This is a genomic window from Kitasatospora sp. NPDC059795 (genome assembly GCF_042732175.1).
Taxonomy (GTDB): domain Bacteria; phylum Actinomycetota; class Actinomycetes; order Streptomycetales; family Streptomycetaceae; genus Kitasatospora.
The window spans coordinates 377,992-433,613 of the sequence record NZ_JBHWID010000006.1; the positions used below are offsets into that span (position 1 = coordinate 377,992).

54 protein-coding genes (2 of these 54 only partly in view) are annotated in these 55,622 nt (G+C 73.8%); 29 read left to right on the forward strand and 25 right to left on the reverse strand.

Annotated features, from left to right (window positions below):
• Window positions 1-1,297: the 3' portion of an FtsX-like permease family protein gene (locus ACFV4P_RS15625; RefSeq protein ID WP_380471316.1), read on the forward strand. 1,094 nt of this gene lie to the left of the window's left edge; 1,297 of the gene's 2,391 nt are visible here — the last part of the coding sequence; its start codon lies beyond the left edge, outside the window; the stop codon is at window positions 1,295-1,297.
• A 79-nt stretch (window positions 1,298-1,376) separates the two neighbouring features.
• Here the strand turns inward: ACFV4P_RS15625 and ACFV4P_RS15630 are convergent, their stop codons facing one another.
• On the reverse strand, window positions 1,377-2,072 hold the full coding sequence (locus ACFV4P_RS15630) for a DUF2625 family protein (RefSeq protein ID WP_380471318.1): 696 nt from the start codon (window positions 2,070-2,072) through the stop codon (window positions 1,377-1,379).
• Between the two features lie 132 nt (window positions 2,073-2,204).
• Window positions 2,205-3,011 carry a response regulator transcription factor gene (locus ACFV4P_RS15635; RefSeq protein WP_083646933.1) on the reverse strand — a complete coding sequence of 269 codons (807 nt, stop codon included), beginning with the start codon at window positions 3,009-3,011 and terminating at the stop codon, window positions 2,205-2,207.
• A 257-nt stretch (window positions 3,012-3,268) separates the two neighbouring features.
• Here ACFV4P_RS15635 and ACFV4P_RS15640 point away from each other — a divergent pair, with 257 nt between their 5' ends.
• The 8 genes from ACFV4P_RS15640 to ACFV4P_RS15675 all read left to right on the forward strand — a co-directional run bounded on the left by ACFV4P_RS15640 (window position 3,269) and on the right by ACFV4P_RS15675 (window position 10,854).
• Window positions 3,269-3,442: a hypothetical protein gene (locus ACFV4P_RS15640; protein WP_380471320.1), complete on the forward strand. Its 174-nt coding sequence runs from the start codon at window positions 3,269-3,271 to the stop codon at window positions 3,440-3,442.
• A 260-nt stretch (window positions 3,443-3,702) separates the two neighbouring features.
• Window positions 3,703-4,647 carry an ABC transporter permease gene (locus ACFV4P_RS15645; protein WP_073812605.1) on the forward strand — a complete coding sequence of 315 codons (945 nt, stop codon included), beginning with the start codon at window positions 3,703-3,705 and terminating at the stop codon, window positions 4,645-4,647.
• Window position 4,648: 1 nt separating this feature from the next.
• Complete coding sequence (locus tag ACFV4P_RS15650) at window positions 4,649-5,470, forward strand: ABC transporter permease (protein ID WP_380471322.1); 822 nt, start codon at window positions 4,649-4,651, stop codon at window positions 5,468-5,470.
• Window positions 5,467-6,216, forward strand: a complete 750-nt coding sequence (locus tag ACFV4P_RS15655) for an ABC transporter ATP-binding protein (protein ID WP_380471324.1) — start codon at window positions 5,467-5,469, stop codon at window positions 6,214-6,216. Before ACFV4P_RS15650 ends, ACFV4P_RS15655 begins: the two co-directional genes overlap by 4 nt.
• Entirely contained in the window at window positions 6,213-7,061 is an 849-nt protein-coding gene (locus ACFV4P_RS15660; protein WP_380471326.1) for an ABC transporter ATP-binding protein, read from the forward strand. The genes ACFV4P_RS15655 and ACFV4P_RS15660 overlap by 4 nt, the downstream gene beginning before the upstream one ends.
• The gene (locus tag ACFV4P_RS15665) at window positions 7,058-8,659 is read left to right on the forward strand and encodes an ABC transporter substrate-binding protein (protein WP_380471328.1); all 1,602 of its coding nucleotides are present in this window, start codon (window positions 7,058-7,060) and stop codon (window positions 8,657-8,659) included. The genes ACFV4P_RS15660 and ACFV4P_RS15665 overlap by 4 nt, the downstream gene beginning before the upstream one ends.
• Window positions 8,660-8,714: 55 nt before the next feature.
• Entirely contained in the window at window positions 8,715-9,716 is a 1,002-nt protein-coding gene (locus tag ACFV4P_RS15670) for an LLM class F420-dependent oxidoreductase (RefSeq protein ID WP_380471330.1), read from the forward strand.
• 64 nt (window positions 9,717-9,780) lie between these two features.
• A complete protein-coding gene (locus ACFV4P_RS15675; protein ID WP_380471332.1) occupies window positions 9,781-10,854 on the forward strand; it encodes an LLM class flavin-dependent oxidoreductase in 1,074 nt (357 codons plus the stop codon).
• A gap of 208 nt (window positions 10,855-11,062) precedes the next feature.
• Here the strand turns inward: ACFV4P_RS15675 and ACFV4P_RS15680 are convergent, their stop codons facing one another.
• Window positions 11,063-11,521, reverse strand: a complete 459-nt coding sequence (locus ACFV4P_RS15680; protein ID WP_380471334.1) for an ATP-binding protein — start codon at window positions 11,519-11,521, stop codon at window positions 11,063-11,065.
• Window positions 11,522-11,733: 212 nt separating this feature from the next.
• On the opposite strand from ACFV4P_RS15680, the gene ACFV4P_RS15685 reads away from it, so the two are divergent.
• Window positions 11,734-12,606 (forward strand): helix-turn-helix transcriptional regulator, encoded by an 873-nt coding sequence (locus tag ACFV4P_RS15685; protein WP_073812591.1) that lies wholly within the window; start codon window positions 11,734-11,736, stop codon window positions 12,604-12,606.
• A 2-nt stretch (window positions 12,607-12,608) separates the two neighbouring features.
• Window positions 12,609-12,839: a DUF397 domain-containing protein gene (locus ACFV4P_RS15690; RefSeq protein WP_338015793.1), complete on the forward strand. Its 231-nt coding sequence runs from the start codon at window positions 12,609-12,611 to the stop codon at window positions 12,837-12,839.
• A gap of 83 nt (window positions 12,840-12,922) precedes the next feature.
• On the opposite strand, the gene ACFV4P_RS15695 is transcribed toward ACFV4P_RS15690, so the two are convergent.
• The 3 genes from ACFV4P_RS15695 to ACFV4P_RS15705 form a co-directional block, all read right to left on the reverse strand.
• Complete coding sequence (locus tag ACFV4P_RS15695) at window positions 12,923-15,058, reverse strand: MMPL family transporter (protein WP_380471336.1); 2,136 nt, start codon at window positions 15,056-15,058, stop codon at window positions 12,923-12,925.
• Complete coding sequence (sigJ, locus tag ACFV4P_RS15700) at window positions 15,055-15,990, reverse strand: RNA polymerase sigma factor SigJ (RefSeq protein WP_380471338.1); 936 nt, start codon at window positions 15,988-15,990, stop codon at window positions 15,055-15,057. Before sigJ ends, ACFV4P_RS15695 begins: the two co-directional genes overlap by 4 nt.
• 87 nt (window positions 15,991-16,077) lie before the next feature.
• Window positions 16,078-16,611 (reverse strand): AAA family ATPase, encoded by a 534-nt coding sequence (locus ACFV4P_RS15705; protein ID WP_380471340.1) that lies wholly within the window; start codon window positions 16,609-16,611, stop codon window positions 16,078-16,080.
• A gap of 220 nt (window positions 16,612-16,831) precedes the next feature.
• Here ACFV4P_RS15705 and ACFV4P_RS15710 point away from each other — a divergent pair, with 220 nt between their 5' ends.
• The 5 genes from ACFV4P_RS15710 (at window position 16,832) to ACFV4P_RS15730 (ending at window position 21,119) form a co-directional block, all read left to right on the forward strand.
• A complete protein-coding gene (locus tag ACFV4P_RS15710; protein WP_380471342.1) occupies window positions 16,832-19,081 on the forward strand; it encodes a hypothetical protein in 2,250 nt (749 codons plus the stop codon).
• Window positions 19,082-19,092: 11 nt separating this feature from the next.
• Window positions 19,093-19,524, forward strand: a complete 432-nt coding sequence (locus tag ACFV4P_RS15715) for a hypothetical protein (protein WP_380471344.1) — start codon at window positions 19,093-19,095, stop codon at window positions 19,522-19,524.
• Window positions 19,481-20,017 carry a GNAT family N-acetyltransferase gene (locus tag ACFV4P_RS15720; RefSeq protein WP_380471346.1) on the forward strand — a complete coding sequence of 179 codons (537 nt, stop codon included), beginning with the start codon at window positions 19,481-19,483 and terminating at the stop codon, window positions 20,015-20,017. The genes ACFV4P_RS15715 and ACFV4P_RS15720 overlap by 44 nt, the downstream gene beginning before the upstream one ends.
• A 349-nt stretch (window positions 20,018-20,366) precedes the next feature.
• Window positions 20,367-20,624, forward strand: coding sequence for a hypothetical protein (locus ACFV4P_RS15725; protein WP_073812579.1), 258 nt, complete (start codon window positions 20,367-20,369; stop codon window positions 20,622-20,624).
• 3 nt (window positions 20,625-20,627) lie between these two features.
• Window positions 20,628-21,119, forward strand: a complete 492-nt coding sequence (locus ACFV4P_RS15730) for an acyl-CoA thioesterase (protein ID WP_380471348.1) — start codon at window positions 20,628-20,630, stop codon at window positions 21,117-21,119.
• A 457-nt stretch (window positions 21,120-21,576) separates the two neighbouring features.
• Here ACFV4P_RS15730 and ACFV4P_RS15735 read toward each other — a convergent pair whose 3' ends face one another.
• The 3 genes from ACFV4P_RS15735 to ACFV4P_RS15745 all read right to left on the reverse strand — a co-directional run bounded on the left by ACFV4P_RS15735 (window position 21,577) and on the right by ACFV4P_RS15745 (window position 25,107).
• On the reverse strand, window positions 21,577-22,938 hold the full coding sequence (locus ACFV4P_RS15735) for a hypothetical protein (protein WP_380471350.1): 1,362 nt from the start codon (window positions 22,936-22,938) through the stop codon (window positions 21,577-21,579).
• Window positions 22,939-23,076: 138 nt separating this feature from the next.
• Window positions 23,077-23,559 (reverse strand): SsgA family sporulation/cell division regulator, encoded by a 483-nt coding sequence (locus ACFV4P_RS15740; RefSeq protein ID WP_380471352.1) that lies wholly within the window; start codon window positions 23,557-23,559, stop codon window positions 23,077-23,079.
• A gap of 453 nt (window positions 23,560-24,012) precedes the next feature.
• Complete coding sequence (locus ACFV4P_RS15745) at window positions 24,013-25,107, reverse strand: hypothetical protein (protein WP_380471354.1); 1,095 nt, start codon at window positions 25,105-25,107, stop codon at window positions 24,013-24,015.
• A 245-nt stretch (window positions 25,108-25,352) separates the two neighbouring features.
• Between ACFV4P_RS15745 and ACFV4P_RS15750 the strand changes: the two genes are divergently transcribed.
• Window positions 25,353-26,021: a DUF4241 domain-containing protein gene (locus ACFV4P_RS15750; protein ID WP_380471356.1), complete on the forward strand. Its 669-nt coding sequence runs from the start codon at window positions 25,353-25,355 to the stop codon at window positions 26,019-26,021.
• A gap of 8 nt (window positions 26,022-26,029) precedes the next feature.
• Here ACFV4P_RS15750 and ACFV4P_RS15755 read toward each other — a convergent pair whose 3' ends face one another.
• From ACFV4P_RS15755 to ACFV4P_RS15770, 4 genes are all read right to left on the reverse strand, one after another.
• The gene (locus ACFV4P_RS15755; RefSeq protein ID WP_380471358.1) at window positions 26,030-26,662 is read right to left on the reverse strand and encodes a DJ-1/PfpI family protein; all 633 of its coding nucleotides are present in this window, start codon (window positions 26,660-26,662) and stop codon (window positions 26,030-26,032) included.
• 113 nt (window positions 26,663-26,775) lie between these two features.
• Window positions 26,776-27,714, reverse strand: a complete 939-nt coding sequence (locus ACFV4P_RS15760) for a GlxA family transcriptional regulator (RefSeq protein ID WP_380471360.1) — start codon at window positions 27,712-27,714, stop codon at window positions 26,776-26,778.
• A 91-nt stretch (window positions 27,715-27,805) separates the two neighbouring features.
• A complete protein-coding gene (locus ACFV4P_RS15765) occupies window positions 27,806-27,958 on the reverse strand; it encodes a VOC family protein (protein WP_380471362.1) in 153 nt (50 codons plus the stop codon).
• 179 nt (window positions 27,959-28,137) lie between these two features.
• On the reverse strand, window positions 28,138-29,214 hold the full coding sequence (locus ACFV4P_RS15770; protein ID WP_380471364.1) for a hypothetical protein: 1,077 nt from the start codon (window positions 29,212-29,214) through the stop codon (window positions 28,138-28,140).
• 159 nt (window positions 29,215-29,373) lie between these two features.
• Here ACFV4P_RS15770 and ACFV4P_RS15775 point away from each other — a divergent pair, with 159 nt between their 5' ends.
• Window positions 29,374-29,958 (forward strand): TetR/AcrR family transcriptional regulator, encoded by a 585-nt coding sequence (locus tag ACFV4P_RS15775; RefSeq protein ID WP_380471366.1) that lies wholly within the window; start codon window positions 29,374-29,376, stop codon window positions 29,956-29,958.
• Window positions 29,959-30,058: 100 nt separating this feature from the next.
• Here the strand turns inward: ACFV4P_RS15775 and ACFV4P_RS15780 are convergent, their stop codons facing one another.
• The 4 genes from ACFV4P_RS15780 to ACFV4P_RS15795 form a co-directional block, all read right to left on the reverse strand.
• Entirely contained in the window at window positions 30,059-32,656 is a 2,598-nt protein-coding gene (locus ACFV4P_RS15780) for a collagenase (RefSeq protein ID WP_380471368.1), read from the reverse strand.
• A 164-nt stretch (window positions 32,657-32,820) separates the two neighbouring features.
• Entirely contained in the window at window positions 32,821-33,738 is a 918-nt protein-coding gene (locus ACFV4P_RS15785) for a LysR family transcriptional regulator (RefSeq protein ID WP_380471370.1), read from the reverse strand.
• A 202-nt stretch (window positions 33,739-33,940) separates the two neighbouring features.
• The gene (locus ACFV4P_RS15790) at window positions 33,941-34,447 is read right to left on the reverse strand and encodes a GNAT family N-acetyltransferase (RefSeq protein ID WP_380471372.1); all 507 of its coding nucleotides are present in this window, start codon (window positions 34,445-34,447) and stop codon (window positions 33,941-33,943) included.
• Window positions 34,448-34,456: 9 nt separating this feature from the next.
• Window positions 34,457-35,212, reverse strand: coding sequence for a PIG-L deacetylase family protein (locus ACFV4P_RS15795; RefSeq protein WP_380471374.1), 756 nt, complete (start codon window positions 35,210-35,212; stop codon window positions 34,457-34,459).
• A gap of 138 nt (window positions 35,213-35,350) precedes the next feature.
• On the opposite strand from ACFV4P_RS15795, the gene ACFV4P_RS15800 reads away from it, so the two are divergent.
• Window positions 35,351-36,151, forward strand: a complete 801-nt coding sequence (locus tag ACFV4P_RS15800; protein ID WP_380471376.1) for an ABC transporter ATP-binding protein — start codon at window positions 35,351-35,353, stop codon at window positions 36,149-36,151.
• Window positions 36,152-36,155: 4 nt separating this feature from the next.
• On the forward strand, window positions 36,156-38,684 hold the full coding sequence (locus ACFV4P_RS15805) for an ABC transporter permease (protein WP_380471378.1): 2,529 nt from the start codon (window positions 36,156-36,158) through the stop codon (window positions 38,682-38,684).
• 249 nt (window positions 38,685-38,933) lie between these two features.
• On the opposite strand, the gene ACFV4P_RS15810 is transcribed toward ACFV4P_RS15805, so the two are convergent.
• Complete coding sequence (locus tag ACFV4P_RS15810; RefSeq protein WP_380471380.1) at window positions 38,934-39,533, reverse strand: TetR/AcrR family transcriptional regulator; 600 nt, start codon at window positions 39,531-39,533, stop codon at window positions 38,934-38,936.
• 101 nt (window positions 39,534-39,634) lie between these two features.
• Between ACFV4P_RS15810 and ACFV4P_RS15815 the strand changes: the two genes are divergently transcribed.
• From ACFV4P_RS15815 to ACFV4P_RS15840, 6 genes are all read left to right on the forward strand, one after another.
• Complete coding sequence (locus tag ACFV4P_RS15815) at window positions 39,635-40,630, forward strand: hypothetical protein (protein ID WP_380471382.1); 996 nt, start codon at window positions 39,635-39,637, stop codon at window positions 40,628-40,630.
• 544 nt (window positions 40,631-41,174) lie between these two features.
• Entirely contained in the window at window positions 41,175-43,940 is a 2,766-nt protein-coding gene (locus ACFV4P_RS15820; RefSeq protein ID WP_380471384.1) for a nitrate- and nitrite sensing domain-containing protein, read from the forward strand.
• A complete protein-coding gene (locus ACFV4P_RS15825; protein ID WP_073812548.1) occupies window positions 43,937-44,374 on the forward strand; it encodes a roadblock/LC7 domain-containing protein in 438 nt (145 codons plus the stop codon). The genes ACFV4P_RS15820 and ACFV4P_RS15825 overlap by 4 nt, the downstream gene beginning before the upstream one ends.
• A gap of 47 nt (window positions 44,375-44,421) precedes the next feature.
• Complete coding sequence (locus ACFV4P_RS15830; RefSeq protein ID WP_143200268.1) at window positions 44,422-44,778, forward strand: DUF742 domain-containing protein; 357 nt, start codon at window positions 44,422-44,424, stop codon at window positions 44,776-44,778.
• A 1-nt stretch (window position 44,779) separates the two neighbouring features.
• A complete protein-coding gene (locus ACFV4P_RS15835; RefSeq protein WP_380471386.1) occupies window positions 44,780-45,343 on the forward strand; it encodes an ATP/GTP-binding protein in 564 nt (187 codons plus the stop codon).
• A gap of 39 nt (window positions 45,344-45,382) precedes the next feature.
• Window positions 45,383-46,516 carry an FAD-dependent monooxygenase gene (locus ACFV4P_RS15840; RefSeq protein ID WP_380471388.1) on the forward strand — a complete coding sequence of 378 codons (1,134 nt, stop codon included), beginning with the start codon at window positions 45,383-45,385 and terminating at the stop codon, window positions 46,514-46,516.
• Window positions 46,517-46,578: 62 nt separating this feature from the next.
• Here the strand turns inward: ACFV4P_RS15840 and ACFV4P_RS15845 are convergent, their stop codons facing one another.
• From ACFV4P_RS15845 to ACFV4P_RS15860, 4 genes are read right to left on the reverse strand one after another with little or no spacing between them, the layout of a single operon-like run.
• Entirely contained in the window at window positions 46,579-47,466 is an 888-nt protein-coding gene (locus tag ACFV4P_RS15845) for an SAM-dependent methyltransferase (protein WP_380471390.1), read from the reverse strand.
• Between the two features lie 2 nt (window positions 47,467-47,468).
• Window positions 47,469-48,164, reverse strand: a complete 696-nt coding sequence (locus tag ACFV4P_RS15850; RefSeq protein WP_380471392.1) for a cysteine hydrolase family protein — start codon at window positions 48,162-48,164, stop codon at window positions 47,469-47,471.
• A 50-nt stretch (window positions 48,165-48,214) separates the two neighbouring features.
• Entirely contained in the window at window positions 48,215-49,342 is a 1,128-nt protein-coding gene (locus ACFV4P_RS15855) for an isocitrate/isopropylmalate family dehydrogenase (protein ID WP_380471394.1), read from the reverse strand.
• 29 nt (window positions 49,343-49,371) lie between these two features.
• Complete coding sequence (locus ACFV4P_RS15860; RefSeq protein ID WP_380471396.1) at window positions 49,372-49,902, reverse strand: EF-hand domain-containing protein; 531 nt, start codon at window positions 49,900-49,902, stop codon at window positions 49,372-49,374.
• 395 nt (window positions 49,903-50,297) lie between these two features.
• Here ACFV4P_RS15860 and ACFV4P_RS15865 point away from each other — a divergent pair, with 395 nt between their 5' ends.
• Window positions 50,298-51,734: a glyceraldehyde-3-phosphate dehydrogenase gene (locus tag ACFV4P_RS15865; RefSeq protein ID WP_380471398.1), complete on the forward strand. Its 1,437-nt coding sequence runs from the start codon at window positions 50,298-50,300 to the stop codon at window positions 51,732-51,734.
• Window positions 51,735-51,819: 85 nt separating this feature from the next.
• Here ACFV4P_RS15865 and ACFV4P_RS15870 read toward each other — a convergent pair whose 3' ends face one another.
• A complete protein-coding gene (locus ACFV4P_RS15870) occupies window positions 51,820-52,422 on the reverse strand; it encodes a CGNR zinc finger domain-containing protein (protein WP_380471400.1) in 603 nt (200 codons plus the stop codon).
• 184 nt (window positions 52,423-52,606) lie between these two features.
• Between ACFV4P_RS15870 and ACFV4P_RS15875 the strand changes: the two genes are divergently transcribed.
• Complete coding sequence (locus ACFV4P_RS15875) at window positions 52,607-53,380, forward strand: MBL fold metallo-hydrolase (protein ID WP_380471402.1); 774 nt, start codon at window positions 52,607-52,609, stop codon at window positions 53,378-53,380.
• A 39-nt stretch (window positions 53,381-53,419) separates the two neighbouring features.
• On the opposite strand, the gene ACFV4P_RS15880 is transcribed toward ACFV4P_RS15875, so the two are convergent.
• Window positions 53,420-53,599, reverse strand: a complete 180-nt coding sequence (locus tag ACFV4P_RS15880) for a hypothetical protein (RefSeq protein WP_380471403.1) — start codon at window positions 53,597-53,599, stop codon at window positions 53,420-53,422.
• Window positions 53,600-53,650: 51 nt separating this feature from the next.
• A complete protein-coding gene (locus ACFV4P_RS15885) occupies window positions 53,651-54,976 on the reverse strand; it encodes a helix-turn-helix domain-containing protein (protein ID WP_380471405.1) in 1,326 nt (441 codons plus the stop codon).
• Between the two features lie 248 nt (window positions 54,977-55,224).
• Between ACFV4P_RS15885 and ACFV4P_RS15890 the strand changes: the two genes are divergently transcribed.
• Window positions 55,225-55,622, forward strand: the start of a protein-coding gene (locus ACFV4P_RS15890) for an aspartyl/asparaginyl beta-hydroxylase domain-containing protein (RefSeq protein WP_380471406.1). Its footprint extends 436 nt past the window's final position; 398 of the gene's 834 nt are visible here — the first part of the coding sequence; its start codon is at window positions 55,225-55,227; its stop codon lies beyond the right edge, outside the window.

Below are 55,622 nucleotides of genomic sequence, written 5' to 3' on the forward strand. Positions count from 1 at the left end.
GCTGCTGCTGGGCGGCCTGCTGCTGGTCGGCGCGGTCGTCGCGGGGGCGGTGATCGCGAGCGGGGAGCCGTACTTGGCGGCGAACGTCCGCAAGTACCAGGCCGTGCCGGTGCTGTACGTCGGCGCGTTCGCGCTGCTCGCCCCGGTGCTGCTGCCGCCGCTGGTACGGGCGTTGACGTGGCCGCTGCGGCGCTCCGCGAAGGCCGGTCCGATGCTGGTCCGCGAGAACGTGCTCACCGAACGGCGGCGCACCGCCGCGACCGTGGCCCCGATCGTCGTCGCGGTCGGCCTGGTCGGCACCCTGCTGACCGTGCAGCATTCCGCGGACGCCGCGCTGCTGGCCCGCCAGCGGCAGGAGGTGCATGCGACGGACCTGGTGCGGGCGCCGGGCGGCGGGGTGGCCGAGAGGCTGGCCGGCCTGCCGAACGTCCGTGTCACGCCGGTGACTTCGATGAACGTGAAGATCGGGACGGCGGAGGGGGAGCAGCTCGACTCGCTGCGGGTGCAGGCGGTGCCGGCGGCGGCGTTCGGGCGGACGTTCACGCCGGTGGTGCGGGCGGGGTCGGTGGACGCGCTGCCGGCGGACTTCCTGGTCATCGACGAACACGCCGCCGAATCGGACGGGTTGGCGGTGGGGGATCGGCTGGTCGCCCTGCTGCCGACGGGAGTCCGGGCGCCGGTGGTGGTCGCGGCGGTGGTGGCGCGGGGCCTCGGCGGTGACGACGCGTATCTGTCGGCGTCGGTCGCCGGGGCGGCGCAGCCCACCACGCTGTACCTGGACGGGGCGTCGGGGCGGCTGAGCGACGGGCAACTCGATGCGGTGCGGGACGCGTTGGCGGAGACGGGTGCGCAACTGACCACTCAGGAGGCGGTGTTGGCGCAGGAGCGGGCGAAGGCCGCTCAACAGGCCGACAACGCGGCCGTGGTGGTGCTCGGCATCGCCCTCGCCTACGCGCTGATCTCGGTCGCCGGGACGCTGGCGATGGCGGTCGCGGGGCGCCGGCGGGAGTTCGCGCTGCTGGGGCTCGCGGGCGCGGTGCGGCGGCAGATCGTGACGGTCGTGGCGGCGGAGGCGGCGATCGCCGCACTGGCTGGCACGTTGCTCGCCGGGGCGGCCGCCGTACTGACGGCGCTCACCCAACACGCCGCCCTGGCGCACCTGTTGACCGGCCCGCCGCTCGCCGTCGCCTGGCCCCAGCTGACGGCCACCGCCGCCCTGTGTGCGGCCGTCACCCTCGCCACCGCCGCGCTGTGCACGGCCCGGGCGGTCCGACCGGCGGCCACCCGGGCGCAGTAGCAGGGGAGTCGGGAGACCCGGAACGGCGCGGACCCGGACGGAGCAGGAGCAGCGGGCGGCGACGGGCCGAGGTGGGTCGCTATGCGGCGCCCAGGAAGCCGGGGTTGGGGAGGCCGGCCTGTTGGGCGAAGTCGGCGGCGAGGCCAAGGAGTTCGCGCAGCGGGACGGGCTTGCGGCTGGTGGCGGCGAGATCCTGGTGGGCCTGCTCCGACCACAGGAAGGGGTAGACCGAGATGCCCTCGTCGGGTGCGAGAGCCGCCGTCTCCTCGCGCCAGCCCGGCCATCGCAGGCTGTCGTAGAAGGTCGCCGGCTCCCCGGACAGCAGCCAGGCGATCCAGCTGGAGTGGCCGATGTCCAGGGCCTCCCACTCCAGCGAGTCCGGGGCGAAGTACGTGACGTGGCCGGGCATGCCGGGGCGGCCCTCGGCGGCCGGGTCGTGGCCGTTCAGGGCGAAGACGCCGCCGAGGACGTCGTGCGCGAGGACCAGGCCGGCCCCCGGGTGCCAGGCGGGATCGGGGACGGCCGGGAAGCGGTTGACCCGGCCGAGGCCGCTGCCGTGCACCCGGAGCCAGCCGCCGTCCAGCAGCAGGCCGCCGGTGTGCAGGGTCAGCGCGCCGAGCGTGGAGCGCGCGGTGACCTGGAGCTGGAGCAGACCGCGCCGGCCCTCCTGCTCGTCGGCCGGCAGTACCCGGACGGAGGGCGCGGTCGCGAGGGCGGCCCGGAGTTCGGGCCAGGCGGGGTCGTCCACGGTGATCAGTTCGTCGATGTCGCGCATCCGGGGATGATCGCAGACGGGCCGGATCGCAGACGCGCCGGACAGCGGGCGGCCGGCGGGGGATTCGCCGGGCCCGGGCGGCCGGCGCCGGCCGCGCGACTCAGCCCGTCGGCCGGTCGGCCCGTCGGCCCGTCAGCCCGTCAGCCCGTGCCGGACGGCGTAGAGCGCGGCGCGGAGGCGGTCGGGTTGGCCGGTCTTGCGCATGGCGTGGGTGAGGTGCTTCTTGACGGTGGCTTCGGCGAGGGTGAGGCGGCGGGCGATCTCGGCGTTGCTGTGGCCGAGGGCGAGTTGGGTGAGGACCTGGCGTTCGCGGTCGGTGAGTCCGGTCTGGTCGAGCGGGCGTTCGGCGGGGACGGGGTGCGGGCGCAGGGGGGTGGGGGCGGGGAGGAAGAGGGTCGCGCCGGCGGCGGCGAGGTGGACGGCGTCGAGGATGCGTTCCGGCGGGAGGTCGAGCGGGAAGCAGCCGCTGCCGCCGGCCATCAGGATGCGGCTGGCCTCGGTGGTGGTGGCGGCGCGGCGCAGCAGCAGGACGCGGGCGCCGGGCGCGGCGTCGGGCCGGCGCAGGGCGGCGACGGCGGCGAGGTCGGCGTCCAGGTCGGGGCCCCGTCCGAGCAGGACGAGGTCGGGCCGGGCCCGGCGGACGGCGGGGACGGCGTGCGCGACGTCGGTCGCGGAGCCGACCACCGCGAGGTCCGGGTCGGGCGCGAGGACGCTGCGCAGCCCGGCGCTGACCACCGGGTGGCGTTCGACCAGGAAGATCCGGGTCGCGGTGGGTCGGTGGGTGCCGGCGGTCGGGCACTGCGGGTGGCCGCAGATGCAGGCCGGTGCGGTGTCGGCGAGGAGTTGATGGCCCGCCAGCAGGTCGAGCGGGTTGTCGATCTCGGTGTGCAGGGCTTCCAGTGGCCGGGGGCCACGGCGGGTGGGCGTCAGCGCGGGCACGGGACCTCCCGGCGGGAGGGCGTGACGGGGTGCGGGTGGTGCATGGCGGACTGGTCCCCTCGGAGGCGGCGGGCCGGGACGTGGGGATCGGCGGCGGCCCGGAGGGCTTCGCGGATCCCGACGGTGGACGGGCGGCCGCCGGGGCCGGTCAGGCCTGGGGGCGGCGCACCGTGCCGGGGCGACACGTCTCGTCGAAGCACCTGCGGTGCCACGAGCCGCCGATCCCCCAGAGGGTGAAGTCGGTCCACCGATAAGCCATGGCGGAAATCGTATGGACGCCACTGAGGGCCGGTCAAGGACGGTCCGCCGCCCGGGACTCGCCCGCACCGCTGTACCTCGCACCGCTGTACCTCGCACCGCTGTACCTCGCACCGCTGTACCTCGCACCGCTGTACCTCGCACCGCTGTACCCCGTACCGCCGCTCCTATGACCACCGGTACCAGCATGAACGCCTGGCTGGCTGCCCGCGCGCACCGTCCGCAAACCTGGGGCCTGTCTTCGAACCCCCGACCGCCCCACGACTCACCGGGGGCACGCCGCGGAGCTGCGGCGCGGGTTCGACGACAGGCCCTGGGCCTGAACAACCCGACGGGCCGCGCCGGCCGCCGATGCGCTGCCGCCCCCGTCGCCGAACCGGAGGACCCCGCCGCCCATGCTCCCCGCCACCGTCACCGTCACCGCCGCAACCCCGTGACCGGGTTCCTGCTGCGCCGCCTGCTGCTCGCGGTACCCACCCTGCTGGGGGTGAGCGCCGTCGTGTTCGCCACCGTCGCGCTCGTCCCCGGCGACCCCGTCACCGCGTTCCTCGGCCCCGGTGCCCCCGCCGAGGCCCGGCAGGCCCTGGCGGAACGGATCGGCCTCGACCGGCCGCTGCCCGTCCGCTACCTGGACTGGCTCGGCCACGCCCTCACCGGCGACCTCGGCACCTCGACGGCCACCCAACGCCCCGTCACCGCCCAGCTGTTGCCCGCCCTCGGCGAGACCCTCACGCTCACCGCCGCCGCGTTCGCACTCGTGCTGGCCGGCGGCGTCCTGCTCGGCACCCTCGGTGCGCTGCGCCCGCGCGGCCTGTGGGGACGGCTGTGCAGCGGCGCGTCCACGCTCGCCGTCTCCGCGCCCCAGTACTCGGTGGCGCTGCTGCTGATCGCCGTGTTCGCCGTCCACTGGCGACTCCTCCCGGCCGGCGGCACCCACGACGTGTTCGGCGGCGGCGGGCCCGGCGACCTGCTGCGCCACCTGCTGCTGCCCGCGACCGCCGCCGCCCTCGTCCCGCTCGGCCTCACCGCGCGCGTCCACCGCGCCGCACTGTCCGCCGTTCTAGACGGCGACCTCGCCGACGGCCTGCGCGCCCGCGGCCTGGGCCGGGCCGCCGTGCTGCGGCACTGCGCGCACAACGCCTCGCCCGCGCTGCTGACCATCGGCGGCCTGCAACTGGCCTACCTGCTGGAGGGAGTGGTCTTCGTGGAGACCCTGTTCGCCTGGCCCGGCCTCGGCCGCCTGCTCTACGACGCGCTCACCGCCCGCGACCTGCCGATGATCCAGGGCGGCGTGCTGATCGTCGGCACCGCGTTCGTCGGCATCAACCTGCTGGTGGACGCCGCGCACGCCGCGATCGACCCCCGGGTGCGGGGCTGACATGACGACAAATCGACGCGCCCTGACGATCGTCGGCGCACTGCTGCCCGTCGCGCTGGCCGTCGCCGCACCCCTGCTCGCCCCCGCCGACCCCGACGCCGGACACCTCGCCGACCGGCTGCTCGACCCCGGCAGCCCGGGCCACCCGCTCGGCACCGACAGCCAGGGACGCGACCTGCTCAGCCGGCTCCTGTGGGCGGCCCGCCCGTCCCTCACCGCCGGCCTGCTGCCCGTCGCCGTGGCCGCCCTGGCCGGCGCGCTGCTCGGCATCGCGGCCGGGCTCGGCGGACGGGCCACCGAACAGGCACTGCTGCGCACGCTCGACGTGCTGTACGCGTTCCCCGGCGTGCTGCTCGCGATCGCGATCGCGTCGCTGCTCACACCGGGCCTCGGAACGACCGTGCTGGCCCTGTCGGTGGTGCTCACGCCCGCCGTCGCCCGGGTCGCGTTCACGGAGACGCGACGCATCCGGACGGCGGAGTACCTGGAGGCGGCGCGAGTCAGCGGGGCGACCCGGCCGGCGCTCGTGCTGCGGCAGGTCGTGCCGGTGATCGCGCCCGTGGTCCTGACGTACGCCACCTCGCTGGTCGGCCTCGCGATCGTCTACGCCGCCGGCCTCTCCTTCCTCGGCCTCGGCGTCGCCCCGCCCACCCCCGAGTGGGGCGCGATGCTCGACGAACTCCGCCCGGCGATCTTCACCCACCCCTGGCTCGCGGCGATGCCCGCGCTGGTGATCCTCGCGGTCTCGGTGCTCTACAACGCCCTCGGCGGGCGCGAAACGCAGGCGGGCGCGACACCACGGGCGCGGAAGGCGGAGGCGTGAACGTGTTGGCCATCGAGGAGTTGACGGTCGACCACCCCGGCGGCGTCCGGGCCGTGGACGGCGTGAGCCTCACGCTCGGGGCGGGGGAGGCGCTGGTGCTGCTCGGCGAGTCCGGGAGCGGGAAGACCACGCTGGCGCGGACGGTGCTCGGGCTGCCCGGGCGGGGAGCGGTCGTACGGGGATCGGTGCGGCTCGGCGGGAGGGAGCTGCTGGGGCTGCCCGAGCGGGAGCTGTCGCGGATCAGGGGACGGCGGATCGGCTACGTCCCGCAGGACCCGTCCGCGACGCTCGACCCGCTGCGCCGGATCGGCCCCCAACTCGCCGAGGTGCTGCGCCGCCACGGCCTCGCCGACCGCCGCAGGGACGCCCGCGCGGGCGCGCTGCCGGTGCTCGCCGCCGCCGGGCTGCCCGACCCGGAACGCGCCGCCGCCGCATACCCGCACGAACTCTCCGGCGGGCTGCGGCAGCGCGCCGCGATCGCCCTCGCGGTGGCGTGCGGGCCCGAGCTGCTGATCGCCGACGAGCCCACCACCGCCCTGGACGCCCTGCTCCGCGCCCACATCCTCGACCTGTTCACCACGCTGCGCACCGAGCAGGGCCTCGCCCTGCTGCTGGTCACCCACGACCTGTCCGCCGCCGCCCGGATCGGCGGCACCCTCGCCGTGCTCGACCACGGCCGGCTGACCGCCACCGGCCCCGCCGAGACCCTCCTCGTCCCCACCACCCTCGCGGGAGCCCGCCGATGACCGCCCCCACCGCCCTGCTGAGACTCGACGACGTCTCCAAGAGCTGGTCCGGCCGCCCGGCCGTGCGCGGGGTGAGCCTGGAGGTGCGGGCGGGGGAGGCCGTCGCGCTGGTGGGGGAGTCGGGGTCGGGGAAGTCGACGGTGGCGCGGCTCGCGCTGGGGCTGCTGCGGCCGGACGGCGGGGCGGTCGCGTTCGAGGGACGCGACCCGGCGCGGCTGCGGGCCCGGGCGGACCGTGCGGTGCGGGGCCGGCTGCAGTTCGTGCCGCAGCATCCGCGCGGCTCGCTGAATCCGGCGCTGCGGGCCGGCGAAGCGGTCGGGTTCGCGCTGCGGGCGCACGGCGTGCCCAGGCGTCAACGGGCCGAGCGGATCGGCGAGTTGTTCCGTCAGGTGGGACTCGCACCGGAACTGGCCCGCCGGCTGCCGCGCGAACTCTCCGGCGGACAGCTGCAACGCGTCGCGGTGGCACGGGCGTTGGCGACCGGACCGGCCCTGGTGGTGTGCGACGAGCCGACCTCCGCGCTCGACCCCGACACCCAGCGGCGACTGCTCGACCTGCTCACCGAACTGCGCGAACGCACCGGCACCGCCTACCTGTTCGTCTCGCACGACCTGGCCGCCGTCGCCCGCTTCGCCCACCGCACCCTGGTGCTCCGGGCCGGCCGAGTGGTCGAGCAGGGGGACACCCGGGCGCTCTGGGACGAGCCCCAACACCCTTACACCCAAGCCCTGTTGGCCGCCTCCGGCCCGCACGTCGCACTGCGCGACCCGAGCGAACCACAGGACCAGCAGGACCAGCAGGACCCGTACGTCCGTACCACCGAACCGAGCGAAGGACCGTCATGAGCAAGCACGTCCGCACCCGTACCAGAGCCGCCGCGCTGGCCGCCGTCGTCCTGCTGACGACCGCCGGCTGCACCACCGCGACCGCCGGCGGGGGAGACGGAACCGGCGGCGGCACGCTGGTGATCGGGGCGACCGGGAAGCTGCCCAACCTGGACACCGTGATCGGCGGCGCCGGGTTCGAGGGCAAGCGCCTGCTGAGCTTCCAGATCTATGAAGGGCTCACCCGCTACGACCTGCTGGAGCACACCGACCGGCCGCCGCAGGTGACGGGCGCGCTCGCCGAGTCCTGGCAGGTCGCGCCGGACCGGCTGACCTGGACCTTCACCCTCCGCAAGGGCGTCTCCTTCCAGGACGGCACGCCGTTCGACGCCGACGCGGTGCTGTTCAACCTGCACCGCTACCTGGACAAGTCCAGCCCCGAGTACACCGATGCGCTCGGCGCGGCGGCCAAGGAGTACGCGGGCGACATCGCGTCCTACCGCAAGACCGACGACACCCACATCGAACTCGTCACCACCGCGCCCAACGGGCACTTCCCCGAAGACCTCGCGCACGTGCTGATCGCCAGCCCCACCGCGGTCCGCAAGAGCGGGACCGCCGACTTCGCCCAACACCCGGTCGGCACCGGCCCGTTCGGGTTCGTCTCGCAGACCGAGGGCCAGCAGGTCGAACTCGCCGCCAACCGCGCCTACTGGCGCGGCGCGCCCAAGCTCGACCGCCTGATCGTCAAGGCGCTGCCCGACGCCGCGGCCCGCACGGCCGCGCTGCGCTCCGGCGGCGTCAACTGGATCGAGTACCCGAACCCCGACGACCTGGACAGCCTGAAGGCCTCCGGCGCGCAGATCCTCACCAACAGCTACGACCACCTCTGGTACTGGATCCTCGACACCACGAAGGGCCCGTGGGCGGACGTGCGGGTCCGGCAGGCCGCCAACTACGCCATCGACCGGCAGGCCGTCGCGGACCAACTGCTGCACGGCACCGCCGACCCGGCCTACCAGGCCGCGCCGCGCGCCACCGCCGCCTACGACCCGGCCGGCGACCGCTACTCCCACGACCCCGCCAAGGCAAAGAAGTTGCTCGCCGACGCCGGCTACCCGAACGGGTTCAGCACCTCCGTGACAGTGCCCACCGGCGGCTCCGGCAACCTGCTGCCCGTCCCGATCACCGAGGCGCTGCAACGCGACCTCGCCGCCGTCGGCATCAAGGTGGAGATCCGCACCACCGACTGGACCACCCTGATCGGCGCCGAGGCCAAGGGGAAGGTCGCGCTCGACTCCGACGCCATCGCCCAGTCCACCACGCTGTTCCAGTCCGAGGCCCTGCTGCCGCTGTTCGTCGGCTCCAACAGCCCCTTCTGGACCGGGCATTACGCCAACCCGGCGGTCGACGGCCTGATCTCCGCCGCCGCCGCGGAACCCGAGCAGGGCGCCCGGCAGGCCGACTACCGCACCGCGCTGCGACAGGTCACCGAGGACGCGCCGTGGCTGTTCGTGGTCAACGACCGCAACCCGCGCGCCCTCGCGCCCACCGTCCACGGACTCGTCCAGCCGCAGTCCTGGTTCCTCGACCTCACCACCGTCCGCGTCGGCAACTGACGCACCTGACGTACCTGACGCACCGTCAGATGCGTGAGCAGAAAGGCTCTTTCCCATGGCGCTTCAGCAGCCACCGCCCGCCTGGGGCATCACCCTGCCGCTGCCGGGTCTCACCATCGACCGCCACCGCTTCCTGGTCGAGCGGCTGCCGGAACTCGGCTACGGCGACGTGTGGAGCGCGGAGGGCGGCGGCACCGACGCGTTCACCCCGCTCGCCGCCACCGCCGCCTGGTCGCCGCACCTGCGGATCGCCACCGGCATCGTCCCCGTCCACACCCGGGGGCCCGCCGTACTCGCCCAGACCGCCGCGACGCTCGCCCAACTCGCCCCAGGGCGCGTGCTGTTGGGCATCGGGGCGTCCGTGCCCGCGCACGTCACCGACATCAACGGCATCCCGTTCGACGAGCCGTTCAAGCGCACCCGCGACGTGCTGCGCTTCCTCACCGCCGCGCTGCGCGGAGAGCACGTGGCGGGCGACTTCGACACCTTCTCCATCACCGGCTACCGCCTGCCGCACCCGCCCGCCGAACCGGTCAAGGTCATCCTCGGCGCGCTGCGGCCCGGCATGCTGCGGCTCGGCTTCACCGAAGGCGACGGCGCCATCACCAACCTGCTCGCCGCCCACGACCTGCCGAAGGTGCTCGACGCCGTCGGGCCGCAGCCGCCCGGCAAGGAGCTCGTCGTCAAGGTGTTCGTCTGCCCCACCGAGGACGCCGCGTACGCGCACCGCGCCAGCCGGCCGTTCCTCGCCTGGATCCTCAACCGCGAGCCCTACCGCAAGTTCCACGAGTGGCTCGGCAACGGCGAGTTGCTCGCCGAGACCCACAAGCGGTGGGCCGACGGCGACCACGAGGGCGCGCAGCGCGCCCTGCCCGACGAGGTCGTCGACGCGCTGTTCGTCAGCGGCTCGCCCGAGGAGTGCCGCGAACAGATCCTGCGCTACCAGCAGCCCGGCGTCACCGCCATCCAGCTGTACGTCTCACTGCCGCCCGAGGTGTTCGCCAGCCGCACCCGGCTGCTCGACACCCTCGCCCGGCTCGGGCCCGCCGCCCGGTGAGCAACTGTCTTGCGGCGGACCGCAGTTCGGCGGCCCGCCCGCCACCGTGACCAGGAGACCCCTGATGGAACTCGAACTGCGCGGCGGCGTCCGCGCCGCCCCCGTCCTCGGCGACACCCCCGCCGAACGGCAGGCCCTGCGCTGGGCACCCGACCCGCGCGAACGCACCGCCGATCCCGTCCATATCGCCGATTCCGCGAGGGAGTTGGAGGAGGACGGGCTCGACAGTGCACTCGTCGTCCAGTCCTCCTCCTGGCCGGACCCCTGGCTGGTGGCCGGCTGGGCGCTCGCCGCCACCAGCCGGCTGCGGATCGCCGCCGCGCACCGCATCGGCACCAACTCGCCGTCCGTGGCGGGCCGTTCGCTCGCCACGCTGGACCGGCTCTCCGGCGGGCGGATCAGCGCGCATGTGATCATCGGCTCCAGCGACGCGGACGTCGCCCGGGACGGCGACACCCTCGCCAAGGCCGAACGCTACCGGCGGGCCGAGGAGTACCTCGCGGTCCTCACCCGGTACCTCGCCACCGGGACCGACCTCGACCACCACGGCGAGTACTACACCCTGCGCGCCGCCAGATCCGGCCTGCGGCCCGCGCCCGGCAGCGAGTTGATCTCCTTCGGGGGGTCCTCGCCGCAGGGCGTCGAACTCGCCGCGAGGTACGCACAGGTGTACGCCGTGCCCCCGCGACCGCTCCCCGACACCCGGCTGCGGATCGCCGAAGCCCGCGCCGCCGCCGCCCGCCACGGGCGCAGCCTGCGCATCTGGCGGCACGTCACGGTCGTGCTCGCCGGGACGGACACGGACGCGCAGGTGAAGCTGCGTCGGCTGCGACGGGACGCGATACGGCTGGCCACCGGGCCCGACGCCGACCGGCACCTGGACGCCGTCGCCCTCGACCGCGACCGCGAGCGCGGCATCACCGGCCCCGACCAGATCGCCGCCTACGTCCGCCGCAACCTCGCCAACGCGTACACCGGCTCGCCCGCGACCGTCGCCGCCCGCATCCACCTGCTCCGCACCGCGGGCGTCGACATCGTCCAGCTCGACCTGGCGACGGAGACGGACGAGGACCGCGACCTGCGACGCCAGCTGGTCGCCCACCTGCGCAACGCGACGCCACTGCGGTGGGCCTGGTGAGACTGCCCTGCGGGCGGCGCACAGAGGGCGGATGGGGGGAAGGACGCCGCGTACGGCAGGCTGGGGGAGTGCCCTGCGGGCGGCTTCGGCGTCCTGCGCAGGGAGTTGGGCGGTCGTCCCGCGGGCGGCGGCTTCAGGGCGTTGTCCGGGGGAGTGCCCCGCGGTGGCTGGGTGGGGTGGCTTGCGGGTGGCTTCGGTGGGCCGGGGGTCAGGTGGTGGGGAGGGTGCAGGTGATGTGTTTGCCGAGGGGGGTGGGGGTGACTGTCCAGCCGGGGGCCAGGGCGTCGAGGATCCAGAGGCCGCGGCCGGTGGCGGCGCGGGGGTTGTTGGGGGGTTCGGTGGAGCGGGTGGGGAGGGTGGTGGGTTCGGGGTCGTGGACCTGGACGACGACCTGGTGTCGGGTGGTGGTCAGCAGGACGACCACCGGCGCGTGGGGGCCGCACAGGCGTACCGCGTTGCCGACGAGCTCGCTCGCCACCAGCCGGGCGGCGTCGGCGACGTCCTCGGGGGCCCCGGCGGAGGTGACGGCCTTGTAGACGAACGCCCGCATGGCGACCAGGTGTTCGGCACTGGCGTACATGTGCAGGACGAAGCCGTCGGGTCGCGGCGAGAAGTAGAACCCGCGCGCGGCTGTCTCGGGTGGTGCGGGGGCAAGGACTTCGGGCATGGTGGCTCCCGGGCGGCAGAGCAAGCCGCCGGCCGCAGGGGTGGGGCTCGCACAAGGCGGGCAGAGAAAGGTGCCACGAGACGCGACCGGGCGGTCACGTCGTGCTACCGCGAGTCAGCATGCCGCCCAGGTCCTTGCTCGGGCAATATGCCCAAGCGGATTTCCCCCGATCAGGTTGCTGCGTGGTAGAGGCGCGGTGTTGACTGACGCCCATGGCAAAGCGGAACCCGGCCCCGAAGTCTGTATATCGACGTCAGCTCGCGTCCAGACTGAAGGAGTTGAGGGACAGCCGGGAGCTGACGCTGACCCAGGTGGCCGAGGTGGTGGAGGTCAACCAGAGTTCGCTGAGCCGGATCGAGACCGGCGACCGGGGCACCACCCCGCTGCTCGTGAAGGCGCTGCTGGACTGCTACCAGGTCACCGACCCGGCGGAGCGGGCCGACATCCTCGACCTGGTCCGGGCGGACCAGGCGCAGCGCCAGCAGTGGTGGAAGAAGTACTCGGTGGTCATCAACGCGACCCCGTACGGCGGTTATCTGACGCTGGAGTCGAGTGCGACCAGTCTGCGGTCGTACGAACCGCAGCTGATGCCGGGGCTGTTGCAGACCGAGGACTACGCGCGGCGGGTGATCACCGAGATGCGGGTGGATCTGACGGCCAAACAGGTCGACGCGCTGGTGACGGTGCGGATGGAGCGGCAGGCGAAGGTGCTGGGCCGGGCGGACGCCCCGAAGCTGTGGGCGGTGATCGACGAGGCCGCGATACGGCGGATCGGCAGCAACCAAACTGTTCTGAAAGGGCAGTTAAAGCACTTGCTGGAGGTCTCGCCGCGTCCGGGCCTCACTCTTCAATTGCTGCCGTTCTCCACCGGATTCCATCCCGGACTGTACGGATCGTTCGTGCTCATGGGCTTTCCGGATGCAAATCCGGACGTCGTGTGGGTGGAGAATGGCCCCAACTCGGTGTACTTCGAGGGATCCGAGGATGTGGAGCGCTACACCGAGGTCTTCGACCACCTGCGGGCCCGTGCCCTCGGCCCACCCGAGACCCGCAGCCAGATCAGCAAGATCATCAAGGAGCTGTGAAAGTGAGCACCACCAAGCCCGTCCCCGCCGAACTCGATTTCTCGGCTGTCGTTTGGGAGAAGTCCCCGTTCAGCGGGGGCCACGACAACTGCGTCGAGTTCGGGGTGGTCGGCGCGTTCATCGCCGTCCGTGACTCCAAGCGGCCGGAGCAGACGCCGCTCGTCTACACCCGCGACGAGATCCGGGCCATGGTTCAGGGCGCGAAGGCAGGCGCCTTCGACCACCTGGTCTGACCGCTGTAGCACTGCCCGAAGCCAACGGCCCCGCCGGCCGCACCACACCCAGGTGCGCCCGGCGGGGCTGTTTTGACGGATCGTCAGGTCACTCGTAGTGGTGAAGTTTCCGCCCGGGCCGCGGTGGGCGGTTCGGTGGAGCGGGCCGGCCACCAGAGGCGGGGGCCGGTGTCGAGGGCGAGGGCCGTGACGAGGACGGAGCGGACCAGGAGGGTGTCGAGGAGGACGCCGAAGGCGACGGTGAAGCCGAGTTCGGCGGCGAAGACGAGCGGGAGCGAGGCCATCGCGGCGAAGGTGCCGACCAGGACCAGGCCGGCGGAGGTGATGACGCCGCCGGTGGCGGTGAGCGCGGTGCGGGCCGCGCGGCGGGTGTCGAGGGTGCGGGCGTCCTCGCGGACCCGGGTGACCAGGAAGATGTTGTAGTCGACGCCGAGCGCGACCAGGAAGACGAACACCAGCAGCGGGAACGAGGCGTCCGTCCCGGCGAAGTGGAACAGGTGGCGGAAGACCAGGGCGGAGACCCCGAGCGCCGCGCCGAAGGACAGCACCACGGTGCCGATCAGCAGCAGCGGGGCGACCGTCGAGCGGAGCAGCACGGCGAGGATCAGCAGCACCGTCAGCAGCACCAGCGGGATGATCACCGCGTCGTCGCGGGAGGCCGCGTCGCGGGTGTCGAGGGCGATCGCGGTGGTCCCGCCGACCAGCGCGTCCGCGCCCGGCACGGCATGTACGGCGGTGCGGGCGAGCGAGACGGTGCGCATCGCGTCCCGGCTGCTCGGATCGGCGGAGAGCTCGGCCGTGAAGAGGATCTGATCATCCGTCAAGAGTGGTTCGCCGAGCGCGAGTACGCCCGGGACGGAGGCGAGGGCCGCGCGGACCGGCCCGGCGGCGTCGGCCCGGGCCACCACGTACAGCGGGTCGCCCGCGCCGGCCGGGAAGTGGGCGGCCTGGATCTGCTTGCCGACGACCGTCTGCGGGTGCCCGGTGAACTGCTCGGTGTCGGCGAGGCCGTCCGCGCGCAGCGAGAGGCAGCCGAGGGCGAGCGCGCCGAGGGCGAGCGCGGTGCCGATCCAGACGGTGCGCGGGCGACGGGCGATCGCGTCGCCGAGGCGGGTCCAGATCTGGCCGCCGTCCGGCGCGGCCACGCCGTACTCGGGGCGGCGCGGCCAGAACGCGCGGCGGCCGCAGACCACCAGCAGGGCGGGCATCAGCGTGAGCATCGCCAGCCAGCCCACCAGGACGCCGATCGCGCAGGCCGGGCCCATGCCGCGGGTGGAGTTGAGCTCGGCCAGGGTCAGCAGCAGCAGCCCGGCCGCGACGGTCGCCGCCGAGGCGGTGATCGCCGGGGCGCAGCGGCGCAGCGCCCGCGCCATCGCCTCGTGCGGGTCCTGACGGGTCGCCAACTCCTCCCGGTAGCGGGCGATCAGCAGCAGCGCGTAGTCGGTGGCCGCGCCGAACACCAGCACCACCAGGATGAACCCGGTCTGCTTGTTGACGACCAGCCCCGCGTACCGGGCCAGCAGGAACACCGCCGCCTCCGCGACCGCCAGCGCCCCGCCGACGGTGACCAGCGACAGCAGCGGCAACCACGGACTGCGGTAGGTGAGCAGCAGGATCAGCACCACCACGACCGCGGTGATCGTGGTCAGGCTGCCGCCCGCGCCGAACGCCTTGATCGAGTCGGACGCGTACCCGGCGGGCCCGGTGACGTGGAACCCGAGGCCGTCCGCGTGCGCCGCGCCGTCCGCGTGCGCCCCGCCGTCCGCGTGCGCCGCGCCGATCGCGGTCAACGCGTCCACGCTGCGCCCGAGGCCCTCCCAGCCGTCCTTGCCCTTGCGGAGCTGGACGACGGTCTGAAGCGCCTTCCCGTCCGGCGACGCCACCGGCCCCCGCACGGCGCCGATCACCGCCTCGACGGAGCCGAACGCCGCCGCATCGGCCCGGGCTTTCGTCAGATCGGCCGACGTGATGCCGGTCGGACGGTCGTACAGGACGATCGCCGGGACGGTGTCCGCCGCCCCGAACGCGGCGGCCCGCTCCACCACGGCGGTGGACTCCGCCCCACCCGGCAGCCACGCCGCGTTGTCGTTCTGCTCCACCTCGCCCAACCGCCCCGCCAGCAGCAGTGCGGGGACCAGCAGCAGCGCCCACAGCGCCAGCACCGCCCAGCTGCCGCGCCGGCCGGCGGGCACCGTCGACCAGGAAGCCCACCCGTTCACGCCAGACCCCCGAGCTTGTCCGGGTTCGACACCGCGTAGATGCCGCAGATCCGGTCGCCGTCCGGCACCAGGTCCAGCACCAGCACCGCGAACGCCCGGCCGAACGCCGAAAGCACCACCGCCGGCGCGCCGTTGACGCTCCGCCACTCGACGTCCAGCCCGCGACCGGTCTTCGGCGCCAGACCCGCCAGCAGTCGCGCCACCTTGCTCCGGCCGGTGAGCGGACGCAGCCCCCCGGGCGCCTTCCCGCCGCCGTCGCCCCACAGCGTCACCTCCGGCGACAGCAGCTCCAGCAGCGCCGCCAGATCACCGCCGAGCGCCGCCGCCAGGAAACGCTCCGTCACCTGCCGCCGCACCGCCGGCTCCGGCTCGTACCGGGGCCGCCTCGCCCGCACGTGCTCCCGCGCCCGCTTCGTCAACTGCCGTACCGCCGCAGGGCTCCGGCCCAGAATCCCGGCGATCTCCGCGCCGCTGTACCCGAACACCTCGTGCAGCACGAACGCGCTGCGCTCCAACGGCGACAGCGTCTCCAGCACCACCAGCAGCGCCAGCGACACCGACTCGGCGCGCTCCACCTGCGCCTGCCCGTCCCCGACCGCCGCCGGCTCCGCCAACGGACCCACCAGCGGCTCCGGCAGCCACGGCCCCACGTACGTCTCGCGCCGCCGGCTCACCGCCGCCTGCTGCGCCAGCGCCCGGTTCACCGCCACCCGCACCAGGTACGCCTTCGGGTGCTCCACCGGCCCCGCCGCCGCATCCGCGCGCCGCGCCGCCCAGGCCAGCCAGGTGTCCTGCAGCACGTCCTCGGTGTCGGCGACGCTGCCCAGCAGGTTGTAGACCAGCGAGAACAGCAGCTCCCGGTGGTCTGCGTACTCCCGCGTGGCGGTCTCCCGCGCGGCGTCGTGCTCGGCGGCGGTCTGCTCCCCGGTCATCCTGGGTGTCCTCTCTGGCGGTCGTGTCGGAGGTGAGAGCAGTTCCGGGCCGGGAAAGTGACACGGCGGCGGGCGCTGTGAGCCGGCTCACAGCGCGAGATGGGCCAGCAGCAGGTCGGCGAGCAGCGCGGGCGTGCACCCGCCGTCCAGGAACACGGTCTCCGGCGGCATCTCGGCCTCCGCCGCCCGGCACTCGGCGATCCGCGACCGGCACCAGGCCCGCACCTTCTCGTCCCGCGCCGGATCGTCCGGCGTGAAGCTCCGCCCGTCGATCCGGGCCGTCAGCACCTCCTCGGGCACCCGCAGGAAGAAGTGCCGCGCCGGGACGCCCGCCGCCGCCAGCCCGCCGAACACCTCCGCCAGGTACGCCGGCCGCACCAGCGTCATCGGCACCAGCACCGGACGCCCGTACTCGGCCACCAACCCCGTTGCCAGCGACACCACTTGACGCCGCCACAACGGCAGGTCCTGGAAGTCCCCGGACGGCGCCGGCACCACCTGCCGCAGCAGGAACCCGACCTCCTCCGGATCGAACACCAGCGCCTCGGGCAGCCGCCCGCGCACCTCCTCGACCAGTGTCGTCTTCCCGCTGCCGAACGCGCCGTTCACCCAGACGATCATGCCGCTCCTCCGCTCCGCACCGTCCCCGCCCCCCGTCACCACGCTCCCGACCACCCGCCGGGTTCCGGCCCCGAACCGGACGTACCCGCACCTCCAGTAGGCTGACCGCCGCCGGAGATGTACGGGGGCGGGGCGCCAGCGGTCGCAGCTGGGCCGGACGCGCCGCCCGCCGTGGAGGGGGCCGGCGCACGGGGACGGACACGAAGGACAAGCGCGAACAGTGAACGGCGCAGCGATCAACGGCGGCGAGCAGGACCACGGACAGCACGCCTGGCGGTACGTCCTCGACGAGGGCTTCGACCCGGCCGGACGGTCCCCCGTCCACGCGGTGCAGGGCAGTTGGCCGCCCGGCCCCGACGCCGCCTACCGGCCGCACCCGCGCCACCGCCGCCCGCTCACCGACCCCGTCCCGGCCGACGCGCCGCCGCCCGGCCTGCCCCCGCTCGGGGCCGGCCGCCGGCCCGCCGGGCGCGCCCTGCTCGCCTGGCTGGAGGACACCCGCGGGCCGCGCCTGTGCCGCGTCGCCGGCTCCTCCGGCAGCGGCCGCACCCACCTGCTGACCTGGCTGGCCGCCGCCTGCCCGCCCGACCACCCCCGGCCCGGACGCCGCGTCCACGCCCTGCTGGACGTCGAGGGCCTCACCGTCCGCTCCGCCACCGCCCGGCTCGCCGACCTGCTCGGCCTCACCGCCGGCCACCCCGCCGACCTGCTCGAAGCCCTCCAGGACGGCACCCCGCGCACCGTCGTCGTCACCGACCTCGACCGGGCCGGCGGCCCCGGGCTGCCCGGCATGCCCGAACGGGTGGCCGCCGACCTGCTCGCCCCGCTGCTGTCGATCCCCTGGCTGCTGCTGGTCGTCGAAGCCGCCCACGGCCCCGCCGCCGACCTGCTCACCGCCGCCGCGCCCGGCGGCGCCGTCCTCGACCTCGACCAGCCGCAGTGGACCGACCCCGCCCAGTACGCCGCCTGGTGCGGCCGCCTGACCGGCCACCCGGTCGACCCCGCCGCCACCCACCCCAGCCCCGGCCTCGCCCAACTCGCCGCCCGCACCCCCGACGCCGTCCTCGACCCGGCCCGGACGCCCGCCGAACGCGCCACCGCCCTCGCCGACACCTGGTGGGCCGCCCTCCCCGACGCCGAACGCGGCGCGCTCACCGCGCTGTCCACCGCCGACGGGCCGATCAGCACCGACCTGTGGGCCACCCTGCCCGGCGCGGGCGGCGAACTGACCGTCAAGTCCGCCGCCGACCTGCTCCCCCCGCCGCCCATGGCCGACCGCTGGCGGCTGCGCCCCGACGAGGTCGCCGACCGGGTCGCCGCCGACCGGCCGCCCGTCGACCACGGCAGCATGATGTGGGAGGTCGCCGGCGGCATCCCCGTCCGCGACGACGGCGGACCCGACCTCGCGGGCAGCGAGCCCGAACGCCTCGCCCTGCTGCTGCGGCACGCCTCCGCCGCCGACCCCGCCTCGCCGATGCTGGACGAGCTCGACCTGCTGCTGCACGCCGAACCCGCCACCGTCACCGCCGCGTTCCAGCGCGCCGAGGACGCCGGCGCACCCGCCACCGCCCTCGCCGAGGCCTGGCGGCTCGCCGCACCCGACCGCGACGCCCTCGCCCGCCCCGCCGACCGCGCCGCCGTCCTGCACGCCTGGCTCACCGGCCGCGACGACGAATCCGCCGCGCACTGCGCCTCCCTCGCCGCCGCCCGCTGGCGCACCGTGTGGAACCGGCCCTCCGCCGGCCCGTGCATGGTCGCGCTCGGCATCGGGCCGCGCGCCGGGTCACTGCTGCTGTCCGACGGCTCGGCGCTGCACCTCGCCGATCCCGACTCCGGTGAACTCGCCCCCGTCTCGGCCCCGTTGACCTCGGCTCACCCGCGAGCCCTGACCTGCACGCCGTTCGGCGGGGCACTGCTGCTCGACGCCTCCGGCGCGCTCGCCCCGATCACCCTGGACGGCGCGGTCGGCGCACCCCCCGGCGCCCTCGACACCCTCGGCCCCTGCACCGCCGTCGCCGGCCACCACGACGCCCTGGTCCTCGGCCACCCCGACGGCCTCACCAGCCATGCCACCCTCTCCACCGGCATCACCCACCGCCCCGGGACGCCCCTGCACGACGGCCCCGTCACCGCGCTCGGCGTCACCGACGCGGACGGCGGCACCCTCGTCGTCAGCGGCGGCGAGGACGGCCGGGTCTGGACCTGGATGCCCGGCCGCCCCCCGCTGCCCGCCCCCGTCGACCGGCGCCCCCACCCCGTCACCGCCACCGCCCTCGGCGCCACCCCCGCAGGCCTGCTCCTCGCCGCCGCCTGGTCCGACGGCCTGCTCCGCCTCCGCCGCTGGGGCGAACGCCACCGCGGCGCCGACATCCGCCTCGGCGCCCCCATCCACTCCCTCGCCATCACCCCCGACGGCCTGATCGTCGCCGCCCTCCCCGAAGCCGTCCTCGCCCTCACCCTGGTCGGCTAACCTGCGGACCCGTGATTCTCGAACGATTTTGCGGTGAGTTTCGCTGGTTGAGCTCGGTCGTGCTGCGGACCGACCTGGTGCCGGGCGAAGCGGTGATCCGGATCGAGTCGGCGAGCGCGGCGGTGACCTTGCGGCTGGTGGGGATCGTCCACATCCGGGCCGAACTCTTCGACCCGGAATTCGCGCTCGTGGACGAGGTGGTCGTCCGGGAGCTGCCCCGGTGGGGCCCGTGGCCCGCCGAGGCCCGCCATCTGCTGGACCACCACAACAACCGCTGCGCGCTGCACTGGCTGACCGTCGTCGGCCCGAACGAGGTGGAGGTCCTCGCCGAGGACCTGAGCATTGATTGGACGTCAAATGTGCTTGCGGACAAGGAGGTTGATCGGATAGGAAGCTTGGATGCTTCGTGGCGAGAAGGTCGGGCTGAGGGCCCAGAGCGATGACGATCTGCCGGTGATCCAGCGTGAGCTGTCGAACGACGTGGAGGGGGTGTCGCGGGCCGAGGGCAGAGCCTGGCGGCCGGTGGCGGTGGGGAGCAAGGCGCGGCAGGCGCAGGAGGACGACCCGAAGAACGTGCAGTTCTCGGTGGTGGAGCTGGAGCACGGCGAGCTGATCGGCGTGGCCAGCGTGTGGGGCATCGACACGCACAACCGGTCGGCGCACCTGGGGCTGGGCCTGCTGCCGGCCGCGCGGGGGAAGGGCTACGGCGCGGACGTGGTCGGGGCGCTGTGCCAGTACGGGTTCGTGGTGCGGGGGCTGCAGCGGTTGCAGGTGGACACGCTGGCGGACAACCACGCGATGATCCGGGCCGCCGAACGGAACGGGTTCGTGGTCGAGGGGACGCTGCGGTCCGCGGCGTGGGTGATGGGCACGTTCATCGATGCGGCGCTGCTCGGCCTGCTGGCGCACGAGTGGACGCCGGCCCCGAAGGTCTGAGTCCGGGCCCCGGCCCGAGGCCGGGATGTGTGTGTTTCATCCGTTGATGTGATCACCCTTTGGTCATGCGTTCCGGGTCGGCTCCGGGTGTCGGCCGCATCCTCTGGGTTGGTGTACGTACGGTTCATCAGGTCGGCCACCGCTGAAACAGGGTCGGGTGGAGGGCTGTGTTGAAAGAGGCCGGGAACGCAGCGATCTTCAACCAAACACAGGGAGCCCCACCATGTCCGGCTGCGGGGGGACCGAGTTTGATCACCGGAAGGACCTTCGGCGTCAACGGATCCGCCTGTCCTTCCCCTCGGCGGATGAGGCCCTACACACATCAAGTCCGACAGGAAATGAGGAACCGATGACTGACTACCGTGGCGGGGTCGATCAGGTGGAGAAGGAGTGCGCCGCCCTCGCTGGCCTGCCCGCAAACCAGCGACTCACCGAACTCGAACACCTCTGCCGACGGACGGAGAAGATCCTCGGCCTCGCCGTCCTGGACACCGCGAGCGAGGTCTACGAGCAGGGCGACGACGCCGCGCTGCGCCGCTCCCCGTACGCCTACGGCTACCTGCGCCGCACTCTCGGCTTCGGGACCGAACACCGAACGGACGGCTGACCGTTGTACACCTACCTGTGCCGGACCCGCTGGGGCGACATGGACGCCTTCGGGCACATCAACAACCTGAAGGTGCTGCAGTACGTGCAGGAGGCCGTCTACTGCCTGCTGTACGACGAGAGCGAGGGTCAGGAACTGTTCGAGGACGGTTTCATGATCGCCCGTCATGAGATCGACTACCGCACGCCGCTCTACCACTGTCCCGCCCCGCTCCCCGTTCAGATCTGGGTGGAACGTCTCGGCAAGGCGTCCATCAGCACCGCCTGCGAGGCGCGCCGCGACGGCGAGCTGGTCTTCGAGGCCCGGACGGTCACCGTGCCGACCGATGCCGGGACCGGCCGCAGCCGACCCCTTCGCGACGCGGAACGCCGACACCTGAACCGCTACCGGGTCCGCCCCATCGGCCCGCTCGCGACCGTCGCGCCCGTCGGCCGGGTCCCCGTCCCCACCACCGCCCGCCTCCGGGTCCCCGCGCTGGGCGGACGGGCTTCCTGACCAACCCCCGAGGAAGAAATGGGAGAACCCTTTCTGCTTCCTCGGGGCATGGCGCAGCGGGCCGGCCCCGGCCCCGGGCAGCACGCCCGACCGGAGCCGGCCCGGCCTCAGCGGGGCGTCGGACGGGTGTCGGCCGGGTGCCGGACGGGCGGTCCGGCCTCGGCGGCCGTCCCCACCGGCGTGCCGCGGCCGCCCGGCGGCGAGCTGCCCGGAGGGGGTGGCGGAGGGGGTGGCGGCGCGGCCCGGGAGAGGGGTGGCGACGCCAGGAGCGGGTAGAGCGAGGGATCGTTCATGGCACCATTGACCGCTCGACGGGCCCGCCCCACCGGGCGAACCGCCCGGCCGCTCACCCCGCCGGCCCCGCCCCACCGGGCGAACCGTCCGGCCGCTCACCCCGCCGGCCCCAACCCGCCGACCCCACAGCGGCCGACCCGGCCGGTCTCGGAGCTGCCCGCCGCTATCCGCCCAGGCGGGCGAACCGGCCCTCCAGCCGGGACAGTTGCAGCGAGGTCGCCGGCGAGCGCAGCGCGTCCTGCCGCTCGCGGAAACTCGTGTAGGCCCGCCGTGCCTGGTGGATGTTCCCGGCGTCCAGCTCCAGGTGGGCCAACTGGAGCAGCGACACCCCGATCGTGCGGTGCTCGCCCGCCGGCCGGGCCCGCAGCGAGGCCCGCAGGTAGGACAGCGACAACTCGGTGGCCCGCAACGAGCGGTGGACCTGCGCGGCCTGGTACAGCAGTGCCGGCTCCGGGTACCGGTGCGGGCCGCCCTCCGCCGCCGACCGGGACGCCCACTGCTGGGCCGCCTCCAGGTGCCGCAGCGCCTCGTCGGACTGCCGCAGCCGGGCCGCCGCCACCGCCTGCTGCGCCAGCACGAACGCCCGCACCCCCGGCGCCGCGTCCGACGGCAGGTGCGCGGCGGCCGCGTCCGCCAGCCGGGACGCGTACGCCTGGTGCCCCAGCGCCCCCGCCTGGGTGCTCTGGTCGCGCAGCGCCATCGCCTGCGCCTGCCCGTCCTGCGCCTCCGCCGCCAGCCGGTACGCGAACCGGTAGTGCCGCTGCGCCTCGCCGTGCCGGTTGTCGTCGGTGTACGTGCGGCCCACCAGGCGCACCAACTGGGATGCGGCGACGAGGAGTTCGCGGTGCCGGAGGTCGCCGGAGGGGGAGGTCAGCCAGGGCAGCACGTGGTCGCGCAGGTAGCCGAGCAGCGGGCTGCGGGCGATCGCGCCGCCGTACCCGTCGTAGTGCCGCGACCCGAACGCCGTCATCTCCCGCACCGCCTCGATCTGCCGCGCCCCCACCCGCTCGGGCCCGGAGCGGCGCAGCACCGGCGCGAACCGGGTGGGCGGGACGGTGGGCGCCGGGGAGGCCGGGGAGGCCGGAGGAGAGGCGGACGGGGAGGCGGGTGGGGAGGTGCGGGGGGCGGGCAGCAGGCGGATGCGGAACAGCGGAGGCTGAAACGTTTCGTCCGGGGAGTCGCCGGAATGCGGCCGGGCGTGCAGCCGGCGCAGCGCCGCCAGCGCGTCCGCCGGCTCCGGGTCGGCCTCCTCGCCGGTGGCGGTCTCGGCGGGCGGCAGGCCGAGTTCGGCGCGCGAGACCGGGCGGCCCAGGCGCCGGGCGAACGCCTCCTCCAGCAGCTGCGGGCCCGGGTGCCGGGGCAGGGTGCCCGACAGCCAGTGCGCGACGGTGGTCCGGTCGTAGCCGACGCTGAACCCGCTCTCCCGGGCCACCTTCTGCAGGGCCGCCGCCAGGGCGGGGCCGTTCCATCCGGCCTCCGACATGCAGGCGCGCAGCGCGAGATTCGGTCCACGGACGTGCGGCATCGACAACTCCTCGGGCAGACCGCCGAGAGGCCGGCCCTCGGTTCGACGGGCGGCATCGGCGGTGAGTACCGGTAACGCGCCCTGTTCAACGCGCGGGAGCGGAAATCGGTGCGGCGCGGCCGGGGCGGGACGCGCTGCTCACTCCGGGTGCGGCAGGTCGCGGCGGGCCGGGCGGTCGTCCAGCAGGTGGCGCAGCAGCGCACCGGTGTCCAGGTGCCGGTGCTCGGTGCCCGGCGGCACCACCCGGTGGGTCAGCCGCAGGAAGTCGCGGACGGGCGCGCGCGGGGTGTGCAGGACGGCGGTGTGGCCGGGCGTGGTGAGGGCGATGGCCAGCAGCTCCGGGTCGGTGGCGGAGCGGCGGACCGTCACGTCGCCGATCCCGGCCGAGCCCTCCAGTCCCTGAGCGAGCAGCTCGCGGCCGAACAGCCAGGTGATCGGCTCGTCCAGGTCGACGTGGCAGTCCAGATGCACCGCGTACGGGTCGGCCCGGTGGTACCGCAGCCGTGCCGGTACCGCGACCTCCAGGCCCGGGCACGGGGACACGGTGACGTCCAGCAGCAGGACGCAGTCCGGGTCGTCCGCGTGCCGGCGCCACATGCCGGGCGTGTTCTGACGAGTCACCGGGTCTCCTTCGGGGGAACGGTCTCGGTCCGGGATGAGGATGAGGGTGAGGGGGCAGTGCGGTCAGTGCGGTCGGCGAAGCGGGGCGGGGCGGTCAGGCGGGCCCACTCCCGGTCGCGGAGGCCTGGCACGGTACGGCCGGACCGGTGCCAGAGGGTCACCAGCCCGGCGTAGATGGGCGCGTGCTGAATCGTTTCGTCGCGGACGCCCGTCGGGGCCCAGGGGTCGGCATTCATGTCCGGGGATAACGACCGAACCCGGGGGCGGTCACGGCACTCGTCGCCCCGGCGCGACACGGGGGCGCGGATCAGCCACCGCGCGCCGGTTGGTTCGTCCCGCGCCAGGCAGGCAGAAGTGCGCCGCCCGGGTCGCGGAACGCGCCGGTCCGGCGCGCGGCGGGCAGCGGGCAGTGGGTGGCGGGCGGTGGGACGGAGAGCGGTGGGCGGCGGGCGGTCAGGCGGAGGCGTACGTCGCGGCGACGGCGCGGGCGTGGTCGAAGGCGCGTACGGGGTGCGGGGTGGCGGTCCACGGGTGGGCGCCGCACCAGGGGCCGAGCTCGCGGAACTGCTCCAGGGCCAGGTCGGGCTGCTGGGAGACCAGCGCGAAGTGCGCCAGCAGGTGCCGCAGCAGCGGGAGTTGGTCGTTCGGCGGCGGGACGGCGGCCAGCGCGGACGCCACCATGGGCAGCAGTTCGCGCAGCCGGCGCGCGTCGGGCAGGCCGAGCGGGCCGTGCCGCTGCTCCAGTTCGGCCAGCGCCTGGAGGTACAGCCCGGGCAGCACCGAGCCGGGCGGCGCGGTGCGGACCGCCCGTTCGGCGAAGCGCAGCATCAGCGCGTCGCTGCCGTGCCACCTGGCGCACCAGTACCGCATCGCCTGCCAGTGACCGGCCACGTGGTGCGGCGCGCGGGCCGTCAACTCCTCCCACAGCGGCCGGAACTGCCGGCGGGTGAGCGGGACGCCGCGGGCCGTGGTGACCAGCACCACCCACGGCCCGGGGTCGCGAGGGTCCAGTTCGGCGGCCCGGCGGGCGGTCGTGTTCGCTTCGGCCAGCAGCGCCTTGAAGGCGGCCGCCCGCTCGGCCGGGGCCACCTGCGGGTCGGCGCCGTCGCGGGCCTCCCAGGCCCGCTGCGCCAGCAGCCGGGCGTGCACGGTGGCGGCGGCGCACGCCTCGGCGCCGGACTCCTGCCAGGCGGTGAGCCAGGCGTCGCGCGCGGCGGCCACCTGGGTCAGGAAGTCCAGCCGCGACCAGCGTTCGTCCCAGTCGTCCCCGGCCGCCGTCACGTACGCGGCGGCGGCCCGCCAGCCGCCGGCCAGGCAGGAGTCGGCGAGCGCCTCCAGTTCCTTGCGCCGCAGCAGCGGCAGCGGCGGCCCCGCGCGCCCCGGGTCCAGCTCCGCGCTCGGCGTCAGCCCGTACCGGGCCGGGTCGAACCCGGCGGGGGTGGCGGCCACCGGCGGCGGCACCGCGGCCGGTGCGGTGCCGCTGTTCCACCGCCGGCGGGTCAGCAGCGAGAGCAGCACGGCGATACCGAACACCAGGGCGGGGGTCATGGTCAGAATGATCTCCCACCGCAGGGGGCCGCGACCACGCGCCTCCGGGCCCGGTACGGTCGGGCGTTCCGGGCCCGGTACGGTCGGGCGTTCCGGGGCCCGGGGTGGCCGGGCGTTCCGGGGGCGGGTCGAGCCGGGTGGGGGCGGGCGGCTACCGTGGAGTGCCGCGCGCGGCTGGTGCACGTCCGAACTGCCCGTCGCCGCAAGGACAGTGAGTGACGACAGCGAAGAGAGCGAGCCCTCCGATGCCCCTTGCGGCCCCCGATGTCGCGCGGCTGTTCACGCCGGGCAGCCGGCACGACTGCGGGGACGGGCGCACGGCCACCGTGTTCGCGCTGCCCGAAGCGGAACTGGCGCTTCCCACCGGGCGGTTGGTGGCGTGCGACCCGGTGGCCGGACTCGCCGACGAGAACGAGCCGTTCCTCGCCGCGGCGCCCCCGGGCCGCTACCCGGTGGTGCTCGCCGTGGCCGAGGTGGGCAACGCGTACGGCCCCGGCTCCTCCGACACCCGGATCGCCGCCGCGATGCTGCGGATCGCCGACCGGCCCGCGGTGCGCTGGCAACTGGCGCTGAGCGAGGGCCAGGACCACGGCCGGCTCGGCGCGGGCGACTTCTTCGGCTACGGCGTGGACGCGGGCACCGGCTGCTTCCTGGACGCCTCCGCCGTCGGCCCGATCGGCGAACTGGTCGAACGCGACGCCGACCCGGTCATCGACGCCGTCCACGACGCCCGCCACCGCCCGGCCACCGTCACCGACCCCGCCAGCGGCCACAGCATGGTGGCCTTCACCACCGGCTGGGGCGACGGCCACTACCCGACCTGGGTCGGGCACGCCGCCGACGGCCGGGTGGTGGGCTTCGTCAGCGAGTTCTTCGTCGTCCGGCAGCCCGGGCGGGGCCCCGCCGAGGGGTGACGCGGCTGTCAGCGCCGGGCGGTGAACCCGGCGCGGACGGCCTCGACCACCGCGGGCGGCGCGGTCTTCGGGGACCCTGCGGTGTAGGGCGGCTGCGGGTCGTACTCGGTCAGCAGCTGGATGCCCTGGGCGGTCTCGGGGTCGCAGATCCGGCCGACCAGGTGCAGTCCCAGGTCGATGCCGGACGAGACGCCCGCCGCGGTCGCGTACTTGCCGTCGAACACCACCCGCTCGTCCACCGGCTCGGCCCCGAACGAGGCCAGCGCCTGCGGCACGAACCAGTGGGTGGTGGCGCGGCGGCCGGTGAGCAGCCCCGCCGCCGCCAGCAGCACCGAACCGGTGCAGACCGAGGTGGTCCAGGTGGTGGTGGCGTCGATCGCGCGCAGCCAGTCGAGCACCTCGGGGTTCCCCTGCTGCGCCACCGAGCCCGGGCCGCCCGGGACGAGCAGCAGATCGGCGGAGTCGACCTCGTCGAGGGCGGCGTCGGCGGTGAGCGCGAGGCTGCCCATGTCGGCCCGGACCGGCCCGCGCCGGGCGGCGGTGAACACCACCTCGGCGCCCGGCATCCGGCCCAGGATCTCGTACGGGCCGACGGCGTCCAGCGAGGTGAAACGGTCGTAGAGCAGGATGGCGATCTTCATCGGGGTGCCTCTCCGGCGGTTCGTCACGATCGGTCGGGGCTTGCTGCGGTCAGGGCTTGCTGAGGTGGGGGCTTGCTGCGGTCAGGGCCTGGTGCGGGCGGGGTTCGCTGAGGTCAGGGCCTGCTGCGGAAACGTCGTCGGTAGTCGATCGGGCTGACGGCCAGCGTGCGGGCGAAGGCGCGACGCATCGCCTCCGGGGTGCCGTAGCCGCTGCGGCGGGCGACCTGCTCGATGCCCTCGTCGCCGTCCTCCAGCCGGCGGCGGGCCGCCTCCAGCCGCACGCCGTCCACGTAGCGGCCGGGGGTGGTGCCGGTCTCGGCGGCGAACGCCCGGGTGAACTGGCGCGGCGACAGCGAGGCCCGGCGGGCCAGCGCCTCGACGGACAGGTCGTCGTCCGGGTGCTCGGTGATCCAGCGCTGCACGTCGCGCAGCGGTCTGCGGACGGCGAGTTGGGCGGACAGCTGGGTGGAGAACTGGGCCTGGCCGCCCGGGCGGCGCAGGAACATCACCAGGTGCCGGGCGATGCCGAGGGCGAGCTCCCGGCCGTGGTCCTCCTCGACCAGGGCGAGCGCCAGGTCGATGCCGGCCGTCACCCCGGCGGAGGTGATCACCCGCCCGTCGCGGACGTGGATCGGGTCGGGATCGACGGTGACGTCCGGGTACCGGTGGGCCAGCGCCTCGCACATCGACCAGTGCGTGGTGGCCCGCCGCCCGGCCAGCAGACCCGCCTCGGCGAGCAGGAACGCGCCCGTGCAGACCGACGTCACGCGTTCGGCGCCCTTCGCCAACTCGCTGATCCGGGCGACGAGTTCGGGATCGGGCTGCCGGGTGCCCGGGCCGCCGGGGACGATCAGGGTGTGCGGCGGTCCGGCGTCCGCGAGGTCCTCGTCCGGCAGCAGGCCCAGCCCGCTGCCGGTCCGCACCGGGAGCCCGCCCGGCGAGGCGGTGCGGATCCGGTAGCGGGCCGAGGCCGCGAGCACCTCCAGCGGGCCGGTGACGTCCAGGCTCTGCACCCCGTCGAAGAGCACGATGAGCACGCTGTGATCGGCCATGCGACCAGCCTCGCAGCGGCCCACGACGGCAGCAATGACGGATGCCCCACCTTTTCCGCCATCGCGGGCCCGGCGGACGCGCGGCGGGCCGTCAGGCGGGGTCGCGGCAGAGGCAGAACGGGTGGCCGGCCGGGTCGAACAGGACCCGGACGTGGGGCTGCGGCTGGTGCTCGGCGAGCGTCGCACCGAGGGCGAGGGCCGCGGCGGCGTCGAGATCGCCGAGCTGGAAGTCGAGGTGCATCATCGGGCGCTGCCGCCCCTCGACCGGGGGTCAGACCGGGCGACGGTAGCCGTCGGCCTGCTGGAACACCAGGAACGGGCCCTGCGGGGACGCGGCGACGACGGCGGTGCCCCACCACATGCCGGCCGTACGGGATTTCGTGGCGCGAGTGTCCCGCACAGCGCCGACAGGCGGCCGAGGGCTCAGTGGCGGTCGCGGCCGTTCTCGTCGGCGTGGGCGTGGGCGTGGGCGGTTTCGCGGTCGCGGCCGTGGGCGGCGAGGGCGTGGAAGGCGGCCTTGGGTTCCCACGGCAGGCCGGGGTGAGTGGCGGAGGGGCGGCCGGGCGGGAGCAGGCGGACGATGCCGAAGGACGCGCGGTCGAAGTCCCGGTCCGGGTCGTCGGAGCCGGGCAGGTGGTAGTGGGCGAAGGTCTGCACGAACGCGGCGTCCAGGCCGGAGTCCTCGAAGACCGCGAGCAGGTCGAGCAGGTAGGCGGCCTGCTCCTGCTCGTCGCGGACGAGCGGCTCGGCGAAGCGGAGGGCGTGGCCGTGCTCGTCGAAAACCACGGCGCGGTCGCCGCGGGCACCGAGTGCGGCGGCGCCGGTGAAGCTCCCGCAGCCGAACTCGGTGACGGCGGCGGGCCGGCCCAGTCCGGTGAGGGCGCGCAGGCCCGGGGCGAGCTGCTCGGCGTTGGTGGCGTCGCGGTAGCCCGCGTCGGTGGCGACCACGTCGAACGCGGTCCAGTCGATGCCCTCGAACGGCAGCGAGGCGTAGCCGATCCGCCCGCCGAAGAGCGGCCTGACCGCAGCCAGGACGCGGGCCAGGAAGGCGTTCAGGGTGCGGTGCAGTTCGGGCAGCAGGGCGCGGAAACGGTCCTGGTCGGCGAGGACGGCGGCGCGGGCGAGAAAGTCGTCGCCGGGCAGGAAGCCGTCCGTGAACAGCGAGATCTCGGAGCCGGTGAGCAGCACCACCTCGGCGCCGGCGGCCCGCAGCTTCTCGGCGCGGCCGGCGCAGTCGACCAGCAGGTCGAACAGCTGCGGCTGGGTGAGCCCGTTGGTGAACGGCGAGAACCAGACCTCCAGGCCGGCGTCGGCGGCGAACCGGGCGGCGACCTCCAGCCGGTCCGGCTCGGCGCCGGTGATGCGCACCGCGTCGCAGTGCAGTTCCTGACGGATCACCAGCATCTCGCGGCGGACCGTCTCGGGGTCGAAGGGTTCCCGGGTGGTGACGCGGGCGGTGCTGCGGAAACCGGTGTCGTAGGTGATGCCGAAAACGCGCACGGCGAAGCCGTCCTCTCCTCGCGAAGTAGGGTACTGGTCGTACCTTACGTCTGATGGGGTACGGCCGGTACCTTCTTTCGGCCGGGACGTACCATTCGCACGGAGACGGGCCGACCGGTGGACCGGCAAGCCGGCAGACGATCAGCGGGAGGTGGGCAGGTGGCAGCGACCAGACGGCGCGGCGCCGAACTCGAGGACGCGATCCTCGCCGCGGCCGGCGAACTCCTCCTCGAACAGGGCGTCGCCGGACTCACCATGGACGAGGTCGCCCGCCGCGCCGGCACCAACAAGAACGCCCTGTACCGGCGTTGGCCCCACCGCACCGCCCTCGGCATCGCCGCCTACCGCCGACTCGCCGCCGCCGAGACCCGGCCGCCCGACACCGGCAGCCTCCGCGAAGACGCCCTCGACCTGCTGCGCCGCGCCAACCGCACCTGGTCCTCCCCGTACGGCGAGATCCTCCGCGGACTCCTCACGGCGGCCGGCGGCGCCCCCGAACTCCTCGCCGAACTCCGCGACCCCGACCGCCCCGACCCCCTCGACGAAGCCTGGCTCACCGTCCTCACCCGCGCCACCGCCCGAGGCGAGGCCCCCACCGCCGCCCTCCACCCCCGCGTCGCCGCCACCCCCATGGCCCTCCTCCGCACCGAATACCTCCTCCGCGGCACCCCGGCCGTCCCCGACCAGATCCTGGTGGAAATCGTCGACGAGGTCTTCCTCCCCCTGGTCCGCGGCCGCACCTGACGCCCTGACAGCCGGAGTGCCGGTCGGGTGGGGAAACCGTTGACGGGCAGTCGTGGCCTGGGTGGCCGCGACTGCCCGTCATTGGGTGGGGGATCTGGGGTCAGAACTGGGTGGCGACGGTCACGTCGGTGAAGTCGGTGGCGGCGTAGAGGCTCAGGTAGCGGTAGCCGGCCGTGGCGTTGGTGACGGTGATGGACTGGGCGGTGGAGTTGGGGGTGGTGGAGGAGGCGGTGAAGGCGCTGGGGGAGGCCCAGGTGGCGTCGTTGTAGTACAGGTACGCGGTGCCGGTGCCGCCGGTGGTGGTGATCTTCAGGGTGCTGGTGCCGGCGGGCAGGTAGACGTACAGGTAGTCGACGTTGCCGGCGGCGCGGGTGCGGCCGGTGCGCTGGCAGTTCTGGCCCATCGCGTCGGCGCGCTGCTCGGTACAGGTCGGCAGGGTGGTGCCGCCGCCGTTGCCGCCGGTCTTGACGGTGACGCCGGCCGGGGTCGCGGTGGAGCGGCCGGTGGAGTCGGTGACGGTCAGGGCGACGGTGTAGGTGCCGGCCGCGGCGTAGGTGTGCGACGGGTTGCGCTCGTCGGAGGAGCTGCCGTCACCGAAGGTCCAGTGCCAGGAGACGATCTTCGCGGGCGAGTTGGTGACCACGGAGCGGTCCGTGAGGCTCACCGTCGCGCCGTTCACCGACTGGTCGAAGAGCGCGGTCGGGCCGGTGGCGAAGCACGCGCCGGCGGCGCACTGGTTCAGCCAGGCGTCGAAGTCGGCGTCGTAGGAGGTGCCGAGGCCGTTGTAGACCGCGTACCCGCCCTGGTAGTCACCGGTGCGGAAGTGGCCGAGCATGTTGTAGACGTCCGCCGGGTGCTTCTCCATCATGTAGCGCACGGCGAGGTAACCCCACGGGTAGACCCGGGTGGAGTCGGAGTTGTTGTACGTGTTCTGGAAGATCGTGCTGAGCTTGTAGGTGTGCTTGGCGGCCTCGGTCATCGCCTGGGTGTCGGTCACACCCCGGTAGCCGTACGACTCGTACTCGGCGAGGCCTTCGATCCACCAGATGTCCGGGACGGACGTCTCGGTCTTGAAGTTGCCCTTCATGTCGTAGATGTTGTCGAGGTAGTGCGTGTACTCGTGGTTGAGGTTCCACACGTTGCCCGGGAAGTCGTCGTTCCACGACTTCTGGTACATGATCGCCACCGGCTTGTTGGCCGGGTCGGTGGGATCCATGAGGGTGACGCCGCCGTTGTCGGTGGCGTTGTTCCAGATCGCCCACGAGTAGGTCTGGTAGTCGGCCGCGCTGGCGAACACCGGCAGGTCCAGGGTGGAGCCGTACTGGCCCGGGATCGGGCCGTTGTCCTTGACCAGGTTGTGGAAGTACGCGTCCTCGCCGCGCAGGCTCTCGCACACCGGCTGCAGCTGGGCGACCGTCAGCGCCTGGGCGCGCAGCGTCTTGTTGTCGCAGACCAGGACGTTCGGCAGCACCGCGTCGATCAGCTTGTTCGGCAGGTCGCAGATGCCGAACGTCGCACACTGGGCGCGGTTGAACTCGTTGGACTGGAACGCCGCGTGCACGTACAGCGGGCCGCCCGGGCCGGCGATCGGCGTCGAGTCGAGGATCTGCTTGATCAGCGGCCGGGTCGCGGCCTCGACGGTGGGGCTGTCGCCGGACATCCGGGCCAGGTCGTTGCCCGCGTTGACGTCCAGGAAGGAGTTGCCGGTGCCCAGCAGGTCCTTGTGGTTCAGGGTGAAGTTGCCGAGCGTGGTGATCAGGCTGGTGTCGGCGTTCAGCGCGTTGACGAAGTCCGGGTTCCAGTTGGCGCGCCACAGCGGGGCGAACAGCACCGCGTTGACCGCGTTCACCATCTTCGGGTACGCGTTGTAGCTGTTGTTGTAGCCGTTCAGCACCTGCTTGTACGTGTTCAGGTAACTGGCCTGGATGTTGGCGCTGTCGGTGAGCACCAGGACGTCGTACAGCACGATGCCGTTGGCGTCCGAGACGTCCGTCCAGTGCTGCCCGGCGAAGAACGTGTCCAGGCCGGCCTTGGTGGCGGCGGTCAGCGTCGAGTCGTAGCTGCCGACCGCGTCCGCGTTGTACGACTGGACGTAGTAGCCGGCCCGCAGGAACTGCACCAGTTGCAGGATGTTGGCGTTGTTGGTGCCGTCGTACGTCGCGGCCAGGGACTTGAAGGCGGCGGCGACGGTCAGCATGTTCGCCTGCTTGAAGATCGCGCCGGCGTCGGTGCCCGTCACGTTGTACAGCGTGCCGATGCAGGCCGTGGTCGAACCCTTGACGTACGCCACCAGGTCCGCGCCGGAGCGGCTGCCGAAGTCGGCCGGGGTGCAGGTCTGCGCGGCCAGCGAGCCGGCGAGCGCCTTCGGGCCGGCCTGCTGCTTCGCGGCCGGACGGGGCGTGGTCTGGACGGTGGTGCCGGCCGGCTGACCCATCACCACCTGGCCGAGCAGGGCCGGCGGCAGCGGGGCGGAGACCGGAGCGTGGGACTCCGGGGCGGCCGCGACGATCGGGCCGAGCGGCTTGGGGACGGCGCCGCCGGGAGCGTTGCGGTCGGCGGCGGCGGACGCGGCCGGCTGGGCGGACACGGCCTTCGGCTGTGCGGGGGTGGCCGCGAAGGCGGGGGCGGGCAGCAGGGTGGCTGCCGTCGCACAGCCGGCCAACAGGCCGGCCGCCAGCGCGGGGAGGGATATGCGCACGCGCACTGCTTCTCCTGTGGGGGAGTGCTGGGGGAGGGGGGAAACACGGTGGGGCGCATGAATCGTGGCATCGGAGCGAGGGTCAGAACAATGTCACAGGTCATATGACATTGCACTGGGGCGGCATAACACCGGCGGGGAGTTCTTGGCGTCCGGGGATGCCGTCAGGCCCGCGGGGGACGGAACGTCCGGCCCGCCCAGGCGTGCAAGTGCGGTGCCCCGGCGGCGAGTTCACGGTAGGCGGCGGTGGCGGCGCCGAACAGGGTGTCCGCGAGCGCCGGACCGAGAGTGGCCCGGCGCCACAGCATCACGTACCGCAGCCAGAGCGGTGCGCCGAGCAGCGGCTTGATCACCGTTCCCGGGTTGGGCGGCGTGCTGGCCGGGACGAGCGCCGCACCCAGACCGGCCGCGACCAGATCGAGCACCTCCTTCCTGCCGTACGGGAGTTGATGCGCGGTGGTCGGGGCGAAACCCGCCGACGCGCAGGCCGCCCGCAGGGCGGTGCGGTCGGCGGTCGGCAGCAGCCAGGTCTCGGCGGCCAGATCGGCGAGCGCGGGCTCGGCGTGGTGGCGGAGCGGGTGGGTGGCCGACAGTGCGACGAACACCGGCTCGGTGGCGAGGGCGCGCGCGGCGAGCGTGGGCGTCGGGCGCAGACCGGAGTCGGGATGGTCGAGGGTCAGCGCCAGATCGAACGGCTCGTCCGGGGCGGAGGGGAGGGCGAAACGCAGCTCCGGGTGGAGCTGGCGGGCGCGGGCCAGCGTGCCCGGCAGCAGCGCCGAACAGTCGACGGCGACCCGCAGCTCGCGGTGCGGGCGCCCGCCGCCGACCGCGACGGTGTGGCCCAGCCGATCCACCCGGGACAGCACCTCGCGGGCGGCGGCGAGGACCTCCGCCCCGAACGTCGTCGGCACGACACCGGTCGCCGTCCGATCGAACACGACGGCGCCCAGATGTCGCTCGATCCGCCGCAACTGAGTACTGGTGGCCGGCTGCGACGCGCCGATGGCCACCGCCGCCCGCCCCACACTCCCGGTGTCGGCGATCGCGCACAGCACCCGCAAGTGCCGCAACTCCAACTCCACGGGTCGGCCCTCCCTTGCCTGCGGCGGGCAGTGTAATTTCACACGCAACATGTCAGATGGTGCCGATCACCTTCTCTGCTGGTCGATGCCACGTCAAGTGCGGAGGTGCCGGGGCGGGCGGTGCAGGGTCGCCGCGGGGCTCCCCGTGGGGGCCGGTGCGGGGCTCGCTGTGCGGGCGGTGCGGGGCTCGCTGCGCGGGCGGTCAGGCGGTGGTGAAGGAGATCCAGGAGTCCGGGGCGAGTTCGGGGCGGCCGGGGACCGGGCGGAGCTCCTCGGTCCAGGCAGTGCCGGCGAGGTGGGCGGCGGCGGTGCGCCAGAAGCGGGCGGCGGGAGCGTTGGCGTCCTGGAAGGCGATCTGCCAGCGGCCCGGGTGAAGGGCGACGATCTGCCGGACGGCGTGCAGGCCGAGGCCGGAACGTCGTGCGCCGCGGACGACGAAGAAACTGTTGAGCCCGCGGACGGGGCCGGTCAGGCCGCGGACGAAGGCGAAGCCGACGGGGGCGTCGGCGTCGGCAGTCAGCAGGTAGGGGGCCCAGTCGGGATCGGAGAAGGCCGACTGGAGCCAGCCGTCGTGGAAGGAGCCGTCCGGGTTGGGCAGGTGGCCGCGGAACTCCGACAGGTCGTGGCTGAACATCAGCCAGAGCCGCTCCACGGTGGGGCGGTCGGCGGCGTCGGCACGGCGGACGGTGAGGGCGGGGAGAGGAGTCATGTCGATTCTCTAGCAGACGCCGCGGGCCGTCCGCCGCTCAATTGCCAACGGGTGGGGCTGGTACCACTCCGTCCCCATCAGCAGCTCGCGGACGGCGGGCGGGGCCGCGGCGAGGCGGCCGGGGAGGGCGCCGCGGACGACCTCGGAGCGGTGGGCGAAGACGGCGGCGAGTTTGCGGGGGAGCCACGGCGTGACGTCCAGGGACTCGACCGTGGCGTCGGGGACACTGTGCCCGGTGCGGCCGGGACGCAGCAGCAGATGGCCCAACTCCGCTGCGGCGCTGTGCGGGTGGGTGGCCAGCAGGAGACGGCGGACCGGCCAGGGGTCGCCGAGTTCGGGGTACAGGCCGGGCAGGGATGCGGCGTGGACGGCGAGCACCGTCAGGCGGTGGGTGTGCCGATGGTCGGGGTGGCCCGTCAGGCCGCCGTACGCGTCGTGCGTGACGACCCACTCGGGTCGGAACTCCCTTAGGTGGCAGACCAGTTGGGTCACGGACTCCTCCAAAGGGCAGTCCAGCAGCCGGGCCCGCCCCGGCGCGGAGTCGGGGACCTTGGCGTCCGCCCAGCCGAGCAGACGTGGCCGGCCCGCCCCCAACTCGCCGAGCGCCCGCGTGAGTTCGGGAATCCGATGAGTCCCCTCCGCCCAGGTGGCCGTCACCACGGCCGTCCGGGCCCCGGACTCGGCGTGCCGGGCGAGCAGGCCGCCGGCGGAGAGGGATTCGTCGTCCGGATGTGCGAACACGCCGAGCACGCTGGGGAGTTCCATGCCGTACCGCCTTCGTCCTGCGGGATGTCCGTTCGTCCGCAGGGTGTCCGGTTCGTCCCCGAGTGAAACCGCACCGGAGGGGGAGTCGGGCCGCGCGCTGGTTAGGCTGGCCGTCATCAGGGGGCGGGCGGGGTGCCGATGGAGGGGATTCAGGTTTTCTCGCGTACTACGGATTCCGGTGGGGCGGAGCAGAGCCGGGCTGTGCACGGTCCGGACACGGCGGTCCGGCTCGATGCGGTGAGCAAGGTGTACGGGCGGGGGACGGGGGTCGTGCACGCCCTGCGTGAGGTGTCGATGGAGTTCCCGCGCGGCGGGTTCACGGCGGTCATGGGGCCGTCCGGCTCCGGGAAGAGCACCTTCCTGCACTGCGCCGCCGGACTCGACCGGCCGACCTCCGGGCAGGTCCGGCTGGCCGGACAGGACCTGGCGGGGCTGACCGCGAAGCAGCTGACGGTGCTGCGCCGGGAACGGGTCGGCTTCGTCTTCCAGGCCTTCAACCTGCTGCCGTCGCTGACGGCGGAACAGAACATCACCCTGCCGCTGCGACTGGCCCGCCGCCGCGCGGACCGGGCGTGGCTGGCGGAGATCGTCGAACGGACCGGGCTGGCCGAGCGGGTGCGGCACCTGCCCGCCCAGCTGTCCGGCGGCCAGCAGCAGCGGGTGGCGATCGCCCGGGCCCTGGTGACCCGCCCCGACGTGGTCTTCGCGGACGAGCCCACCGGCGCACTGGACAGCGGCACCGGGACCGAGGTGCTGCGGCTGCTGCGCCAGGTGGTGGACGACCTGGGCGAGACCGTGATCATGGTGACGCACGACCCGGTGGCGGCGTCCCGAGCGGACCGGGTGCACTTCCTCGCGGACGGCTCCTTCGTCGAGACCCTGGAGCGGCCGACGCCCGAACGGGTCGCCGAACGGATGACCCTGCTCGGAAAGCGGTGACGGGATGCTGACGCTTGCTTGGCAGACCGTGCGCGCCCGGAAGGCGGGCTTCGCGGGCGCGTTCGTCGCCCTCGCCTCCGCCCTGACCCTGACGGTCGGCTGCGGCGTCCTGCTGGAGTCCGCACTGCGGGTGGGCCCGCTCACCGAACGCTACGCGGCGGCCCCGCTGGTGATCAGCGGGACCACCCGCATCCCCGACGCCGGACGGCTGATCGACCCGCTCGCCGAGCTGCCGGGAGTCCGGTCCGTCCGACCGGAGGTCTCCTTCCCGGCGGCGGTGATCACCGCCTCGGGCGAGGTCCTGGCGGGCCCTCGGGGCGGCCCCTCGCTCGGCCACTCCTGGACCAGTGCGGACCTCGGGCCGTACCGGCTGTCCGCCGGCCGCGAGCCGACCGGGCCGGACGAGGTGGTGCTGGACACCGCCACCGCCGCCCGGGCCGGGGTCACCACCGGCGGCAGCGTCCGGCTGGCCACCACCGAGGCCCCGCACAGCTACACCGTGGTCGGACTGGCCGAACCGCCTCGCACGCCGGCCCGCCAGAGCACCCTGTTCTTCCACCCCGAGCGGGCGCAGCGGCTGGCCGGCACCACCACCGGCGCGGACGTGATCGGCATCCAGGTCGAGGACGGCACGGACCTGCCGGCGCTGGCCGACCGGGCCAAGGACCTGCTGGGCGGGTCGCGGGCCGACGACAGCGAACCCTCCGGGGCCGTGGTCCACACCGGCGACGCCCGGGCCGAGGTGGAGTTCTTCGGCTTCCACGGACCGGCGGACGGCCTCTCCTCGCTCGCCGGGACGATGGGCGTGCTGTCGCTGCTGGTCGCGGCCTTCGCGGTGGCGGGGACGCTCGCGCTCTCCGTCCAGCAGCGGCTGCGCGAGACGGCCCTGCTCCGGGCGGTCGGCGCCACCCCCGGACAGGTGCGGCGGATGATCGCCGCGGAGACGCTGGTGCTGACCGCCGCGGCGGCGGTCGTCGGCGTCCCGCTCGGGATCGGCCTCGCCGCCGTGCTGCGCACGGAACTGGTCGACCGCGGCGTGGTCGGCCCGGGCGTGCCGCTGCACGTCGGCCCGACCGCCCCGCTGATCGTCCTCGGCGTCGTGGCCGTGACCGCGCAGCTGGCCGTTCGGGCCGCCGCGCGCCGGGCCGCCGCGGTCGACCCCACCCGGGCGCTGCGCGACGCCGCCGTGCCCCCGTCCCGGCCGGGCCTGGTCCGGATCGCCCTCGGCCTGGCGACGCTCGGCGTGTGCGGTGCGGTGCTGACCGGCTCGGCGGGGAGCCGGGGCGGGGCGGGCACGGCGGAGGGCATGGTGCTGGCGCTGCTGCTCGGCGTCGCGCTGCTCGGGCCGCTGATCGGTCGGCTCGCCGGTGCGGCGATCGGCGGGCCGGTGGGCCGGGTCTTCCCGGTCGCGGGCTTCCTCGCCTCCGCCGCGCTGCGGTCCCAGTACCGGCGCTTCGCCGGCGCCGTCACCCCGCTGGTGCTGGCGGTGGCGTTCACCGGCACGGTGCTGTTCGTCCCGGTGGTCAAGGCGCAGGCCCAGCTGGCCGAGGACGGCCGGCGGCTGCTGGCCGACCAGGTGGTCCAGGCGGACGGCATCGGCCTGCCGCCGGAATTCGTCGGCGCGGTACGGCAGTTGCCGGGCGTCGCGGCGGTCGGCGCGATGGTGCCCAGCGGGGTGGTGGTGCATGGCCGCACCGGAAGCCCCGGCGCCTGGGCGGACGCCCGGATCGTCGACCCGCAGGACCTGGAGCAGCTGGTCGACCCGGGGGTGACGGCGGGCTCGTTGCGCGAGCTGCGCGGCGAGTCCATCGCCCTGGGACGGCGCGCGTTCGAGAGGCTCGACGCGCACCTCGGCGGCACCGTCCGGGTCGAGTGGCAGGACGGCACCAGCAGCAGGGCCACGGTCGCCGCCGTCTACGACCGTGACGTCCGGTTCGCGGACGCCCTGCTGCCCGCGGAGTTCGCCGCCGCCCACACGCGGGACCCGCTCGCGCCGACCGTGCTGGTCCGCTCCCAGCCCGGCGCCGACCCCGGGCAGCTGGGCGAGGGGCTTCGGCGCCTGCGCGCCGACTATCCGATGGCGCGGTCCACCGACCGGGCCGCCTACGACGCGGAGCGCCGGCGGCAGCAGGAGTCGGCCACCGCGGTCGGCCGGCTGCTGCTCGGGGTGATCGGCCTGTTCGCCGCCATCGCGGTGGTCAACACGCTGGTGATGAGCACCACCGAGCGGCTGCGCGAGTTCGCGCTGCTGCGGCTGGTGGGTGCGACGGACCGTCAGGTGCTGCGGATGATGGCATGGGAGGGCGGGATCACGGTCGTCGTGGCGCTCGTCCTCGGTGCTGCGGTCGCGGCTGCGGTCCTGGTCCCGGTCAGTCTCTCGCTCACGGGCGCCGCCGCGCTGTCGCTGCCCGCGGGTCCGGTGGCCGCGGTGCTCGGCGGGGCCGCCGTGCTGGGCGTCGGCACCGTGCTGCTCACCAGTCGGCTGGCGCTGCGCAGGGATCCGGTCGAGGCGCTGGGCGCGCGCGACCAGTAGCCGGACCCGCGCCCGGAGGGAACGGGAGCCGACCGGTCGGCAGGTGGAGCGGCGTCAAGAGCTCGGCACGGAGGAGCGGAACGGATCGTTCTGGGCGATTCTCGGACTGTTCTGGGCGATTCCGAGCGTTCGAGGGCGGAGATCCTCGGCGGACCTCCCGGCCGGGTCCGGGTGCACTGCCGGCCGCTGCCCGGCCCGCGCCGCGCGGGCCGGGCCCATGGAGGTCGCCGCCGTGCGGCGACGTCCCCGTCAGGGGTGTTGCGGGCAGCGGCAGAGCAGGTCGTGGGCGGTGGCGCTCGTCGTCGCCAGGTCGTCGGCGACGGTGTGCGGCGACTCGCCGGCCAGCACGCGGCGGCGCAGTTCGCGCAGCGCGGCGCGGTGGGTGGCGGCGAGCGCGGCGGCCAGGAACGGCGTGGCGGGGGACGGCGGCAGCGCGGCGGCGAGAGCAGCCTCGGCGTGCTCGGCCATCTCGCGTTCGCGGGCACGCAGCGCGGGGCTGGCCTCGACGGCGCGGAAGAACGCGGCGGTGCCGGGGTGCAGGCGGAGCGCGGGACCGGCGGAGCCCGCCAGCGTGGCGCGCAGGTCGTCGCGGAGGGCCGCCACGGGGCAGGCGCCGGGCGGGCGTTCGAGGACCACGGTGGCCAGGTGCGCCTCGACCTCGGCCTGCCGGTCGAAGAACAGGTCCTCCTTGGTGGCGAAGTAGTTGAAGACCGTATTGGTGGAGACGTTCGCGTGCCGGGCGACCTCCGCGACGGTGACCTGGTCGAAGCCGCGGTCGAGAAACAGCGGCAGCGCGGCGTCCGCGATGGCGGTCCGGGTCTGCTGCTTCTTGGTCTCACGAAGGCCCATGCCGCCCATGCTAGGCCGGACAGGCCCCGGTCCCGGCCGCCCCAATGGTAGAGTCACTGAAAAATTGGTGGCACACCAAAAATACCGCCCGAGGGGGCCCCATGAGCGACGCGCGGCGGCAGTTCAGGTTCGGCATCTACCCGGGGGCGCTGCTCGGCGGCGAGCAGGGGATCGTCCACCCCGTCAGCCCCGACGACCCCCGGCGGGTGGCGGAGGCACTGGACGACCTGCAGGGCGCGGAGCCGGAGTTCCTGGTCCGCGTCTACCGGTCCTTCGCGTCCACCGTCACCGCGCCGGGGCAGACCCCGGACGGCTGGGAGGCGTACCTCGGGCGGCCGGGGCGGAAGGTCGACCTGGTGCTGCAGTTCCGCGAGCCGACCGGCAGTCGCGACGGCTGGGAGCGGTACGTGCGCGGGCAGGTGCGCGCTCTCGGGGCGCGGCTCGGCTCGGTGCAGATCTGCGAGGAGCCCAACGCGGACCTGCCGGTGCTGGACGGCAGCATCCCGGGCGTGCGGGAGGCCCTGGTGGCGGGCGTGGTCGCCGCCAAGGAGGAGGTGCGCACGCTCGGCCTGTCCGCCGAGGTCGGCTTCAACGCGGTGCCGTCCTTCGGCCCGGCCGCACCGTTCTGGGACGCGCTCGGCGCACTCGCCGACGCCCGCTTCCTGGACGCCCTCGACTACGTCGGCCTGGACTTCTTCCCGGACGTGTTCACCCCCGTCCCGGCGGAGCGGCTGGCGGACGGCGTGGCCTGGGTGCTGCACGGCTTCCGGCACACCGACCTGCCCAAGGCCGGCATCCCGGCGACGGTGCCGATCCGGATCTGCGAGAACGGCTGGCCGACCGGGCCCGGACGGTCGGAGCAGGCCCAGGCCCGGACGCTGGAGACGGTGGTCCGGACGGTCGCCGGGCAGGCGGCGGCGCTGAACCTCGACGGGTACACCCTGTTCGCACTGCGCGACGCCGACAGTCGCGGCGACACCCTGTTCCACGGCTTCGGCCTGCTGCGCGACGACCACACCCGCAAGGCCGCGTTCGAGACCTACCGCCGGCTGATCGCCGAACTCGGACCGGCGACCCGCGGCGGGAGCGGCTCCTGACCGGTCGGTAGATGAGTCGGCATCAAGACCTGGGCCGCCGACCGATATCGGCGATTTCCGGACGGTTCGGGACGATTCCGGCCGTTCATGTTCAGTTTCCGTGAAGTTGTGACGGAGTCACTGCACAGTGTGCTGAGGGGAACGCTAGACTCCGAAACGGCTCGGCCGGCGGCCTGACGGATGGTCCGCGAGCCGCTCCGGTGTCGGTCAGGTCCTCAGGGCCGGTGCGGGGGCAGGCAGTTCGCGCGATCCAGTATCGGCGGGCAGTGAACAGCCGCCGAGCAGCGTTGAGTTGATCCTCGGGCGGCTCATCGCGCCTGGCCGGTAGGGACGTTGGGGAACTGCCGCGGTGCCGTGCGGGCACCGAGCCGCCATGGCGGCTTTGGGGCTGTTATGGGGGTGATACTAAGATCCCTCCGTCAGAGTCCTCATCAGATTCGACCAGTTCTGAACGACTGGCGTCGCCCCCAAGGAGAATGTCCTGCGCACGCGCGCGCCTCGGCGGATCACCAAGGGCCGGCTGTCGCTCCGAGCGACCCTGCTCGTGCTGGCCATCGTCCCTGCGGTGGCGCTGGCCGCCCTGTGGGCGGTCACCAGCGGACAGCTTTTGTACTCCTTCCAGCGACTGGCCGCCCAAGGCATGCTCGCGGAACAGGCCGGACAGCCGTCCAACATCGTGTACTACAACCTGCAGGAGGAACGGCGCCTGAGCGCCGAATCCCTCGCCGGGCACGCCGGAGTCAGCGACGCGCTGCGCAGCCAGCGCGCCAAGACCGACGAGGCCGTCGCCACCTTCCAGAAGCTGTCCGGCGTCGAGGCCGGCAGCGCGCCGCAGGAAGTCCGCGATGCCGTCCGCGACGCCCGGGCGGCGATCAACCAGCTGCCCGCGCAGCGCGCCCTGGTGGACAGCGGCAGCGACCAGCAGCAGGCCACGGTGTACACCTACTACACCGACCTGATCGCGGTGGACCTGCGGCTGTTCGGCGCCCTCAGCCACGTCGACGACGGCCGGATCACCACCGTCTCCGCGCCGCTCGTCGACCTGTTCTGGGCCAAGGAGATGATCTCCCGCTCCGACGCGCTGCTCGCCCGCGGCTGGCCGACCGGCTCGCTGAGCGTCGAGGACTACCAGCAGGTCCGGCAGGCCATTTCCGAACAGGTCTTCCAGTTCGACACCAAGGTCGCACCCAGCCTGGACGCCAAGCAGAGCGCGATGTGGCAGCACATCGTCGACAGCCCGTCCTGGCAGGCCAAGGGCCGCGCCGAGCAGGACCTGCTGAAGCCCGCCGCGCCCGACCGCAACGGCCGGATCGCCCTCGCCACCGACAAGGACGCCTGGCGCCAGTCGATGGACGCCGTCAACCCGCAGCTCATCGACCTGATGGAGTTCCGCACCGCGGACATCGTGTCGAAGGCCAAGCGCATCACCATCGACCTCGCCGTCCGCCTGGGCCTCACCACCCTCGCCGGCCTGATCGCCCTCGTCTCCGTCGGCCTCACCAGCTGGCGCCTCACCCGCACGCTGCGCCGCCGCATCGGCGGCCTCCACCAGCAGGCCGAGGAACTGGAGAACTCGCTGCCCGAGGTGGTCGAGCGGCTCGGCAACGGCGAACAGATCGACGTCGAGGAGAAGGCCCGCGCCATCGAGGCCGACCCGTGGGCCCACACCGAGGACGAACTCGCCAAGCTCGGCGAGGCGTTCAACCTGGCCCGCACCAGCGCCCTGCAGGCCGCCGTCGCGCAGGCCGAGCAGCACCGGGCCTACGAGCGGCTGCTCCAGCGCATCGCCCGCCGCACCCAGCTGCTGATCGGTCAGCAGCTGAAGAAGCTCTCCGAGTTGGAGCGCAAGCACGAGGACCCGGAGATCCTGGAAGGCCTGTTCGACCTCGACCACCTCACCGCGCGCCTGCGCCGCTACGAGGAGAACCTGGTCATCCTGGCCGGCGGCGCCCCGCACCGCCGCTGGCGCAAGCCCGTCCCGCTGCTGGACGTGATGCGCGCCGCCCAGGGCGAGGTCCAGGACTACCGACGGGTCGTCATCGACCTCGACGGCAGCCCCTGGCTGTCCGAGCGCGCCGTCGGCCCGGTTGCCCACGTGCTCGCCGAGCTGATCGAGAACGCCCTCATGTTCTCCCGCCCGCCGAACCCGGTCGAGGTCCGGGCCGGCCGGGTCAGCCGCGGCATCGCCGTCGAGATCGAGGACCGCGGCCTCGGCATGGACGACGAACAGATCGACGAAGCCAACGCGCTGATGACCCGTCCGCCCAAGGCCGACGTGCTGGCCCGCGGCGACGACATCCGCCTCGGCTTCTACGTGGTCGCCCGGCTCGCCGACCAGATCGGCCTGCGGATCGAGTTCCGCCAGTCCGCGTTCGGCGGCACCCGCGTCGTCGTGCTCGTCCCCGACGAGCTGATCGTCCCCGACCCGACGGCCCGCCCGGTCCTGGTCGCCGCGCCGCCCACCGGCGGTCTGCCCACCCGCTCCCGCGGCCAGGCGCTGGCCGGCGTCACCGGCCTCGCCGGGACGCCCGAACGGGACAACGCGCTGCTCGAACTGCACGCCGCTCCCGAGGAACTGCCGTACCCGCCCGTCCAGGACCCGTACGGCGTCGTCGACCCGTACCCGCAGCCGCAGCAGGAGCCGTTCGGCCAGTCCGTCGAGCAGCACGGCACGCCCGGCCACGAGCCGCAGGCGTTCCCCGCCGCGCTGCCGCCCGCCGAGTACGACACCGTGCTGCCGCCCGCCGAGCACCATGCCGCGCCGTACGGCGGCCCGACCGGCGCGGTCGCCCCGTACGGGCTGCCGAACGCCGGGCTGCCCGCGCCCTACCGGCCCGAGCCGGCGGCGTACGAGCCGACGGCCGGCGACAACCGGCCCGGCCGGCCCGCCCCGTTCGAGCCCGCCCCGTTCGAGCCCGCGCAGGCCACCCCGTTCCCCGCCCCCGGGACGTACCCGGCCCCCGCCCCGACGGTGCCCGCCCAGTACGTGCCGCTGACCCCGGCCCTGCCGGGCGCCGAACCGCCGCTGCCGCGCCGCATCCGCCAGGCCAGCCTGGTCGACGAGCTGCGGATCGACCCGGCCACCGCGCCGGCCGCCCCCGCCCCGCCGCGCTGGGACGAGAACCCGCTGTTCCGGCCGGCCCCCCGACGGGCCGGAGCGGCGGTCGGCGCGTTCCAGCGGCGGTCCAGAGAGGCGCGGGCCGGAGCCGACCGGCCGACCGCGGACACCACACCGCAGTCCGGCGAACGGCCCGAGCCCGGCGACACCTGGAACACCCACACCATCCCGACGAGAGAAGACCGGTCATGACGCGCACAATCGGCACCCACCAGGACCTCGACTGGCTGCTGGACGGCCTGGTGGACCAGGTGGCCGGGACGAGACTCGCCGTCCTGCTCTCCGACGACGGCCTCGTGGTCAGCCACTCCCGCTCCATCGACCGCTCCGACGCCGAACGCCTCGCCGCCGTCGCCACCGGCCAGCAGAGCCTGGCCCGCGGCGTCGGCCAACTGTTCGCCGGCGGCCCCGTGCACCAGGTCATCGTCGAACTCGCCGACCTGTGGCTGTTCGTCATCTCCGCCGGCCAGGGCACCCACCTCGCCGTCGTCGCCTCCCAGGACGTCGACGCCGAGGTCATGTCGCTGGCCATGCACAACCTGGTCCAGCAGGTCGGCCAGAAGCTCTCCACCCCGCAGCGCGGCGACTTCGACGCGTTCGCCGCCCGGGGCGGGCAGCGCGGGTGAGCCCGTACTGGGAGGAGGACGAGGAGGCCGACGACGGCGCGGACAGCATGGTCCGCCCGTACACCATCACCGCCGGCCGCACCGCGCCCGAACGTGACGACTTCACCCTCATCACCCTGCTGACCACCGTGTCCGAGCCGGTCGACGCCTACGGCGCGCCGGCCCGGCCGGGCCGGCTGCAGCCCGAGCACCGCATGATCCTCGGCCGGTGCCGCACCCCCGCCGCCGTCGCCGAGGTCGCCGCCGACCTCGACCTGCCGGTGTCCGTGACCAAGATCCTGCTCGGCGACCTCGTCGAACAGGGCCTCCTGACCGCCCGCGCCCCCCTCTCGGTGGCCCGGGCCTCGGGCGGCGCCGACCGCGGCCTGCTGGCCGCTGTACGTGAGGGACTGAGGAGGCTCTGAGATGACGACCACCCAGGCGGGCGCCGCCGCGGTCAAGATCCTGATCGCCGGCGGCTTCGGCGTCGGCAAGACCACCCTGGTCGGCGCCGTCAGCGAAGTCGCCCCGCTGCGCACCGAGGAGTACCTCACCACCGCCAGCGTCGGCGTGGACGACCTCTCCGGCGTCGACCAGAAGACCACCACCACCGTCGCCCTGGACTTCGGCCGCATCACCGTCAGCCCCGAGCTGGTGGTGTACCTGTTCGGCACGCCCGGCCAGGAACGCTTCTGGTTCATGTGGAACGACCTGGTCAACGGCGCGCTCGGCGGCGTGGTGATCGCCGACACCCGCCGACTGGAGAGCAGCTTCGCGTCGATCGACTTCTTCGAGAGCCGGAACATCCCGTTCGTCGTCGCGATCAACTGCTTCCACGGCGTCAACACCCGCAGCGACGACGAGATCCGGGCCGCGCTCGACCTCGACCCGCACGTGCCGATGCTGGTCGGCGACGTCCGCGACCGGACCTTCGGCCGGGACGTGCTGCTCGCCCTGGTCGACCACCTGATGGCGCTGCCGGTCGGCTGACCCCCTCCGAACTCCCCCCGAAACCACCGGAGAAGACCCATGGCAACACCCCTGCGCGTCCTCGTCCACGGCGGCGGCATAGGCGGCCTCGGCCTCGCCGTCGCACTGGCCCGCCGCGGCCACACCGTCGAGATCGCCGAACTCCGCGAGCAGTTCGACGCCCTCGGCGTCGGCATCATCCAGCCCTCCAACGCCCTGCACGTGATGCGCGAACTCGGCATCCTCGACGCGTGCCTGGCGGTCGGCTACGAGTGGGAGGTGCTGACCATCTGCGACACCGCCGGCAACCCGCTGGCGAAGATCCCGCAGCCGCGGATGGACGACGCCCCCGCCAACAACGGCATCCCGCGCCCCGCGCTCGCCCAGGTCCTCGGCCGGGCCGCCACCGAGGCCGGCGCGACCGTCCGCTTCGGCACCACCATCGCCGACCTCACCGACGACGGCGAGGGCGTGGACGTCACCCTCTCCGACGGCACCACCGGCCGCTACGACCTGGTCGTCGGCTTCGACGGCATCGGCTCCCCGCTGCGCACCCGCCTGTACGGCGACCGCTTCAGCCCCGAGTACACGGGCTTCGCCAACTGGCGCGTCACCCTGCCCCGGCAGGACGAGGTCCAGGGCGTCGTGATGAGCACCGGCAACGTGGCCGCGAAGGCGCTGCTCACCCCGATCACCCCGGAGCTGATGTACCTGGGCTCCGTCGTCGCCGAGGACGAGGACTTCCGCCCCGACCCGGAGCGCGCCCACGAGCAGCTCAAGGAGCGCCTGGCCGGCTTCACCGGCCCGGTCGCCGAGGCCCTCGCCGCCGTCACCGACCCGTCCGCCGTGGTCTACTCGCGGATCTCCCAGGTCACCGTCGACGCGCCCTGGCACGTCGGCCGGGTGGTGCTGGCCGGCGACGCCGCGCACGCCTCCACCCCGCACCTGGCGCAGGGCGCCGCGATGGCCGTCGAGGACGCCCTGGTGCTCGCCCAGGAACTCGACGCCGCCGACACGGTGCCCGCCGCCCTCCAGTCCTGGGAGGAGCGCCGCCGCCCGCGCGCCATGTTCGTCCAGGCGCTGTCCCGGGCCGTGCTCAAGCAGGAGACCGGCACGCCCACCACGCCTGAGGAGGACGAACTCCTCAAGATCGGCATCCCCGGCGCGGCGCACGTGCTGGTGAAGCCGTACTGACACGCCCGCCCAACAGCGAAGGGCGGCCCGGCAGTCGACGCTGCCGGGCCGCCCCCGGGCGTTCAGCGGCCCTTGACGCAGGTGACCCAGCGGTTCGCGGCCAGCGCGTCGTCCGGCTCCGGGCGCGGCGCCCGCGGCAGGCCCGCCCCGTGGTCGAACGGCGTGCGGACGGACACCGACCAGCCGAGCGAGCCCAGGCGCGCCGCGGTGTCCGGGCGCCGCCCGGCCGCGAACAGCGCCAGCAGGTCCACGCCGATCCGGTTCCGGGCCTCCGAGTACACCGGACTGGCCCGCACCGTCGCCGCCTCCAGGCCGAGCTTGACCTCGTACGCCAGCGTCGAACCCGGCGCGCTGAGCGTGTCCAACGCCTCCACCACCTGCTGCTCGGCCTCCGCCGGCAGGTAAAGGAACAGGCCCTCCGCGAGCCACGCGACCGGCAGCCGCGGATCGAGCCCCGCCTCTGTCAACGCCTCCGGCCACGGCTCGCGCAGATCCACCGGCACCGTGCGACGGCAGGCCGACGGGACGGCCGTCAGCTCGTCCAGCACTCGCTGCTTGAACGCCAGCACCTCCGGCCGGTCCAGCTCCCACACCGTGGTGCCGGGCGGCCACGGCAGGCGGTACGCCCGCGAGTCCAGCCCCGCGCCGAGCAGCACCACCTGGCGCACCCCGGCCCGGACGGCCGTCAGCAGGTGCGCGTCCAACACCCGGGTGCGCAGCGCGAAGTAGCTCGCCAGCCGGCCCCACAGCGGGTCGCCCGGGGCGACCTCGTCCGGGTGCAGCGGCCAGTCGGTGCAGCCCGGGTCGGCGCGGACGAAGTGCTCGGCGAAGCGGTCGACGGCCAGCGCGTCGGGCCGGCGGGCCTCCAACGCGCGGGCGTGCGCGACCAGCAGGGCGGTGCGGCCGACGCCGGCGGTGACGCCCGGGTCGTCCAGGACGGTGGCGGTCATCGTCACGACTGGCCCGCCCCGGCGCTCGCGTCGGCCGACTCCGGAAAATCCGACGACCCCGGCATCGTGGCGTCCTCGGGCAGCTCGGGCAGGGTGAAGGGCTGCCCGTCGTCGAGGTCGGTGATCCGGGCGCCGTACACCCGCGCCATGAAGCGCAGGACGTCCTGGTCGGTGAGGTGCAGTGCGGCCGTGCAGTCGCGGAGCACCGTGAGGTGGAAGCCGCGCTGGAAGGCGGTGCGGGCGGTGGAGTCCACGCACACGTCCGCGAACAGGCCGGTCAGCACCAGGTGCTGGATGCCGCGGGCGTGCAGGTGCGGCTCGAACGCCGGGTCGAGGAAGGCGTCGAAGCAGGCCTGCTTGGTGAACACCGCCTCGCCGGGCCGCGGCACGGCGGCGTGGAACTCGGCGCCCCAGCTGCCCTCCAGGCACTTGGGGCGCTTGCCGAGCGCCGCGTCGCGCCGCCGCCAGGCCGGCCCCTGGAGGGCGACGTCCCCGAGGAAGCGGACGAACAGTACCTCGACGCCGAGCGCGCGGGCCCGGTCGACGGCGGTGGCGGTACGGGCGGCGACGCGGGCCAGCCGGGCCGGATCGCCGGGGAAGCGGGCGGCGGCGACCGGGCCCGCGCAGAAGTCGTTCTGCAGGTCGACGACCACCAGGGCCGTGCCGGTGGGGATGTTCATCGTCGGCGTTGCTGTCATCGAGGTGATCGGGGTTGTGGTCGGGGTTGTGGTCGGGGTGGCGTCGGGGCTCATCGGGCGCCCGCCCGGTCGGTGCCCGAGGCGGCGGTGATGCGGCTCGCACCCGACCTGGCGGCGGGCACGAAGGGCTTTAACGCGACGCTGAGCTCCTTGAGCACCGCGTCCACCGTCTCGGTGGTGCCGGCGGTGCCGCCGAGGTCGGGCGTGCAGACCCCGCGGGCCTGCGCGGCGGCCAGCGCCGTCTCCACGGCGGCCTCCGCGCCGGGGCAGTTCGCGTGGCGTTCGGCGATCCGGGCGGCGGCCCGGATCGTGGCGACCGGGTTGACCGTGTCGAGGCCGGCCAGGTCGTCGGCGGAGCCGTGCACCGTCTGGTACTCGGTGAGCCCGTGCAGTTCCGGATGGAGGTGCACGTTCTCGGTGCAACGATTCTCCTGCCGCTCCGAGCCGTACCGGTCGAGCAGCACCACGTGCATGATGTCGGCCCACTCGTTGCCCGCGACCAGCACGGTGCGGTCCTCGGGGCCGTGGGTGATCAGGTTGCGGTTGACGGTGTCGGGCTGGAACAGCGCGATCTCGATGCCGAGTTCGGCGGACAGCTCGGCCCGCCAGTCGTCCAGCGCGCCGTCCAGCAGGTGGAACTTGTACGCCATCTGCACCCGGGCGGGGCCCTCCGGCCACAGGTCGCGGGCCCGGCGGAGCGCGTAGCGCACCACCTGCCCGGTGACCTCGCGGCTGAACTCCATGGTCCGCACCACCGTGCCGGGGGTGTGGTGGTTGTCGCCGGTGTAGAAGCCCTGCGCCTGGTCGCGGACCAGCAGCAGCCGGGCGCCGTTCGCGGACAGCGGTTCGACCTTGACGGCGGCCAGCCGCCGGCGCACCAAGTACAGCGACTGGGCGTTGATCGCGGTGCGGAACACCGCCCGGACGCCGGCCGCCGCCTGCTCGCGGCAGAACCGCTCGTAGTGCTCGGCGTCGAGCGCGGTCAGGCGGGCGATCTCGGCGGTGTCGGCGCACTCGGTGCGCAGCGAGACGTACGAGTGGTAGAGCCGAGGTGACCGCACCAACTCGGCCTCCACACCGTGCAGTCGGGTGATCCGGCGGAGCACCCGCTCGAAGACGGGGGCGAGGTCCGGTCCGGTGCCGCGGCCTACGGCCAGGGCAATGAGCGGTGCGGTCAAAACGGGCTCCTTCACAACGGGTGGAGAGGTCAGACCGGGTTCGCGACCAGGCGGTCGCCGGCGATGCCGACCTTCTCGGGCGAGTAGTAGTCGCGAATGCCCTGGGCCCATACCTCGACCGTGATCCGATCGGTGGCGTCCGGGGCGAAGGCGTCGAACAGGGCCTCGATATTGGGCTTCTCGAAGCCGATGGCGGTCATCAGGGCAGGGAAGCGCGGCCGTTCGATCAGGCCGTCGCCGTCCGGATCGCCGAGCTTGGCCAACGCGTCGGCGAACACGGCGGCGGTGGCGCCGAACAGCTCCGGGTTGAGGACGAAGCCGCGGAACTCGGTGGGGGTGACCAGCCCGTCACCGTTGACGTCCAGCGTCTTGGCCATCACCTCCCAGTAGTTGTCGATGCTGTCGGCCAGCGCCTGCCGGTCGGCCTCCGCAGAGTCCTCCGCGACCTCCAGGACGCGCTCGCTCATCAGAGCGAAGTCCTCGGCGTCGAGCACCCCGTTGCCGTTGGCGTCGAACAGGGTGAACACCAGCGCGGCCCGCTGGTAGGCCAGGTGTGGCATGGACGGCCGTCCCTTCCTCGCGGCGGCCCGGCCTCGGACGGCCGGACCTGCACCCCGGTCACGGGCGGCCGCCCGGCCGGGGCTCCCACTCTCCTCCATCCGCAAACACCAAGTGGCCGAAAATGACGAGACATCACCCCGTGGGGTGACGAATTCGACGTGGGTGACCTTGGTCACGCGCCGTGAAGGCCGAAATTGAGCTGATGCGGCGTCAGATTCGGTACCGAGCTGCACCGGAGCGGTCGAGGAGTGCCGGAGGTGTGGCCGCGATCACGTCCGGGCGGCCTCCCGGCGGGGTACCACCGCTGGTCAGCGGGGGGACCACCCCGCCGCCGAGGGTGCCGCCGAAGCTAGCATGGGGGCGCCTAGCTCGGCCTACCCTCGAAAGTTGAATTGTGACTGTCAACGACGACGTGTTCACGGACTGGAAGAACCGCGAGGAGCTCGCGGAGTCGATGATCCCGATCATCGGGAGGCTGCACCGCGAGCGGGACGTGACCGTCCTGCTGCACAGCCGTTCCCTGGTGAACAAGTCGGTGGTCAGCATCCTGAAGACCCACCGCTTCGCCCGCCAGATAGCCGGCGAGGAGCTCTCGATCACCGAGACCTTCCCGTTCCTGCAGGCGCTCGCCGCCCTCGACCTCGGCCCGTCCCAGATCGACCTGGGCCTGCTCGCCGCCGCCTACCGCGCCGACGACCGCGGCCTGAGCGTCGCCGACTTCACCGCCGAGGCGGTCGTCGGTGCCACCGGCGACAACAAGCTGGAGCGCCAGGCCCCCCGCGACGTGGTCCTGTACGGCTTCGGCCGCATCGGCCGCCTGCTGGCCCGCCTGCTGGTCGAGAAGACCGGCGGCCTGCGCCTGCGCGCCATCGTGGTCCGCAGCGGCGGCCCCGACGACCTGGTCAAGCGCGCCTCGCTGCTGCGGCGCGACTCCATCCACGGCCAGTTCCAGGGCACCATCACCGTCGACGAGGACACCAACACGATCGTTGCCAACGGCAACGCGATCCAGGTGATCTACTCGAACGACCCCAGCGAGGTGGACTACACCGCGCACGGGATCGACAACGCGATCCTGATCGACAACACCGGCCGCTGGCGCGACCGCGAGGGCCTGTCCAAGCACCTGCGCCCCGGCATCGCCAAGGTCGTGCTGACCGCCCCCGGCAAGGGCGACGTCCCGAACATCGTGCACGGCGTCAACCACGACACCATCAAGCCCGACGAGCAGATCATCTCCTGCGCGTCCTGCACCACCAACGCGATCGTCCCGCCGCTGAAGGCGATGGAGGACGAGTACGGCGTGCTGCGCGGCCACGTGGAGACCGTCCACTCGTTCACCAACGACCAGAACCTGCTGGACAACTACCACAAGGCCGACCGTCGCGGCCGTTCCGCGCCGCTCAACATGGTCATCACCGAGACCGGCGCCGCCTCCGCCGTCGCGAAGGCCCTGCCCGACCTCAAGGCGAAGATCACCGGCAGCTCGATCCGCGTCCCCGTGCCGGACGTCTCGATCGCCATCCTCAACCTGCAGCTGGCCCGCGAGACGACCCGCGAGGACGTCCTCGACCACCTGCGCGAGGTGTCGCTGACCTCCCCGCTGAAGCGACAGATCGACTTCATCGACTCGCCCGACGCGGTCTCCAGCGACTTCATCGGCTCCCGCCACGCCTCCATCGTGGACGCGGGCGCGACCAAGGTCGAGGGCGACAACGCGATCCTCTACCTGTGGTACGACAACGAGTTCGGCTACTCCTGCCAGGTCGTCCGGGTCGTCCAGCACGTCTCCGGCGTCGAGTACCCGACCTTCCCGCGGCCGGCTGCGTAACGCTCGCCCGGTTTGCTTGCGGACCCCGTCCGGCCCCTGTGGCCGGACGGGGTCCGTTTTTTTGGTCCGGGCGGGGTTCGTATTCTCAACTCGGGTTCGCGGCACGCTTCTTGGCGTAGGCGCGGGCGGCGCGGACCCGGTCGCCGCAGCGGGTCGAGCACCAGTGCCGGGCGGCGTGGGTGCGGACGAAGAACCGGGTGCACGGGGCGCCGCCGCAGGCCGCGAGCCGCCCGGCGTCCGGGCCGGTGAGCAACTCGGCGGCGTCGGCGGCGAGTTGGGCCATCGCCCGGTCGGCGATCCGGTCCGCCGGGTGGGGGAGGGCGCGGTGCAGGCCGCGCTCGGCGTCCCAGTGCAGGAGGGGCGCGGACGGGGTGGCGGTGAGGGCGGCGTTGACGGCGGCGAGCGCCTCGGGCGGGGCGGGCGCGTCGGTCGTCCTCGCCCCGATCAACTCCCGTACCGCGCCCCTCAGTCGGTGCAGGCGGTCGGTGCAGGGGCGGTACAGCCGGCCGCCGACCGGGGCGAGGTCGTGGCCGAGCAGCCAGGCGGTTGCCTCCTCCGGCGTGCCGAGCAGGTCGAGCGGGCCGGTGGGCAGGCTGAGCAGCGAGTTGGCGAAGTCGAGTGCCGGATGCTGCTCGGCGCCCGGGGCGGGGGTGTGGGGGGCGGTGGTGCGCTGGCTCATGGTCCTCATGCTAAAGGGCGGCGTTGCGCGTGAGGAGAGCTGTCTCCCTGTCGCCTCTCCCTCGACTGTCTCCGAGTCGACAGATCCCCTCTCCCGCCCTCCTTCTCTCACGGGAAAGCTTGCGATTTTCCGTGATGGGCCGTTAGATTCATCTCACGGTAAAACTTCTACTCTCCCGTGAGGTTGTTCTGTCATGACTGCTGCCGTTCCTGCCGTTCCTGCCGTCCCGGCCGTTCAGGTCTTCGGAGGCCCCACCGCGCTGATCGAGTACGCCGGCCTGCGCCTGCTCACCGACCCCACCTTCGACGCTCCCGGCGAGTACCCGCTCCCGCGCGGCGGCGCCCTGGTCAAGACCCACCCCGGCAGCGCCGACCCGGCCGCCCTCGGCCCGATCGACGCCGTCCTGCTCTCCCACGACGAGCACCCCGACAACCTCGACCGCAGCGGCCGCACGTTCCTCGCCGACGTCCCGCTCACCCTCACCACCCGCGGCGGCGCGGAACGCCTGGGCGGCACCGCGAAGGGCCTCGCCCCTTGGCAGAGCGTCGAGTTGACCGGCCCCTCCGGCGACCAGGTCACCATCACCGCCGTCCCCGCCCAGCACGGCCCCGACGGCTGCGAGCCCGTCACCGGCGAGGTCATCGGCTTCGTCCTGACCGCCCCCGGCCTGCCCGTCGTCTACGTCTCCGGCGACAACGCGTCCCTCGACGTCGTCTCCGGGATCGCCGAACGCTTCGCCCCCGTCGACACCGCCGTCCTCTTCGCCGGCGCGGCCCGCACCGGCCTGTTCGACAACGACCTCCTCACCCTCGACAGCGCCCGCGCCGCCGAAGCCACCCGCATCCTCGGCGCCCGCCGCGTCGTCCCCGTCCACTTCGACAGCTGGGCCCACTTCACCGAGGGCCGCGACGCCCTCCTCACCGCGTTCGCGGCCGCCGGCCTGTCGGACGTCCTCGAACTGGCCTGACGCGGTTCTGCCCCGCCCGGCCGGCGAGGTGACGCGAGGTCACGGCTGCCCGCCGAGGCCCAGCTTCTTCACGCCGGACGGGGAGAAGATCATGTGCGAGGCCCAGCCGTGGTGCACGACCGCGATCTGGGACGGCACGGGCGTCACCGGACGGGAGGCGATTCCCCGCGACCAATTGCTCAGCAGGCCCTCGGTGGTGTCGACCGCGGCGACCACCATCGTCACCCCAACCCGTCGCCCCACGACAGGAGGCACTGACCGGATCGCGGGTCAGTCCGACTTCAGGCGGTCCATGAGACCGGCTACGCCGTCGACCCGGCGGTAGGGCTTGAAGGCCGGCGCGAGCTCGCGTACCAGGGTGACGCAGCGTTCGGCGCCGATCCGGGTGGCCAGGTCGAGTGACCGGTTCGCGACGGTGACGGCCTGTTCGACCTCACGGGCCTGCAGGAGGCTGCGGGCTTCGTAGGTCAGGAAGATTCCTCGGGTCTTGTCGCGGGAGCGGGGGAGCAGGCTCATGCCCTCGTCGATCCGGGCGTGTGCCTCGTCGGTGCGGCCCAGGTCGAGCATGCACTGGCCGGAGTCGACGGCCAGGTCCGCGGTGCTCATCCACTGACACCAGGCCGGGGCCGGGTCCGGGCTGTCGGTCAGCAGGGCGGTCTCGGCGGCGGCCAGGTCGCGGTGGCAGTCGGCGGCGGCTCCGAGGGCGGCGTGCGCGCGGGCGCGGCGGAGGTGGAGCAAGGAACGGGCGGTGGGGTGGCGGGTGTGGACGAGGGCCTGGCTGAGCGGTTCGACGGCGGCGTCCGGCTGGGCGAGCCAGATCGACTGGTAGGCGAAGTCGGAGAGGACGCCGGCGCCGAGGTCGCGGTCGCGGGCGGCGTGCGCGTTGGTGAGGGCCGCGTTCCAGAGCTTGCCCGCCGCGTAGTGTCGCCCTTGGTCGAAGCGGTGCCAGCCGCAGGTGCCGGCCAGGGACGCGGCCAGCAGGTGGAGCCGCCGGCCGACGGATTCGGAGTATCGGCCCTGTTCCAGCAGGTCGGTGACGGTCTCCAGTTGGGCGTCCATCAACTTCGCGGTGTGTTGCCGCTGTTCGGTGGGCAGGGCGACGAGCTTGGCGCTGGTGTCCTCCATCCAGTCGACCAGTTCGCCGTCGACGCGTCTGCCGTGCATGGCAGCGGTGAGCCGGTCGGGTTCGAGGGCGGCCCACTGGGCCGAGAGCCCGGCCAGTGCGAGCGCGCTGAAGGTCATGAAGGTGCGGCGGCGATGGTCCATTGCGGCTCTCAGTGCGTCTCGAAGTGCGTGGACGGTGAACGCCGATCCGAGCGGCACCGGCTGGTCCTGGCCGGGCAGCCAGTGGGGCCACTCGAAGGCTTCCAGGTCGCCGGTCGGGACGTCGAAGGCTTCGGCGATCAGGAGTTGGGATTCGATGCTGGGCGTCTTGCGCCCGTTCTCCCACTTGCTGACGGCGGCCTTGTCGGTGCCGGAGCGCAGGCCCTCGGGCCTGTTCCTGGCGGCGTGGTGGATGCGGGCCGCGAGGTCGGTCTGGGACCAGCCGCGAAGCGCGCGGGCGTATGCGAGGGGGTGTCGGATCTGGTCGTCCACGGGCCAATCCCATCATCGACAGTGACCGTGAGCGTACTGCGCGTAGGGGTGGGACTACCCCGGGACCACGCAAAACGTCTGGTTGGTGACCGTGAGTTGGGCTCTACTCGTCGTGCACCGACAAGTCCTTCACGAAAGCGGAAGGAGCCCGCGCAAGGAACGACGCGGAGCGAAACCTTGCCGTCCGTGAACGGAACACCACGTGTGTACCGGCCCGCCGTTCGAGTGCGGGCAACGGGAGGGAACCGATGGAGAGCACACTGACCGCGCTGGCCGGGCAGATCGCCCAGCTGGCGTCCGTGGACACCGCCCAGTTGGAGCGGATGCGCCACGAAGCCCTGACCGCCCAGGCCCCCTGGAAGGCGGAGTACGGCGCCTACCAGTCCGGGGGCTGGTGGACCACCTCGCTGATGAACGCCTCCGGCGACGCCGCCGACGTCCTGATCAGCGACTGCGCCGCCCGTCCGACCGAGTTGCTGCAGCGGATGCCCGCCACCGCCGCGTACCTCGCCGATCTCGGGCTGAACTACATGTGGGTGCGGCTCGCCCGGCTGGAGGGCAACGCCTTCCTCTGGGAGCACCGCGACTACGACGAACTCGACCAGGTCGAGCGGCACCGCCTGCACATCCCGTTGCACACCAACAG

Coding starts and splice junctions, on each gene's coding strand:
- ACFV4P_RS15705 (WP_380471340.1), bottom strand. CDS start 16,611: ATGATCGTCTGGGTGAACGGCGCGTTCGGCAGCGGGAAGACGACACTG.
- ACFV4P_RS15650 (WP_380471322.1), top strand. CDS start 4,649: ATGACGACAAATCGACGCGCCCTGACGATCGTCGGCGCACTGCTGCCC.
- ACFV4P_RS15735 (WP_380471350.1), bottom strand. CDS start 22,938: ATGCCGCACGTCCGTGGACCGAATCTCGCGCTGCGCGCCTGCATGTCG.
- ACFV4P_RS15880 (WP_380471403.1), bottom strand. CDS start 53,599: ATGGTGGTCGCCGCGGTCGACACCACCGAGGGCCTGCTGAGCAATTGG.
- ACFV4P_RS15795 (WP_380471374.1), bottom strand. CDS start 35,212: ATGGAACTCCCCAGCGTGCTCGGCGTGTTCGCACATCCGGACGACGAA.
- ACFV4P_RS15670 (WP_380471330.1), top strand. CDS start 8,715: ATGGCGCTTCAGCAGCCACCGCCCGCCTGGGGCATCACCCTGCCGCTG.
- ACFV4P_RS15660 (WP_380471326.1), top strand. CDS start 6,213: ATGACCGCCCCCACCGCCCTGCTGAGACTCGACGACGTCTCCAAGAGC.
- ACFV4P_RS15830 (WP_143200268.1), top strand. CDS start 44,422: ATGGTCCGCCCGTACACCATCACCGCCGGCCGCACCGCGCCCGAACGT.
- ACFV4P_RS15790 (WP_380471372.1), bottom strand. CDS start 34,447: ATGACTCCTCTCCCCGCCCTCACCGTCCGCCGTGCCGACGCCGCCGAC.
- ACFV4P_RS15845 (WP_380471390.1), bottom strand. CDS start 47,466: ATGACCGCCACCGTCCTGGACGACCCGGGCGTCACCGCCGGCGTCGGC.
- ACFV4P_RS15870 (WP_380471400.1), bottom strand. CDS start 52,422: ATGAGGACCATGAGCCAGCGCACCACCGCCCCCCACACCCCCGCCCCG.
- ACFV4P_RS15720 (WP_380471346.1), top strand. CDS start 19,481: ATGCTTCGTGGCGAGAAGGTCGGGCTGAGGGCCCAGAGCGATGACGAT.
- ACFV4P_RS15760 (WP_380471360.1), bottom strand. CDS start 27,714: ATGGCCGATCACAGCGTGCTCATCGTGCTCTTCGACGGGGTGCAGAGC.
- ACFV4P_RS15680 (WP_380471334.1), bottom strand. CDS start 11,521: ATGCCCGAAGTCCTTGCCCCCGCACCACCCGAGACAGCCGCGCGCGGG.
- ACFV4P_RS15725 (WP_073812579.1), top strand. CDS start 20,367: ATGACTGACTACCGTGGCGGGGTCGATCAGGTGGAGAAGGAGTGCGCC.
- ACFV4P_RS15750 (WP_380471356.1), top strand. CDS start 25,353: ATGCCCCTTGCGGCCCCCGATGTCGCGCGGCTGTTCACGCCGGGCAGC.
- ACFV4P_RS15800 (WP_380471376.1), top strand. CDS start 35,351: ATGGAGGGGATTCAGGTTTTCTCGCGTACTACGGATTCCGGTGGGGCG.
- ACFV4P_RS15630 (WP_380471318.1), bottom strand. CDS start 2,072: ATGCGCGACATCGACGAACTGATCACCGTGGACGACCCCGCCTGGCCC.
- ACFV4P_RS15825 (WP_073812548.1), top strand. CDS start 43,937: ATGACGCGCACAATCGGCACCCACCAGGACCTCGACTGGCTGCTGGAC.
- ACFV4P_RS15840 (WP_380471388.1), top strand. CDS start 45,383: ATGGCAACACCCCTGCGCGTCCTCGTCCACGGCGGCGGCATAGGCGGC.
- ACFV4P_RS15875 (WP_380471402.1), top strand. CDS start 52,607: ATGACTGCTGCCGTTCCTGCCGTTCCTGCCGTCCCGGCCGTTCAGGTC.
- ACFV4P_RS15675 (WP_380471332.1), top strand. CDS start 9,781: ATGGAACTCGAACTGCGCGGCGGCGTCCGCGCCGCCCCCGTCCTCGGC.
- ACFV4P_RS15835 (WP_380471386.1), top strand. CDS start 44,780: ATGACGACCACCCAGGCGGGCGCCGCCGCGGTCAAGATCCTGATCGCC.
- ACFV4P_RS15860 (WP_380471396.1), bottom strand. CDS start 49,902: ATGCCACACCTGGCCTACCAGCGGGCCGCGCTGGTGTTCACCCTGTTC.
- ACFV4P_RS15850 (WP_380471392.1), bottom strand. CDS start 48,164: ATGACAGCAACGCCGACGATGAACATCCCCACCGGCACGGCCCTGGTG.
- ACFV4P_RS15745 (WP_380471354.1), bottom strand. CDS start 25,107: ATGACCCCCGCCCTGGTGTTCGGTATCGCCGTGCTGCTCTCGCTGCTG.
- ACFV4P_RS15685 (WP_073812591.1), top strand. CDS start 11,734: ATGGCAAAGCGGAACCCGGCCCCGAAGTCTGTATATCGACGTCAGCTC.
- ACFV4P_RS15805 (WP_380471378.1), top strand. CDS start 36,156: ATGCTGACGCTTGCTTGGCAGACCGTGCGCGCCCGGAAGGCGGGCTTC.
- ACFV4P_RS15815 (WP_380471382.1), top strand. CDS start 39,635: ATGAGCGACGCGCGGCGGCAGTTCAGGTTCGGCATCTACCCGGGGGCG.
- ACFV4P_RS15755 (WP_380471358.1), bottom strand. CDS start 26,662: ATGAAGATCGCCATCCTGCTCTACGACCGTTTCACCTCGCTGGACGCC.
- ACFV4P_RS15765 (WP_380471362.1), bottom strand. CDS start 27,958: ATGATGCACCTCGACTTCCAGCTCGGCGATCTCGACGCCGCCGCGGCC.
- sigJ (WP_380471338.1), bottom strand. CDS start 15,990: ATGACCGGGGAGCAGACCGCCGCCGAGCACGACGCCGCGCGGGAGACC.
- ACFV4P_RS15640 (WP_380471320.1), top strand. CDS start 3,269: ATGGCGGAAATCGTATGGACGCCACTGAGGGCCGGTCAAGGACGGTCC.
- ACFV4P_RS15665 (WP_380471328.1), top strand. CDS start 7,058: ATGAGCAAGCACGTCCGCACCCGTACCAGAGCCGCCGCGCTGGCCGCC.
- ACFV4P_RS15810 (WP_380471380.1), bottom strand. CDS start 39,533: ATGGGCCTTCGTGAGACCAAGAAGCAGCAGACCCGGACCGCCATCGCG.